The organism is Paenarthrobacter sp. CC6, from assembly GCF_040560085.1.
Taxonomy (GTDB): Bacteria; Actinomycetota; Actinomycetes; order Actinomycetales; family Micrococcaceae; genus Arthrobacter; species Arthrobacter nicotinovorans.
Genome location: NZ_JARDAN010000008.1, coordinates 288,358 through 344,782, shown reverse-complemented (window position 1 = coordinate 344,782; position 56,425 = coordinate 288,358). Strand labels below are relative to the sequence as shown.

The window sequence follows — 56,425 nt, the reverse complement described above, 5'->3', positions numbered from 1 at the left end:
CAGCGAAATGGTGGAAGACCGGCTGTTGGAGGTGGGCCGCAGCTCCCGGGATTTCGACCTCACCATCATCGAATTGCCGCTCAACGAGCCCCGGGCGTGGTACCTGGAGCCTGACACGATGATCATGAGCCACCGGCTCATGTCCCAGCCGGATGCCTTCCGAAGCTACGTCCAGCCCGTGGTTGAGATGCTCGCCTGACGGAGTTTTTGTACAGCTAATGCCCTTAAGGAGCGCTCTTAAGGGCATTAGCTGTACAAAAACTCACGTGGTGGGAGCTGACACTGTGATGGTGACAGCATCCGAAGATGCAGCGCCAGCTTGCCAACCATCGCGTTTTTCGCGGTTCCAGGTCTGGCCTGCGACATCCACCTGCGTGATGGACAAGGCTTTTGCATTCGCAACGGCCCAGTGGGCTACAGCCCAGGCTTGGGTGCCCGTCAGCTCCAGTTGTACCGTGCGGCCCTGGACGGTGGCCGCCTGGGTGCCGAACGCCGTCGTGAGTTCATCCACGACGACGGCAGGGTCGCCTGCCGCTTCCGGCATGCGCAGTTCGCAGTTCAGTGACGACGCCGAATGTCCGGTCAGTGCGGATGCGAAGGCCCGGCCCATGGGCTCATGCTGGGCGTAGGCGCGGGGAAAGGCCGAGCGTTGGACTGCCTGGGCGGCCTGGGTGATTTCCATGGTCTCGTAGCCGGGAACCTTGACCAGGCCGTCGTAGAACGCGTTGCTCGCGTAGACCGGATCCATGATCTGCGCCTCGGTGCCCCAACCCTGTGAGGGCCTCTGCTGGAACAGGCCGCGGGAATCAGGGCCGGCGTCGTCACCGTAATTGATGTTGCGCAGCCTGGATTCCTGCATGGCAGTGGCCAAGGCAATGCTCGCGGCCCTGGGCGGCAGGCCACGTTTGACCGAGATGGCAGTGATGAGCGCAGCATTCGCAGCCTGGTCCGTGGCGAGCTCGTGGCTTTCGGAGCCGACGACGGCGGTGCAGCGCTCCGTGACCAGGGTCTCGGAGCGCTGCAGTACAGCGACGATCGCGTAGATGGCGCCTGACACCAGGGCCAGAGCCAGCACCGCTACGATGGCGCGGCGGAACCGGCGCACGGATATCCTCCTGCTAGTTGGCGTGAAGCGCTTCGTTCAGCTCCACCGTCTGACCCTTGCGGGGGAGGACTTCCACGCCGCCGGTGGTGGAGTTGCGACGGAACAGCAAGTTGGGGACGCCGGAGAGTTCCACAGCCTTGATGATCTGGCTGGTGTCTTCGCCGTTTTCGTCTTTGGGGCCCGGGACGCGGACGCGGGTGCCCGCGGTGACGTACAGACCGGCTTCAACAACGGAGTCATCTCCGATGCTGATGCCTACGCCGGAGTTGGCACCGAGGAGAACACGCTCACCCAAGGCGATCTTTTCCTTGCCGCCACCGGAGAGGGTGCCCATGATGGATGCGCCGCCACCGACGTCCGTGCCGTCACCGGCCACGACGCCTGCGGAGATGCGGCCTTCCACCATGGAGGTGCCCAGGGTTCCGGCGTTGAAGTTCACGAAGCCTTCGTGCATCACCGTGGTGCCCTCGGCAAGGTGGGCACCCAAGCGGACGCGGTCGGCGTCGGCGATCCGCACACCGGTGGGGACGACGTAGTCAACCATGCGGGGGAACTTGTCCACGCCGTAGACCACGACGTTGCCGCGCTTGCGCAGGCGGGCGCGGGTCAGCTCGAAACCGTCAACGGCGGCCGGACCGAAGTTGGTCCAGACCACGTTGGGGAGCTTTCCGAAGATGCCGTCCAGGTTGATGCTGTTCGGCTTGACCAGGCGGTGCGACAGGAGGTGCAGCCGGAGGTAGGCGTCGGCCGTGTCCGCGGGGGCGGCGTCGAGGTCGATCTGTGCGAAGACCACTTTCTGCTCGGTGCCGCGGTCGGCGTCCTTGCCCTCTTCTGCCAGTGCGGTGAGTGCGGGGTCGGCGTTGTCGACGTCACGCAGGGTCTCTGCGGCAACGCCCAGTGACGGTGCCGGGAACCAGACGTCCAGAACGGTTGCTTCCCCTGATGCCGAAGTGGCTATGGTGGCGAGGCCGAATCCGTAAGCTGATCGATCGTTGGTGGGCGCGTTTGCGGGCGCAGCGGAGGAAGCAGTTTCAGTCATGGGCCAAGTCTATCCAGCAGGCGGAGGTCGGTTGAAACGCGTCTCATGCCGGTGAAGTCGCATTTGTTGGCATTAAGCTGGACGGGTGACCCTGAACCCTGCTCCCGCCCTTCTTGACCTGCGCCAGGATGTTGCCCTGCTGACGGCCGCGATCATCGACTTCAACTCCGTCTCCGGCAACGAGACCGAACTGGCCGATGCCGTGGAGGCTGCCCTTCGCGCCATCCCTGCCTACACGGTGGTCCGCGATGGCGATGCCATTATTGCCCGGACCGAACTCGGGCGAGCTGAACGGGTGATCCTTGCCGGCCACCTGGACACTGTTCCCCTGCCCACCGTCGAGGGATCGCTCGGCACTGTACCGGCAACCTGGGAATCGGGCACGCCGGGGGAGGGTGTCCTGTACGGCCGCGGCACCACTGACATGAAGGGCGGCGTCGCAGTTCAACTCGCCCTTGCGGCAACACTGTTCGACGACGGAGCGCAGCCGGACAAGGACGTCACCTTCGTCTTCTACGACCACGAGGAAGTGGAAGCGGTCAAGAGCGGCCTTGGCAGGTTGGTCCGCAACCACGGAGACCTGCTCAAGGGTGACTTCGCCATCCTTTTGGAGCCAACCCACGGCACGGTGGAAGGCGGCTGCAATGGAACCAGCCGTTTCGAGGCCACCACGCTCGGTGAGACGGCCCATTCCGCACGGGCCTGGATGGGAGTCAACGCCATCCACGCTGCAGCCCCGATTCTTGAACGCCTGGCTGCCTACGAGCCCAGGACCATCAACGTGGACGGCCTGGACTACCGTGAGAGCCTCAACGCGGTGAAGATCAACGGTGGAACCGCCGGCAACGTGATCCCGGACCGTTGCGTGGTGGAAATCAACTACCGCTTCGCCCCGGACAAGACCCCGGATGAGGCCGAGGCCCATGTCCGCGATCTCCTGGGAGGCTTCGACGTCGTCCGCACGGACGCCGCTGCCGGCGCGCGACCGGGACTGAACCACCCAGCGGCTGCTTCCTTTGTTGCCGCGGTGGGCGCCGAGCCGAAACCCAAATACGGATGGACCGACGTCGCGCGGTTCAGCGAGCTGGGAATCCCGGCGGTGAATTTCGGCCCCGGCGATCCGCTGCTGGCGCATAAGGACAACGAACACGTCGACGCCGACGCCATCCGTGAGTGCCTCCGTGCACTGAGGACGTGGTTGGCGCCGTCGGCATAACCTGCCCATGACGCGAAGGAGGCCCGCAGCCAGTTTGGCTGCGGGCCTTCTTCGCAGGGGAGTGCAAGACTTCCCAGCTGCCGCCGTGGGACCTCGTTGCATTGGCGTTCAAGACACCCCTTGCGCCGATGAATGGTGCAGGGACATATTGCGGTCAGATCAATATCTACGTGTCCAGTGGGCTCGGTCCTGAAAGCATAAGCTCGAGGCCGAGGTGCGTGAGACTACTTCTTGTCCGTGCCCGCTGCGTTGACTTGGAGATCCACCGTCTTGATGGCGGAGGCCATGCCGCCGGCTGCCTTCCTGGATCCGCGGCGTTCGATCCAAATGGCCAAGCGCGAAACGGAGAGGTTTATCAGGATGTAGATGGCTGCTCCGACAAAGAAGGCGGAGAACAGGAGGCTGGGCTCGAGGTCCGAAATGAGCTTCACCTTACGCAGGAGTTCCTCGTAGGCCACGATGTACCCGAGGGAAGTGTCCTTAAGGAGAACTACCAGCTGTGCCACCAACGAGGGCAGCATGCGCCGGATAGCCTGCGGAAACTCGATGCTCATTCGCGATTGAAAGCTGCGAAGACCAATCGCCAGGCCCGCTTCACGTTGCCCCTTCGGGAGGGACTGAATGCCGGCTCGCAGGATCTCAGCGAATATGGCTGCGTTATACAACACGAGGCCGCTGACAACGGCCACGAACGGGCTCGTGGCAAACACCAGCAGTACGAACAAGATCATGAGAACCACCGGCATGCCGCGGAGGAACTCGAGAACCACTTGTGTGGGAATACGTATCCACGGAATCAGTGATATTCGGAGCAGGCACAAGGCGACGCCCAACGGAAAAGCGATCACCGCGGCGACACCTGCGGCCTGCAGGGTGGCCAGCAGACCCAAGCCCAGCTGCGTCCAGACGTCCTTGGCGGATTCGTTGACGAAGACCTCCCATCGCGAGGCATTGAAGATGCCCTGCGAGGACAGGATGACGATGGCGCCGATCACTCCACCGAGGATAATGAGCGCGCCAATTACCGAGGCGACGAGGGACATGCGCCTGGCCTTGGGGCCGGGTACGTCATAGAGAACGGAAGTCATCGGGCAATCGCCACCTTTTTCTCGACGAAGTGGGCAAGAAGTCCGAGCGGCACAGTGATCAGGAGGTAGAAGAAGGCCACACCGATCAGGATCCACATGACTGCGTCGCCCCGGCTATTGGACAGCTGAAGGCCATAGCCGAAAAGTTCGAGTACGAAGAACGCGCCGGCAACGGATGAGTTCTTGACCAACGCGATCATGATGTTGATCAAGGGGGGTACAACGGTGCGGAGCGCCTGGGGCAGGACAACCAGCCCCAAGACCTGGGTGAACGTCATCCCGACGCTGCGTGCGGCTTCCGCCTGGCCCACGGGAACACTGTTGACGCCCGAGCGCACGGCTTCTGCGACAAATGCGGCGGTGTAGCTGCTGAGAGCAATGATTGCCGCGACTTCGAACTGTTCAAATTTGACGCCGAGACGGGGCAGCACAATGGCGGAAAAGAAGAAAATAATAGTGAGGGGAGTGTTCCTGGCGACTTCAACGTAGAACGTGCTGAAACCGCGCAGGGCGGCAACGGGCGACACGCGCATTGCTGCCAGGAGGGTGCCAATGATTAGGGCAATGACGCCCGAAACAACAGCTAGGAACAGGGTTCGGAGAAATCCGTCCCAATATTGGGGAAGGCTCTCGAAGATGGCGTCCATGGCTTCCTTCGTCTGTGGCGGAAAAAGGACTGAATCCTAAAGATGAAAGGCTGTCGCCGCCCCGGCAGGGGACGGCGACAGCCACCGGTTCTTTTAGTAGCGGTCGATCTTCGGCAGGTCGGGGACTGTCTTGATGACCTTGCCCGCGGTTGCTTCCCAGGCCTTCTTGTACGTGTCGTCCTTGGCGAATTCCTCCAGCTGGTCGTTGATCCAGTTGCGGAAGACGGTGTCGTCCTTCTTCAGGCCGATGCCGTAGGGCTCTTTGGTGAAGGTTTCTTCGGATGCCAGTTTGAAGGCATCCGGTTCCTTGTCGACGTAGCCCGCAAGGATCACATTGTCCGTTGTAACAGCGACAACCTGCTTATTGCGGAGCGGTTCCAGGCAAGCAGTGTAGTTGGCTGCCGGAACGAGTTCGGCGCCGTACTTGTCGACGATGGTTTTGGCAGGGGTGGAGCCCGTGACGGAGCAGACCTTCTTGCCCTTGACGTCCTCTGGCTTGGTAATGGAGTTGTCATCCTTGTTTACCAGGAGAGCCTGGCCGGCTTCGTAGTACGGGCCCGCGAAGGAAACCTTTTCCTTGCGGGAGTCATTGATGGTGTAAGTCGCTATGACAAGGTCTACGCGGCCTTGTTCGATGAATGGTTCGCGGTTGGCCGACACGGTCTCCACCCATTCGATCTTGTCAGCGGCGATGCCCAGCTTGGCGGCGATTGCCTTGCCCATTTCAACGTCGAAACCGACAGGCTTGCCGTCCAGGCCCTTCTGGCCGAAGAGCGGCTGGTCGAACTTGGTGCCGATGGTGATCTTCTGTGCCTTGTTCAGCTTTTCCATGGTGGTACCGGCTTCGAAGCTCGCCGAGGCGACAGGGGGAGTGGTGGTGCTGCTGCCGCCACACGCGCTCAGCGTGAGGGCAAGAGCAGCAGAAGCGGCCACCAGGAGCGACTTCCTCCGGGTAATAAGAGACTTCATGGTGTTCCTTTCATTGGATGGCCGCCTTACGGCCGGGGGTGCGGGCTGTAAGGAGCTAGTGGGTCAGTAGCTTGGACAGGAAGTCCTTGGCGCGGTCGCTCTTCGGGTTGGTGAAGAACTCCTCAGGGGTTGCGTCTTCCACGATCTGGCCGTCGGCCATGAACACCACACGGTCGGCAGCCTTGCGGGCAAAGCCCATCTCGTGGGTCACCACGATCATGGTCATGCCTTCCTTGGCCAGTTGGATCATGACGTCCAGGACTTCATTGATCATTTCGGGGTCCAACGCGGACGTCGGCTCGTCGAACAGCATCACCTTGGGCTTCATGGCAAGGGCGCGGGCTATGGCCACACGCTGCTGCTGTCCGCCCGAAAGCTGTGCCGGCAGCTTCGGAGCCTGATGCCCGACACCTACACGCTCAAGGAGGGCCATGGCTTCCTTGTCCGCGGTGCCCTTGGCGACCTTCTTGACCTTGATCGGCCCAAGAGTGACGTTCTCAAGAATCGTCTTGTGGGCGAACAGGTTGAAGGACTGGAAAACCATTCCGACGTCGGCCCGCAGGTGGGCGAGGTCCTTGCCTTCTTCGGGAAGCTTCTTCCCGTCGATGGCGATATCGCCGTCGTCGATCGTTTCCAAACGGTTGATCGCACGGCACAGCGTGGACTTACCCGACCCGGAAGGTCCGATAACAACCACGACCTCGCCCTTCCGGACCTGGAGGTTGATGTCTTTCAGGACGTGCAATTGACCGTAGTGCTTGTTGACGCCGTTCAGGGAGACGAGGGCATCGCCGGACGCTTGAGTAGTCATACGAAGAATCTAGCGAACAAAGAAGCAAATATGACCACGGTCACGGCAAGTTCCTGAAGATCGTGACTGAACAGAAACCTCCTCCCCAGCCATATACCAGACTGCAATGCAAGCCGCGGGTCGTTGCGATGGAGCTGGCGTCCATAAGCGCTAGCCTTGGGCAATGAGCATCAGCCAGCACTCAATTCCCAACCCGGATGCCAACGGCCACGACAGGACCACCCACGTGCCCCTGCCTTCGGAGATTGCGCCCGCCAAGCACAAAGGCTCTCTGGAGCTTCGGCGCAAACAGGCGGATACGGGAATGTCGGACCAGCATTTGCTGGATACGAGCGGTGCCGGACAGTTCATCCATACCGATCCCTGGCGCGTTCTCCGGATCCAAAGCGAGTTCGTGGAAGGTTTCGGTGCCCTGGCCGACCTGGGCCCCGCAGTAAGTGTTTTTGGTTCCGCACGCACCAAGCCCGGGACCGAGTACTACGAGATGGCAGTGGATGTCGGGCGCAAACTTGCAGAGTCCGGGGTCGCAGTCATCACCGGCGGCGGTCCCGGTTCCATGGAGGCTGCGAACAAGGGCGCTGTCGAGGGCAACGGAGTCTCCGTAGGCCTGGGTATCGAGCTGCCGTTCGAACAGGGACTCAACCAGTGGGTGGACCTGGGGATCAACTTCAGGTACTTCTTCGCCCGGAAGACGATGTTCGTCAAATATGCGCAGGGCTTTGTGGTGCTGCCCGGCGGACTCGGAACCCTCGACGAACTCTTTGAAGCCATGGTCCTCGTCCAGACCCGCAAAGTGACCTCGTTCCCGATTGTCCTCCTGGGTGTTCGGTTCTGGGGACCCATGATCGAATGGATCCGGGAGACCTTGGTGGCAGAGGGCATGGTGTCCGAAAAGGACCTCGACCTGATCCAATTGGTCGACGACCCGGCCGATGCCGTTCACCGGGTGCTTCACGGTGCGCCGCTTCCCACACCTACGGGCGAGCAGCGCCCCGAGTAGCAGCGTGTTTCTGGCACGATGGACACTGTGAGCTTTTTCCTGGTGTTTCTCGCGATTGTCCTGGTTGGTGCGGCGCTGTACCTCGGCGCCGGAATCGTCCGTGGGCGCACGATCGGTACGGGCCTCGATGATCCCGTTCCCAACCTGCCCCCGGTGCTGTTACCGGCCGAGGCGCGGCCGTCCGACGTCGACTCCCTGCGGTTCGCGCTGGGATTGCGCGGCTACCGGATGGACCAGGTGGACCAGGTCCTCGATGACCTTCGCGACCAGCTGCGGGCCAAGGACCTCGAAATCGAGAGGCTCAGCGCGCTCGTACGGGAGCGGCCCGGGGACGGCGATTCCGGCCGTACCGGGCAGTGACCGTCCAGACGCCGGCCCGGCACGGCGAAGGACCCGCTGCGAGGCTCTCCAGGGCCGCGGCGGATGCTGGGGCAAGGATGTCCGGTTGGCCCTGGTGGTTGCAGGTATCGCTGATCTTTGTGCCTGCCCGCCTGGTCAGTGCCTGCATCTTCATGGCGGCCGCGCTCCAGCAGGGAACCAACCCATGGTTCCCACCGGCCCCCGACTACTGGAACTTCATCACGATCTGGGACGGACGCTGGTACCAACGGGCTGCCGATGACGGCTATCCCTCGGTCCTGCCGGTAGATGCCAACGGGGTAGTCAAGGAGAACGCCTGGGCGTTCTACGCTCTCTTCCCGCTCCTGGGACGAGGCCTCTCCGCCATGACCGGCCTTGGCACGCTTCAGGCCCTGACGGTTATCGCGATGGCTTCGGGGCTGGGCGCTGCCCTGGTGATCTTCAAGCTCTTCCGTGAATTCGCAGGGAAGCGCACGGCTTTGTGGGGCGTTGTTTTCGTCTCGACCTTCCCGGTGTCGCCTATTCTGCAAGTGCCCTATGCGGAATCGTTGAATCTGCTGCTGCTAGCGGCTTCATTGCTGTTGGTGGTCAGGCGCCGCTATCTGACAGCGATTCCCGTGGTCCTTCTGATGTGCCTGTCCAGGCCTACGGGCGTGCCCTTTGCCGCCATGGTGGGGTTGCTCCTGCTGTGGCGTTTGTGGGAGCGGTTCAGGCGGCCATCGACGGACACTGCTTCCTCCACGCGCAGCCTGGTTTCCCTGGCAGCGTTGGTGGTGGCAACGGGGATAGGCGCCCTCGCGTGGCCGGCCATAGCCTGGGCGGCGACCGGCGACCCGGCAGCCTATACGCGGACGGAAACGGCATGGCGGGGACACGATCTTGTGCCTTTCAAGCCGTGGTTCGACACCGGCCGGATGCTGTTCGGTCCCGTGCTTGGGGTCCTGGCGCCCTTTGTTTTCGCCGGTCTGTTCGTACTGGTCATGATGTCCGCTCCGGTGCGGGCGCTGGGGACGGAACTACGGCTATGGTGTGCCTGCTACATGGGCTACCTCCTGGTCTTCCTGCACCCACAGACCAGCACCTTCCGGATGCTCCTGCCACTGTTCCCCCTGGCCCTGGCGGCAGCTGCGCTGTCAAAGTCGAAGGCATACCGGGGGACGGCAGTGGTGATGTTCGTCCTCCTCCAAATTGTCTGGGTGGTGTGGCTGTGGGCTTGGGCCCCGCTGCCCGGAGGAGGCGACTATCCGCCCTGACGTGGACCTTTGCCCGCGACCGCTAATATGTACAAAGCCCGGACAAATAGGCCGTTGATTTCGCTACGGGCGGGTAAGTACGGGATAATGGACCAAGAGCAAGGACAAAGCACCTAACAGTGCCCGGCCATGGCGGCCTCCCAAGCGGAGCCGCCGGCTGCAATTGCGACGCGGATCCAGCCCGGCCGGGTTGGGCGTGACTTGGGACAAATGGAGGGGATTTTCCTAATGGCGGCTATGAAACCACGGACTGGCGACGGCCCTATGGAAGTTACCAAAGAGGGACGCAGCCTCATCATGCGTGTGCCGCTCGAAGGTGGCGGACGGCTTGTGGTTGAGCTCAATGCCGCCGAAGCGGAAAACCTCAAGGAATGCCTCGTAGGTGTGACCGAATAGAGTTGCGAAGCAGGGCCCGGCGTGAGCTGGAGCCCTGCTTTTGTTTAACCTGTGGGCGGGCCGGTCACCTTGCGGGGTGCCGGCGCCTCACAAGCGTCTACTTCTTGACGGCCACCAGAAGGCCATCGCCGGTGGGCAGCATCGCCGAAGCCAGCCGTTCGTCGTCGCGGATTGCCTTGCCGATCTGGCGCAGCACCACGGTAGTGGCGTCCCGCGCCGCCGGATTGGAGACGCGGTCTTTATCCAGGGCGTCGTTAATGACAAGCGTGCCACCGGATTTGAGCAAGCGGATCGCCTGCTCCACATATTTGGGAAAGTTCGGCTTGTCGGCGTCGATGAACACGAGGTCGTACGCTGAGTCGGTCAACCTCGGCAGGACATCCGCGGCACGTCCTGAGATGGTACGGGTGCGGTTGGCCGGGCTGCCGGACTCAAGGAACGCTTCCCTGGCGGCCTTGAGGTGTTCGACGTCAACGTCGATGGTGGTCAGGACGGCCTGGGGGCTCAGGCCACGCAGCAGGCAGACGCCGGACACTCCGGCTCCCGAGCCAACCTCCACCACTGTCTGCGCCTTGGAGGCCGCAGCGAGCACCGTCAGTACGGCGCCGACACCGGGACTGACGGGAGTTACCCCCAACTCGAAGGAACGCTCACGGGCGCGCAACATGACGTCATCCTCAGCCGGCAGATCTTCTGCGTAGGACCAGCTGCTTGACTTGTCGGCACTCATGAAGGGATTCGCTTTCCGCGGGTAGGGGTGTTTGTACCAGACTACTGTGTCTGCCCCCGCTGGACCGCCGTTGCCAAGCGCCCCGGCGCTGTGTCCGCCCATGTTTTCAGCCTTGCGGGAAAAACTATGTCCAGTCAGGAAATTCCCAGACAAACTTGGGATGATATTGCTCCGGTCATCCAAGAGGTGGGCGGCACCGAATAATCGGTGAACCACAGTTTGAGGGGAGTGGACGATGCCGGCATCCAATGCTGCGCCAGTCCTGACATCGGAGGGCCTCGAGGCAGCCACTGACTGGGTCATGCCCAGCTGGGAGGAAGTGGTTTCCAACCACTCCGCCAAGGTGTACCGCCTTGCCTACCGCCTGACCGGCAACAAGTTCGACGCCGAAGACCTCACCCAGGAGGTCTTCGTGAGGGTCTTCCGCTCGCTCGAAAACTTCAAGCCCGGAACACTGGATGGTTGGCTGCACCGCATCACCACCAACCTGTTCCTTGACCAGGCCCGCCGCAAGAGCCGGATCCGCTTCGACGCGCTTGCCGAGGACGCGGAATCACGGCTGCCCGGACGTGAGCCGGGCCCCGAACAGAGCTTCGAACACAACAACCTCGACCTCGACGTCCAGCGGGCACTGGAGGAACTCCCGCCCGACTTCCGCGCCGCCGTCGTGCTGTGCGATCTTGAAGGTCTTTCCTATGACGAGGTCGCAGAAGCCTTGGGCGTGAAGCTTGGCACCGTGAGGTCCCGTATCCACCGTGGCCGCACCATGCTTCGGGAGAAACTGGCCCACCGGGACCCCCGTCCGGCCGAGGCCCGCAAGCCGCGCCTGAAGATGCCCCGCATCGCAAGTATCCTCTAGGTTGTCGATGCCCCGACGTCCTCATCGCCCGGGAGCCTCGTACCGGCGAAAGTTGGCTTCGCTGCGCCATTCCCGGAGCCCGGAGCATGTGCAGGAATGTGCGAAATGCCGTGCCATGCAGCGCCAGGAACGGCAGTACATTGAACGCCTCCGTGATGCTGCTGTGCCTGAGGCCAGCCATGACCTCGCAGCGAGGTTGATCCAGCACACCGAACGGCTCGCAAACCATCCCGGGCAGACCTTGGACTCAACCCCGCCGGTGAATGGAATCCGTCGGGGTCTCAGGATCACGGCCATTGCTGCCGGCACCTTGACGGTCTCCGCTGCAGCCTTGGCCGCCTCGGCCTTTGTCGTGGCCGGGGACGAGCAGCCGCAGGCCTTTGTGGAAACCAACGACGCCGGCGTACTCGCCGGGGCGTGGACGGGCGGGCAAATGGAGTCCGCCGTAGCGCCGGCATTCAGGGCCGGGAGCACAGTTACCCTCAGTTCCGCCCAACTGGATGCCCTCAGGGGGGAAGGTTGGGCATGTCCTGAGCTGGCCGGAATGGGCTTCAGCGTCGTGTCCGCGCAGGCCACCATGGTCAACGGCCATCCGGCCGTGGAGATCAGGCTGGAGCACAACGGTCATTTCGCCACGATTGTGGAGGAGCACCGGCCCGCGGGGCAGGATCCGCAGGAACAGTCGACGACGGCGCAGCTCTCGGTCACGCAAGGAACCCCATGGAAAGCCGTCTACTCCACGCAGGCAGCAGTGATCAGCTATGCTTCCGACCTTCCGGCAGAGAGTGCTGATGACGCTGTCCCGGAGATAGTCCGGGCCGGTGATTCCGTATCGGAGGCTCCCCGTTTAAGGGGCTCGGAGACTTGGTACCCCAGGCTGCTTCGCGGTCTTCAGACCCTTCTTCGCCCCGCTGGTTTATGAGCGGCACCACAGACAAGGTAATCTTCGTAGCGTGCTTGGAATCAACGGCCCGGAGTTCATACTCCTTCTGATTATCGGCGTACTCGTCATCGGTCCCAGCCGTTTGCCCGAATACACTCAAAAGCTGGCCAATCTGGTCAAAGAAGTGCGGCGGATGGCTTCCGGCGCCCGCGAGCAGATCAAAGAAGAAGTCGGCATCGACATCGATGAAGTCGACTGGAAGAAGTACGATCCCCGTCAGTACGATCCCCGGCGCATCATCAAGGATGCCCTGCTGGACGATGACACCAAACCGGTCAGCGCAGGAGGACCGGCAGCCGCGGCCACCGCTGCTTCCGCTATTGCCGAAGAGGCCAAGCCCAAGGCTCCTGTAAGGGTCATCGAGAGGCTCGCCGAAGGCGAAGCCGCTCCTTTCGACACTGAGGCAACCTAAGGCAATAGCCTGCACGGCTTCCCGTGGACCACCGTGGTGGTGCCTGCTGCCCACAGATGCTAGCGGGGCTCGATTCCCAACGACATGCCCGACAACCCGCGTGGCCGGGAGGCCAGGGCCGCAGCAATTCCTTCCATGGCCTTGGCAGCGGCAGTATCGGGCGCCGCCAGGACGACGGGCTTCCCTGCGTCCCCACCCTCGCGCAAACGGATATCCAACGGTATCTGCCCCAGCAAGGGAACGTCGTGGCCTACGGCTGCGCTCAATCTCTCAGCCAGGATGGCGCCTCCGCCGCTTCCAAACAGTTCCATGCGACCGCCGTCGGGCATTTCCAGGAACGACATGTTCTCGATCACGCCGGCCACTTTCTGCCCGGTCTGCGTGGCGATGGTTCCGGCGCGTTCGGCGACATCGGCTGCCGCTGCCTGGGGCGTGGTGACCACCAGGATCTCTGCGTTCGGCAGCAGCTGTGCCACAGAGATTGCGATATCGCCCGTGCCCGGAGGTAAATCGAGGAAGAGTGCATCGAGATCACCGAAGTACACGTCGGTCAGGAACTGTTCCAGGGCGCGGTGCAGCATGGGACCACGCCAGGCCACAGGCTGGTTGCCTTCGACGAACATGCCGATCGAGATGACCTTCACGCCGTAGGCCACGGGAGGCAGGATCATGTCATCCACCTGTGTGGGCTTCTGGGTGATACCCATCAGGGCCGGCACGGAGAAGCCATGGACGTCTGCGTCCACAACTCCCACCCGGAGGCCCTGGGCCGCCAGGGCACAGGCAAGGTTGACGGTGACGGAGGACTTGCCCACCCCGCCTTTTCCACTTGCCACGGCGTACACCTTGGTCAACGAACCCGGTTTGGCGAACGGAATGCCGCGCTGGCCACCCGGGCCGCGGAGCTTTTCCTTGAGGGCTTCACGCTGGGCCGGAGTCATGACTTTCAGTTCCACGTCTACGCCGGTAACACCATCCACCCCCATCAGGGCGTTGGTCGCGTCCTGGGTGATGGTTTCGCGCAGCGGGCATCCGGCAATCGTCAGCAGAACGGCAACATGGACCATTCCGTCGTCGTCGGAAGAGACTGATTCCAGCATTCCCAGTTCCGTGATGGGGCGCCGGAGCTCGGGATCAATAACCGTTGCCAGGGCAGCGTGCAGCGCCTCGGCAGTTGCGGTGCTCATAACGTTCAGGCCCGGCTTTCAGGGGTGTCTGGGGATGGCTTGGCGGTGGAATGCTGGGGTCCGGCGGCCCGCGGAGGCCGTACCTTGGGGATCTGCTGGGTGCGGGGGCCACGGGACTTGTCCCGTTTCTCCTTCAGTTTCTCCTTGACCTTCTCCCCGGGTGACTCCGTGCCGTCGGCGGAGGCTTCGCTTTCGCGGAGTTCTTCCTGGGCGTCGATGATGTCCTCAAGCAAGCTGCGGAGCTCGGCCCGGACGTAGTCGCGGGTGGCTACCTCGCGCAAGGCGATGCGGAGTGATGCAAGTTCCCTTGTGAGGTACTCGGTGTCGGAGAGGTTCCGTTCAGCGCGCTGGCGGTCCTGCTGGAGCGAGACACGGTCGCGGTCATCCTGCCGGTTCTGGGCCAGCAGGAGCAGTGGTGCGGCATAGGAAGCCTGCAGCGACAACATCAGGGTCAGCAGGGTGAAGCCCAACTCCATGCGGTCGAATTGCCACTCCGTGGGCGCAAACGAGTTCCAAGCGAGCCAGAACACACAAAACACGGTCATGTACACCAGGAACGTTGGCGTACCCATGAATCGGGCAAAACCCTCTGTTGCATTGCCGAAAGCGTCAGGATTGGGGGAGAACTTGGGGAGGATCCGTTGACGGCCACTCAGTGGCGTATCCAGGCTGCTGCCCGGGCGTGCCGTGCCACGGGGGGATCGGGTGCCGTTGTTGTCAGCCAATGCGGCCTCCAAGTTTCCTTATCGGGGCATCGTCCTCGTGGGCGCGCCAATCATCCGGTAACAAGTGATCCAGCACGTCATCAACAGTCACCGCCCCCACGAGGCGGCCGTCGTCGTCTACGACTGGAAGCGAATTCAGGTTGTACGTTGCCAGTGTCCGGGCGACCTCGCTGATGTGGGCCTGGTCCGAAAGAGGTTCCAGGTTCTTGTCCACGAGGTTGCCCAGGGGCTCCGGCGGGGGGAACCGCAGCAGTTGCTGTATATGCACCACACCGAGGAACCGTCCGGTGGGCGTCTCCAGGGGCGGGCGTGCAATGAAAATGGAGGAGGCCAGCGCCGGCGACAGTTCCTCGCGGCGGACGTGCGCAAGGGCTTCGGCCACGGTGGCTTCCGGGGGGAGGATGACCGGAACAGGGGTCATCAAACCACCGGCGGTGTCTTCGTCGTATTCCAGGAGGCGGCGCACGTCTTCGGCTTCCTGGGGTTCCATCAGCTGCAGCAGCTCTTCTGCCTGGGCGGAAGGGAGCTCGGCAAGGAGGTCGGCGGCGTCGTCCGGGTCCATCTCTTCAAGGACGTCGGCCGCCCGCTCCACGTCCAGCGCAGAGAGGATGGTGACCTGGTCGTCTTCCGGGAGCTCCTGGAGGACGTCGGCGAGCCGCTCGTCCTGAAGTTCACTGGCGACTTCAAAACGCCGCTTATCACTCATCTCCTGCAGGGCTTCGGCGAAGTCAGCAGGTTTGAGGTCTTCGTGCGTGGCGACGAACTGGGTGGCGGCCTGGGGTTCGTTGTGGCCCCCGGTCTGGGCGTCGGCCCAATCGATGATCAGGGTCTCGTTCCGGCGGAGCCTGCTCAGAGGGGAGAGCGAGTGACCACGGCGTACGAACAGCTTGCTCACGAACCAGTCCTTGGAGCGGTGCTGGTCCATGGCGATGTCTTCAATGGTGGCGTCGCCACTGCCATCGGCCAGCGTGACCCTGCGGTCGAACATCTCGGCCACCACGAGTGTTTCGGCACCACGCTGCTCGAAGCGCCGCAGGTTCACCAGCCCGGTGCAGATGATCTGGGTCTGGTCGATGGAGGTAATGCGCGTCATGGGGACGAAGACCCGCTTCTTGCCGGGAACCTCGACGACGATGCCGACGACGTGGGGCGCGCCGCGGGTCCCGCGGGAGAGCACCACGACGTCCCGCAACCGGCCCAGACGATCGCCCAGGGGGTCGAAGACGTCCAAGCCCAGAAGGCGCGCCACGAAGACGCGAGAAGGATGTGTGCTCATGTTTACAGGCTACCGAGTCTGCTCTCTTTTAGCTGAATTCCAGCCGCTTCACATGTCCATGGGACACAATGGGGCTATGTCTAACATTTTTGGTGCCCCCAAAGCCATTGAGGAATCCCGCAGCGTCCCCCAAGGCGACACCGTGGGTTCATATACCTCTTATTTGGATGCCCAGAAGGCGGTGGACTACCTTGCGGACCAGCAGTTCCCGGTTCAGCTGGTGTCGATCGTGGGCAACGACCTCAAAATGGTGGAGCGGGTGACCGGTCGCCTGAGCTACCCGAGGGTGGCGTTGTCCGGTGCGCTGAGCGGAATGTGGTTCGGCCTGTTCGTTGGCGTCATGCTCTCCTTCTTCACTCCTGCCGGTGGTCCGTTCTCCATCATTACCTCAGTGCTGATGGGTGCGGCCTTCTTCATGTTGTTCGGCATCGTCACCTATGCCATGCAGCGCGGCAAGCGGGACTTCACCTCCACCAGCCAGGTGGTGGCCACGAACTATGACGTCATTGTGGCCCAGGAGGCAGCCCACGAGGCACGCCGCTTGCTTCAGCAGCTCCCCATGAATCCGTCACAGGCCGCCACCGCCCAGACCAGCAACTACACCCCGCAGAATCCTCCGTTCCAGCAGCCGGGCCAAGCCCCGGAGCGCCCCTCCACGTGGAACGACCCCTACGGCCAGCGCGGTCCTGACGCAGCTCAGCCTGCAGCCCAGGGGCAGCCCGGGAACCCGGAAGGGACCCCCACAGGTCCTGCCCCGGCTGCGCAGAACCCAAAGCCGGCAGCTGTCCGCTATCCGGATCTGCCCGATGGCCGTCCGCAGTACGGAGTCAGGGTCACCGAGGGACAGAACGATGCGCCCCGGGACGACGCGCAGCAGTCGGGCCACGAAGGCTCCACCAAGGAGTAGTCACTGACAGGGCACTGAACAACAGGGCACCTACAAACAGGGAAGGCCACCGGATCACCGGTGGCCTTCCCTGTTTGTTTCGTCTTGGAAGGGCTTTAGCCCTGCGCGTCCTGATAGATGCCCGCCATCCAGGATTCGACGTCGTCAGCCTTACGCGGCAGTGCGGCGCTGAGGTTGACGGGGCCGTCGGCGGTCATCAGGATGTCGTCTTCGATCCGGACACCAATCCCGCGGTATTCCTCCGGGATGGCCAGGTCCTCTTCCTTGAAGTAAAGGCCCGGTTCGATGGTGAAGACCATTCCCTCAGTGAGGACGCCATCGAGGTAGAGCTCCCTCTTTGCCTGGGCGCAGTCGTGGACATCCAGGCCCAGGTGGTGGCTGGTGCCGTGCGGCATCCAGCGTCGGTGCTGCTGGCCTTCGGGGCTGATGGCTTCCTCGACGGATACGGGCAGCAGGCCCCATTCGGCCAGGCGCTCGGCCAGGACGGTGGTGGCCGCGGTGTGGATGTCGCGGAACTTCACGCCGGGCTGCGCGGCTGCGAAGCCGGCGTCGGCGGCATCGAGCACTGCTTCGTAGACTTTGCGCTGGACATCGGTGAAGGTGCCGGTGGCCGGCATCGTCCGGGTGACATCCGCGGTGTACAGCGAATCAGCTTCCACGCCTGCGTCGAGGAGAAGGAGCTCGCCGGCGTTCACGGTCCCCGAATTGCGGGTCCAGTGCAGCACCGTGGCGTTGTTGCCGGACGCTGCAATGGTGTCGTAACCGAGTTCGTTGCCTTCTTCGCGGGCACGGGCGAAGAAAGCACCTTCAACAACGCGCTCGCCGCGCTTGTGCGTGAGGGCGCGGGGAAGTGCGCGGACGACGTCGGCGAAGCCTTCGACGGTGGCTGCCACCGCGATCTTCATCTGCTCGATTTCCCACTCGTCCTTGATGAGGCGCAGCTCGGAGAGGGCTTCGCTGAGCTTCTCGTCCAAGGCATCCAGTTCGCCGAGGTCCAGGTTTTCGGGATCCTTCGCCGTGTTGTAACGGGCAGTATCCACCAGGGCGTCGATGTTCTCGTCCACCTTGCGGACGAGGCGGATGGAGATACCGCCGATTTCCGGGGCGCCCACGTTTTTGGTGATGGCCATTTCGAGTTCGGCGATGTGTGCCGTGGGAAGGCCCAGACGTGCTTCGAACTCGGCAAGCGTCGGGCGGGCACCGATCCAGAACTCACCGGCTCGGGAGTCGGCGTAGAACTGTTCGGTGTCGCGGCCCGCCAACGGACGGAAGTAGAGCGTGGCAGTGTGGTGACCGCCGTCGTCGCCCTTTCCTTCGGCTACCGGCTCAAGGATGAGGACGGCGTCGGGCTCGTGGTCCACGCCCAGGCCGGTCAGGTGCGCGAAACCGGAGTGGGGGCGGAAGCGGTAGTCGCAGTCATTCGAGCGGACCTTCAGCGGTCCGGCCGGGATGACAAGCCGTTCGCCTTTGAACAGTTCGGAGATAGTACGACGGCGGCGTGCAGCGTGGTCTGCAACGGCGTCCCGTGCAGGGGTCACCTGCGGGGCGGGCGCCCAGTTGCTGGCCATGAATGCCTTGAAGGCATCGGACGTGGGCCGCTGTGAGCGGTTGTTGACGCGCTCCTGCAGCGGCTGGGAATTTGTGGAGTCCATGTTTTGGGTGTTTTCGGCATCGTTCACCGTTACATCGTCCCACCAGTTCCTTGAGGAGGCCAACGGCGCAACACTCCAAGCGGCCCCGCATCCCATAGGCTGGGAAAGTGAGGATAGACCTGCATGCGCACTCCAATGTTTCCGACGGAACCGAGACACCGGCCGGCGTGATCGTTTCCGCCGTGGCCGCCGGTCTCGACGCCGTAGCCCTGACGGACCACGACTCAACGGACGGGTGGGAATCTGCGTCGGCCGCTGCCAGAGAACATGGCGTTGCGTTCGTTCCCGGCATGGAGATTTCCTGCCGGACCGAGGAAGGTATCAGCGTCCACCTCCTCAGCTACCTTCACGACCCCGCGCACGAGGGACTGCTCGAGGAAATTACGAAGTCCAAGGATGCCCGGCTGACCCGGGCCGAACATATGGTGACGTTGTTGTCCGAGGATTACCCGCTGACGTGGGACGACGTCATCCACCACGTGGCGCCGGGCGCGACTGTAGGTCGCCCGCACATCGCTGATGCCCTGGTGGCGGCGGGAGTTGTTGCGGATCGGACGGAGGCCTTCACCTCCATCCTCACGTCTCATTCGCGCTACTTCGTGCAGCACTATGCACCCAACCCGGCCCTCGCCGTCGAGCTTGTCCGGGCGGCAGGCGGTGTTCCTGTCTTCGCGCATCCCGTGGCCTCGTCGAGGGGGCGCATCGTGGGGGAGCGGACCTACCGGGACATGATCGACGCCGGATTGCTGGGACTTGAAGTGGAGCATCGGGACAACCCTGAGGAGGGTCGGGCGTTCCTGCGCGGCCTCGCCGCAGAGCACGGGCTGTTGGTGACCGGATCCTCGGACTACCACGGAGCGGGCAAACCGAACTTGCTGGGGGAGAATACGACGTCGCCGGAGGTCTTGGCACGGATAGAGGAGTTGGCATCAGGCACCACGGTGGTTCGGTGAAGGGGGCCCGCTGATGGACCTGCAGTTGCTCGCCTCCGTGATCGTCACCCTGTTCGTGATCATGGATCCGCCGGGAACCGTGCCGATTTTCATGTCGTTGACGGCCCGGCTTTCCGCGAAGGACCGCAATCGTTCGGCATTCCAAGCACTTCTGGTAGCCACCGGCGTGATCGTGGTGTTCGCGATCTTCGGCCAGTCCATCCTGAACTACATGCACATCTCACTGGCAGCACTGCAGGGTGCCGGTGGCCTGCTCCTGGTGCTCATAGCCCTGCAGTTGCTGACAGGCTCCACCAGCGGGGAAGAGAATGCTGCCAAATACAAGAACGTGGCTTTCGTGCCGCTGGGAACGCCGCTCATGGCCGGCCCGGGCGCGATTGTCGCCGTGATGGTGTTCGTTCAGCAGTCCAGCCAGCTGTCGGAGTATCTGGCTGTTGGGCTGGGCATCGCAGTGGTTTTGGCCTCGTTGTATCTGGCCATGCGGTTCGCGGGCGTGGTGCAGCGGGTGCTGGGCGAGAACGGGGTTGAGCTGGTGACCAGGATCGCCGGTCTGTTGCTTTCAGCCATCGCTGTGCAGATGATCGCCGACTCCGTGACGGCATTCGTGAAAGGTGTGGCCTGAGAATCCCTCAGGACAACCAGCCTATAGGCCGGGCCTAGAGGCCGGTTGGCAGCAGCTCGTGGAATCCGGCTTTGCTGCCCAGGCGTTTCCGCATGACCTCGATGGCCTGTTCGTTCTGGTCCACGCACACAAAGTTGCGGCCCAGCTTCGCAGCTACTGCACCCAGGGTCCCGGAACCTGCGAAGAAATCAAGGCACCAGTCGCCTTGGCGGCTCGATGCGGAGACGATCCTGCGCACCAGCCCTTCGGGCTTCTGGGTGGGGTAGCCGGTCTTTTCGCGGCCGGTGGGGGAGACAATGGTGTGCCACCACACGTCCGTCGGCAATTTGCCGCGTTCGCGTTTGGCGGGAGTGACCAGACCCGGTGCCATGTACGGTTCCCGGTCCACTTCTGCGTTGTCGAAGTGGTACTTGGCAGGGTTCTTTACGTACACCAGGATGTTGTCGTGCTTGGTGGGCCAGCGGTTCTTGGCGCGGGCACCGTAATCGTAGGCCCAGATGATCTCGTTGAGGAAGCATTCCCGGCCGAAGATGGCGTCGAGCATCACCTTGGCGTAGTGCACTTCTCGGTAGTCCAAATGCAGGTACAAAGTGCCGTCATCGGCCAGGAGACGCCAGGCTTCCACGAGTTTGGGTTCCAGGAAGGACCAATAATCGCTGAACGCGTCGTCGTAGCTGTGGAGGGCGCCCTTGATGGTGTCATACGAACGGCCCTTGAAGCCGACGCGGTCGCCGTCGCCGTCGGCGTTGCGGACCATGCGGGTTTCCTGCCGCCGCTGGACCCGGCCCGTGTTGAAGGGCGGATCCACGTAAATGAGTGTGAAGGCGCCGTCCGGCAGCGTTGGAAGGAATTCCGCGTTGTCCGCGTGCACCACCATGTTGCCGCCGTCCGGCGCCCAAACAGTTTCAGTCATCGACGGTTTTAGGCCTCGGTGTTGCCTGGCTGGGCAGCAGCCGTCTCGCCCGACACCACTTCGCCGTTGCGGCGGCGCGTGCGGGTGCGGCGAGTGCGGGCAGGCTTATCGGCGTTGTCTGCGGGGGCGTTGCGCGAGTCTGCCGCGCCGGAGGCCGGAGCTGCGTCGCCTTCAGAGGTACGACGACGACGGGTGCGGTTGCTTCCGCTCTCGCCACGGGATTCGCTGGAGCCACGGGATTCGCTGGAGCCGCCGGACTTACCGGAGCGACCGCGGCCGCCGTCGCGCTTTCCGTCGCGTCCGCCGTCGCGGCCGGAACCGCCCGAACGTGCGTTCTTCTTGCCGGTCTCGCCCAGGTCTTCAAGGACCTCGGCGTCAACGCCTGCCAGGACGCGCTTGTTGCGGGGCAAACGGCCCTTGGTGCCCTCGGGGATGTCGAGGTCACTGTAGAGGTGCGGTGAGGACGAGTAGGTCTCAACGGGCTCCGGAACACTGAGTCCCAGGGCCTTGTTGATCAGGCCCCAGCGCGGCATGTCGTCCCAGTCCACGAACGTGACGGCGGTGCCCTTGTTGCCGGCGCGGCCGGTACGGCCTACGCGGTGCAGGTAGATCTTTTCGTCTTCGACGCACTGGTAGTTGATCACGTGCGTAACGTCGTCGACGTCGATGCCGCGGGCCGCGACGTCGGTGGCGACGAGGACGTCCACCTTGTTGTTGCGGAACGCACGCAGAGCCTGCTCGCGTGCACCTTGGCCGAGGTCGCCGTGGATGGCGGCGGCAGCGAAGCCGCGGTCAACCAGTTCCTCGGCAACCTTCGCTGCCGTGCGCTTGGTCTTGGTGAAGATGATGGTCCTGCCGCGGCCGCGTGCCTGCAGGATGCGTGCCACTACCTCGGTCTTGTCCATGGCGTGAGCACGGTAGATGAGCTGGCGGATATCGCGCTTGGTCAAGCCCTCATCGTTCGGGTCGGCTGCCCGGATGTGCGTGGGCTGCGTCATGTACCGGCGGGCCATGGCGATAACCGGGCCGGGCATGGTGGCGGAGAAGAGCAGCGTCTGACGGACTGCGGGGGTGCCGGCGATCAGGGTCTCGACGTCCGGGAGGAAGCCCAGGTCCAGCATTTCGTCGGCTTCGTCGAGAATGACCATCTTGACGTTCTTGAGGCTCAGGTGCTTTTGCTTGTAGAGGTCGATCAGGCGCCCGGGCGTGCCCACGACGATTTCGACGCCCTTCTGCAGCGCATCGACCTGCGGCTCGTAGGCGCGTCCACCGTAAATGGTCGCGATACGGGCGTTCCGCTTGCGCGAGGCTGCCTGGAGGTCGTTGGCAACCTGTACGGCGAGTTCACGCGTGGGAACGATCACCAGGGCCTGGGGAGCGCCGGGAACAGCGAGCTTCTCAAAGCCCGCGTCGTCCCGGCCGACAACGCGCTGCAGGGCGGGGATACCGAAGCCCAGCGTCTTGCCGGTGCCGGTCTTTGCCTGGCCGATGATGTCGTGGCCGCTCAATGCGACCGGGAGGGTCATGGCCTGGATGGGGAAGGGGTGCGTGATACCGGCGTCGGCCAAGGACTCGACGATGTCGGCGCGGACGTTGAAGTCCGCAAACGACTTTTCCTCGATCTCGTGGGGCGTCTCATCCGAGATGATCGTTTCCTCGGGTTCGATGGATTCAGTTCCGGTGGAGTCCGTCAGGACTTCATGGGTGTGCAATTCACTCACAGGGAGTTTCCTTATTCATTTGGGCATTGGCGCTGCATGCTCAACGGGGGCGGCGGAGCCGTACCGGAGCAGAACGGGCGCGCAAGCAAGTCCAGTGGAAGCCGATCGCGGGCTATCTAAGTACTGGCACTGGTGACCAGTTGGTACATCTCAAGATCGCGTAGGGGCGGGCTTGTTGAGTTCAAAAATTAACTGAATCAACGACCGGGCATCCATTACTACAGGGCCAGTCTATCCTCTGGGAGCCATAAAGCCCGGATCGTCACGTGATGCGCGTCAGTTCAGAAGCTCGAACCTGATTTCACGGCTGGCGATTTCCGCCCTGACGAGACGCACCCTGACCTTGGTGCCGGACTCAAGTTCGCCGTCACACCTTGCGGTGACGGCAGGTTCTGCGATCTGGACGATACCGGACGGTCCACTGCCGTTTCCGTTGCCCTTGCCTGTGCCATTGCCGTTGTTGCTGTTTCCGTTGCCGTTCTGCGGCTTGGAACCGGAAATCACTACGGCGTCGAACTCCTGGCCTACGTGGTTGGCCACCAATGCTGCTTCCACCGTGTCCAAGGCAGCGCGTTCAAGCCTGCCTGCCAATTGGTCAGAGGCTCCCATGATCTCGGGCAAGGAGGGCAACGCCTCGCGGACCCAGCGCGGAATTTCCTTGTTGTTGCACAGGGCATCGCAGATCACCAGGACGAACCGGTCGATGAGCCGCCGCAAGGGAGCGGTGGTGTGGGCATAGGGCGCGCCGATGGCTGCCTGGATCACCGTCTCCGGCACTTCGCCGTCGAACGGGGTGTATCCGGCACCCCTGAACAACATCCCGGCGGAGTGCAGGATGGCGAGCTGCTTGGGATCGGAGGCGTCCAGGGTCCGCAGGTACTCTCCGTAGGTGACCTGGCCGTCCCACGGTTTGCCCAAGGCCACGGTTTGCCGCTTGAAGTGTTGCAAGGACCTCTCATCGGGGGCGGGCATGGTCCGCAGGATACCGACTTTTCCGTCCAGCATGAGCCGGGCCGCGGCCATGCCCGTCATGAGGGAGATCTGCGCGTTCCAGTCCTCCACCGGCAGTGACGGTGCTGCAACGATCCTGTACCCGCCGCCGTCGGTCGCCTGGACGATTTCCTGCTCGGGCATGTTGAGGCTTGCCCCACCACGGAGTCTCTCAAGTTCGACCCGTTTCAGCCCGACTTCCTTGAGGAGCTGCAGTACGGGCGGTGCAGAGCCGTCGTCGATCTGTTGCTGGGCTCCTTTATAGCTGAGTTTGGCGCGGCTGCGGACCGTGGCACGGGCGACGGAAACATTGACCACTTCCGCGTTGGCATCGAGGTCGAAATCCCAGACGAACGCACCGCAGTCCTGATCGGCAAGCAGACTGCCTGCGTTTTCGCTGATGATCTCCGGGTGCAGGGGGATGCGGCCGTCCGGAGCGTAGAACGTCTGGCCGCGGTGCCGGGTTTCGGCATCCAGCGCCCCGCCGGGAGCCACGAAAGACGGCACGTCGGCGATCGCGTAGAGAACCTTGTACCCCTCGCCGGCGCGATCAATGAACAGGGCTTGGTCAAGGTCCGTTGACGTTGCGGGGTCGATGGTCAGGAAAGGGACGTGCTTGAGGTCGCGATCGGGCAGGCGGAGGGATTCGACGGCGTCCCGTGCCTCCCGGACGGCATCAACCGGATAGTCGCCGGGCAGCTCCAGCTCCGTCCGGAGGGCCGCGAAAGCCGCTGCGAGCTGGTCCGATGAGTCGTCGACGTTGGGCGCTATCCGATGATGTGACACGAAAATCAGGGTAGCCCGAAACCGGCGGATAGTCTTGGACGCTTCCGGCTCCAAGCGATGCTGTCAGTGCGGCGGATGGCCAGCTGTTGCTGGCCATTAGCTTCTTGGCGGCCCGGGGAGGCAGGCGGTGGGACGGTCGACGGCAGCCATCAACACCCCCGTAGCCCATTTGGGCCTGTTACCGTCTAATGTATAAAGACGGTAACAACGAAGGGGCAAGCTATGAGCGATTGGTCGCTACCCGAGCGGTTCGACGTCGGCGACGGTACGGTGCGATGGAACTCGGTAGGCGAGGGCCCAGCTCTCGTTCTGATGCACGGCACACCCTTCTCGTCGTACATCTGGCGGGACATCGCCCCGGTGCTTGCTCGTGATCACCGGGTCTACGTCTGGGATATGCTCGGATTCGGACAATCGACCCGCACCGCGCCGGATGTGAGCCTCCGGCAGCAGGCGACGATCTTCGTCGAACTCCTCGAGCACTGGGGGGTCTCAGCGCCTCGGGTCGTGGCGCACGACGTCGGCGGCGCGGTCGCGCTGCGGGCGACGCTCCTGCACGACGTGAACTTCGAGTCGCTCACGCTCATCGATGCCGCGACGGTGAGTGGTTGGGGCGCCGGCGGGTTCTTCCAAACCGTCCACCAGCACCCCGCGGCCTTCGAGGCGCTCCCCGACTGGGCTAGCGCTGCCCTGATCGACGCCAAGATCCGGTCCGGCAGTCACGTGGGTCTGCGTGCAGACGCCCTGGCTTCGTACACGGGCCAGTGGGCGGGTACGGAAGGGGCACGGGCGTTCTACCGGCAGTACACCCAAGGCGGCGAGGAGAACACCGACGAGCTACAGGATCGACTCCGGCTGTTGGATATCCCGATCCACGTGATCTGGGGCTCGGAAGATGCGTGGCTGGGTGTCGACTACGCCCATCGGCTCGTCACGGCACTTCCGGATCACGCGCGGTTCTCGATCATCGAGGGAGCCGGGCACATGGTGCCGGAGGATCGGCCCGGCGAACTCCTCAGGCTGCTGAGCGCGTGAACGCCGTGCAGTCCGCCGTGCCCGAGGAGCTGCGTGTCGTCGTGGAGTTTTGCAACAGCGCCACACTGCTTCGCGGCACCGACGCGCTGGCGACCATCCGTGACGGGCGGGAGTGGCTGGTCCGGCATGGATGGGACGGGGAGCCCACGCTCGAGCATCTCATCTCGTTGCGCGACGCCCGCGAGGTCATGCGCGCGTTCCTGGCCGACCGTACCGACACGGCAGCGCGATCCGCCCTGAACCAGCTCGCTCAGGAGCACTGGGCAGGCCCCCACGTCGACGACGACGGGCGGCTCGCGCTGACCCCGTCGGCCGGCCTGCCGGTCTCGCCGGCGGGAGCAGCGGTCGGGGCGCTTCTGCTCCACGGCTTGACCGGCTCGGGGCAGCGGCTCAGGACCTGCGCGTCGGAAGCGTGCAGGTGGGTGTTCTACGACAGTTCACGGTCCAGGACCCGGACCTGGTGCGACATGAACACGTGCGGGGCGCGGAGCAAGATGCGCCAGTACCGCGATCGGCTCACCTGAATCTGATCCGATCCGGTGGGTGGGCTGCGGCATCTGCAAGCCCCGACTCACCCCTGTCGCCACAACCTGCCGATACCCCGACGGTCTGCGTGCCTGGGACTGTTGTTTGGAGAACCGTTACGCGGCGGCGTCCAGGGCTTCGAGCAGCGACTTGGCTGCCGCCGTCGGATCTTCCGCCTCGGTAATGGCGCGAACGACGACGATACGGCTGGCGCCCGCAGCGAGCACCTGCTCGACATTGCCGAGATCGATTCCGCCGATCGCAAACCACGGCACCTCCACGGCGCCGCCGGTGGTCTCCTCCGCGCGCCTGATCGCTTCCGCGGCATATGTGACCAGGCCGGTTCCCACCGCTTCGCGGCCGGGTTTGGTGGGGGTCGCCCAGACGGGACCAACGCAGAAATAGTCCAGCCCAGGCTCGCCCGGCGAAGCCGTGATCGCGGCATTTACCTGCTCAGGCGTATGGGTGGAGAGACCAATCGAAGCGGGGCGGGGAAGGAACGTGCGGGCAATCTCCAGCGGGAGGTCCTTCTGGCCCACATGGAACACCGGAGCCCCGGAAACACTGGCAATATCGGCCCGGTCGTTGACCGCCCAGAGCCGCCCGTGCCGTTCTGCGACGCCACGCAGGATCGCCAGCAATTCCAATTCCTCGGCGGCTTCGATCGTCTTGTCACGGAGTTGGATGATGTCCACCCCGCCCTGGAACGCGGCGTCGGCAAAGTCTTCAAAATCGCCTTGGCGCTTGCGCGCATCAGTGCACAGGTAGAGGCGGGCGCTGGCGAGGGCAGAGTGCTGGGTCATGGAATCCACAGTAGTTCCTCTAAACTGGGCACGTACTGCGGGAGCCGTGACCTACGTCTTTATGACCGTCCGGCTGAGAGGGCTTCAGAGCCGACCGCTTGACCTGATCCGGCTAGTACCGGCGTAGGGAAGGAAACAGATGGCAGAAGCCATTCACGCGGATGTTGCCGTTATCGGCGGAGGCGTCATCGGACTGGGCATCGCCCACCAGGCTCGGAAGCTGGGCCGCTCCGTAGCACTCATCGATCCGGCGCCCGCCACCGGTGCGACATTTGCTGCTGCCGGAATGTTGGCGCCCGTGAGCGAGCTGCACTACCAGGAAGAAGACCTCCTGGAGCTCATGCTCGGGTCATCCCGGTTGTGGCCCTCGTTTGCCGGCGGCCTTCACCGGCCTGTGGAAGCTACCGGATACCGGACGACGCCGACCCTCGCCGTGGGTGCCGATGCCGCCGACCGCCGCGCGCTCGCGGACCTTCGCACTGTCCAGCTCGCGGCGGGCCTGGGGGTCGAACCGTTGCCGTTGCGGACCGCCAGGGAACGCGAACCGCTCCTTAGCCCGCAAATTTCCTGTGCCTTTGATATCCCCGCCGATCACCAGGTGGATCCCCGGAAGCTGGCGGAGTGCCTCATGGCAGGGCTGGCCGCGCATTCATCCGGCGATGGCACGTGGGTAGGCGGCGCCAGGGAAGGATTTGCCGTTGCAGAGTCCGCGCACGGCCTGTTGTGGGACGGGGACCAGGTAGCCGGAGTGGAGCTCGAATCCGGCAAATCCGTCGTGGCCGGCGAAACCGTGGTGGCCAACGGGCTGGGCGCCCCCGCGCTCGCCGGCCTTCCTGAGGGTCTTGAACTTCCGGTCAGGCCGGTCTACGGGGACATCCTCAGGCTTCGGGTCCCCGCGCACCTCCAACCGCTGCTCACTGCCACTGTTCGTGGCATGGTCCGCGGGGTGCCCGTTTACATCGTTCCCAGGGACGACGGAACCGTAGTCATCGGAGCTACCCAACGGGAGGACGGCTTGTCGGCGGCCTCCAACGCAGTCTCTGCCGGCGGGGTTTACCAGCTCCTTAGGGACGCCCAGGTACTGGTTCCCGCGGTGGCCGAACTTGAACTCCTGGAAGCAACTGCGCGCGCCAGGCCAGGGACTCCGGATAACGCTCCGTTGCTGGGCCGCGTAGCCGGTTCAAGCGGGGACATCGCGGGCATGATTGTGGCCACCGGGTTCTTCCGGCATGGCGTCCTCCTGACCCCCGTGGCCGCCATGATCGTGGGGGAGCTGCTCACCGGTTCCCCTGATCCCCGCTGGTCCATCTTCCGGCCCGACCGTTTCAGTGCAACCGCGCGTCGCTCTCAACTCCACAGCAAGGAAACAGTATGAACATCAAACTCAACGGCGCCGTCCACCAGGTTCCCGCCGACGCCTCCGTCAGCACGCTCGTCACGGCCGTCACCGGCCGCGTACTCGACCACCGCGGACAGGCGGCCGACGGCGGGAAGCTGGGTGTCGCCGTCGCCCGCAATTCCGAGGTGGTGCCGCGCAGCCAGTGGGCGGCTACTCCGCTGGCCGACGGCGATGAACTCGAACTCGTTACCGCAGTACAGGGAGGCTGAACCATGACCACAGCAAGCACCGAAATCCGTACTGACGCCTTGGTGATCGACGGCGTCGAATTCGGGTCCCGCCTGATCATGGGAACGGGAGGTGCGCCGAGCCTGGACGGGCTCGGAGCCGCGCTCCTGGCATCCGGAACCGAGCTCACCACCGTGGCCATGCGACGCTATTCGCCGGCCGAAACCGGTTCGCTGTTCCAGCTGCTGGTGGACAACAACATCCGGGTCCTCCCGAACACCGCAGGCTGTTTCACGGCGAAGGACGCCGTGATGACGGCGGAACTGGCACGCGAGGCGCTGGAGACCGACTGGGTCAAGCTGGAAGTAATCGCGGACGAGCACACGCTGCTCCCTGACGCTGTTGAACTGGTGGACGCCACCGAGCAATTGGTGAACCGCGGCTTCAAAGTGTTCGCCTACACCAACGACGATCCCGTGCTTGCCCTCCGCCTCGAGAACCTCGGCGCCACGGCAGTCATGCCGCTGGGCTCGCCCATCGGGACCGGCCTGGGCATCCTGAACCCGCACAACATAGAACTCATCGTGTCCCGGGCCTCCGTGCCGGTGGTGCTGGACGCCGGGATCGGAACAGCTTCCGACGCCGCACTTGCCATGGAACTGGGCTGTGACGCGGTCCTGCTGGCGACCGCAGTGACCCGCGCGCAGAACCCTGTGCAGATGGGTCAAGCCTTCAAACACGCCGTCATCGCCGGTAGGCTGGCCAAACAGGCAGGCCGGATTCCGCGTCGTGAGCACGCCTTGGCGTCCTCGGCCATGGAAGGCCGGGCGGAGTTCTTCTAAAGCCGGGTTTCTCCCGGGCCGGGTTCCCCGCAACGAAGGAGCAACCATGGTTAACAGGAAAGAACCGGTGCCCCCGGCAGCGGTCGAAGCCGCGCTCAAGGACCTCCCGGGTTGGAAGCTCCAAAACGGCCTCGTAACCGTTTACAAGACGTCGACGGCGGCCGAGGCTTTGGCCCTCATCGCGGCCATTGGACAGATCGCCGAAGAGCAGAACCACCATCCGGATCTTGACTGGCGGTACAACAGGGTCTTCCTGCGTTACGTGTCCCATTACGCCGGCGGACAGGTAACCCAACGCGACCTTGCTGCTGCCGCCTCCGTAAGTGAGGCAGCATCGGCCACGGGTGCCCTCGCTGAGCCGGGTCGCTATCCGGGCGCCGAGGGCCCTTAAACAGCAGTGACCATCACCCGTGGGTGATGGTCACTGCTGTTTTTCGAGCCTAGAGCCGCAAGGCCTTGGTCAGCGCCTCAGTATCATGCTTGGTGCGGGTCCGTCCCAGATAGACCACAATGCCCGCTGCCGCTGCACTTCCGAGCACGATTGGCAGGACCCAGGGGATCCACGTCGCCCCCGGCTGGTAGCCCAGTCCGGCACTGATGAAAGCAATCCAGCTCAGGGTGCCAACAGCGGCCGCAATGCCTGCGGGCAATGCAATCCCGTACCTGCTGTGCCGCTTATCGGTGGCCCACACGATGAAACCGGCAGCAACGGTGGCCAAAACCACGATGACAAGAGAAAGCATGAGACTCCTTAGCGGACGAAGGCGGGACGGTGAACGCTAGAGGGCGCCGAAGCCGACCCGGCGGACTTCCTCGGCGCCGATTTCCACGTATCCCAGTACGTTGCCCGGAACGATGACCTGGCGGCCCTTCTCATCGGTCAGCCGCAGTTCCGAGCCCTTGGACACCGCCTCGGCCACGATCTTGGCTACGGCGTCAGCGTCCAGGGCGGATTCGAGCACAATTTCACGGCCAACGTTCTGAATGCCGATCTTTACTTCCACAGCAAGGCCTCCAAGCCAATCAAGTGTTAAGTCAGTCCTCTATTTGTAGCCTAGGACTCTTTGGGGAATCGACTGATTCCGCGCCAAGCTAAACGATAGATCAGATCGCTGGCGACATCGAGGTCCAGGTTTCCGTCCGTTTCAAGCCAATAACGGGCGCTGACCTGGGCCATTCCTGCCAGGCCGCGGCCCAGGAGCTGGGCTTCGAGGGGCGGGAGTTTGGTGTCCTCGGCAATGACATGGGCGACGGCGTCGGCGAACGTCTTGTTGAACGTCTCCAGACGGGAGCTGACATCGGGATCGTTGATGAGGTCGGACTCAAACACAAGGCGGTGCGCCTGGTCGTCGTCCGCAATGAACCTGTAATAGGCGCGCATGACGGCCTTGACGCGCTCCTTGTTGTCCGAGGTGGAGTTCAGTGCACCGAGCATCAAATCCGTCAGGGTTGCCAGATGGCTGTCCAGGAGCGCCATGTACAGCTCGCGTTTGGACGGGAAGTGCTGGTAGAGCACCGGCTTGCTGACGTGCGCAGTTTCTGCGATCTCGTCCATTGCCGCGCCGTGGAAGCCGTTGGAGACGAAGACTTCCAAGGCGGCGTTCAGCAGCTGTGCCCGGCGTTCGTCCCGCGGCAACCTTGGTGAACGAGGTGAACCGGTCCGTTCCTGCTTTGCGGGTGCCCCATCGTTTGCCCGTGTGCCGTCAGCCACAGTCTGCCGCCTTTCCTTTGCAGTTATGACCACTCTACCGGTGGGTAATATGACCGGGCGGCATCGGCAGGCATACATTGGGGTATGGCCTCAATTGTTGCTGCCCACTCCGCTGCGCCCACAGTCCTGCCGCCCCTTGTCGAACCGGCCGCCGAGCTCTCGCCGGCCGAGGTTGAGCGGTACTCACGGCATCTCATCATTCCCGAAATCGGAGCCGTGGGCCAACGCAGGCTCAAGAATGCGAAGGTTCTTGTCATTGGCGCAGGAGGCCTTGGCTCGCCCGCCCTGCTTTACCTGGCCGCCGCCGGCGTGGGAACGCTGGGGATCGTCGACGACGACGACGTCGACCTCAGCAACCTCCAGCGCCAGGTCATCCACGGAGTCAAGGATGTAGGCACCCCCAAGATCGAATCAGCCCGCCGTGCAATCGCGGAGCTGAACCCCCTGGTCAACGTGGTCCTTCACAACATCCGCCTGGACTCCTCCAACGCATTGGACCTCTTCGCGCAGTACGACCTCATCCTTGACGGCGCGGACAACTTCGCAACCCGGTACCTGGTCAATGACGCTGCTGCGATCCTTGGCAAGCCCTACGTGTGGGGTTCCATCTTCCGTTTCGATGGCCAGGTCAGCGTTTTCTGGGCCCAGCACGGACCCAGCTACAGGGATCTCTACCCCGAGGCCCCTCCGGCAGGCTCCGTGCCGTCGTGCGGTGAGGGCGGCGTTTTCGGCATGTTGTGCGCGGCGGTCGGCTCGCTCATGGTGACAGAAGCCGTGAAGCTGATTACCGGCGTCGGACGTTCCTTGCTTGGCAGGGTGGCGCTGTTCGACGCCCTTGGCGGAAGCTGGCGCGAGATCAAGGTGTCCAAGGACCCGGAAGCCGAGCCCATCACGGAACTGACCGACTACGAGGCATTCTGTGGTGTGACACCCGCTGCCGCCACGGACCAGGACCACACCGTGACCGCGACCGAACTTGCCCGGATGCTGGCCGAGCGCGAAGCGGGGGAGCGGGACTTTGAGCTCGTCGACGTCCGCGAGTCCGGAGAGCACAGCATTGTGAGCATCGACGGTTCGGTGCTCATTCCGCAGGGCCGGATCCTGTCCGGCGAGGCGTGGGTGGAACTTCCGCAGGACAAGGACATCGTTTTCCACTGCAAGGCGGGCACGCGCTCGGCAACGGTGCTGGAAGCCGCACAGAAGGCCGGCTACAGCCGCGTCAAGCACCTCGACGGCGGAATTCTCGCCTGGGTGCGGCAGGTGGAGCCCGCCAAGCCCGTGTACTGACCATTGCCCGTATCCCGGCTTCTCTGGGAAGCTCAAGCATGAGCGAAGAACGGACACAAACAGAACAACGGCCCCTCGGCTCCGGGTTTGGACACGGAACCACGGCCATGGAGGTCATCGACGGAATCAACCTGCGCGGCAAGTCCGCCATCGTCACGGGTGGCTATTCCGGGCTTGGGCTGGAGACTGTGCGTGCCTTGGTCGCGGCAGGGGCAGAGGTGACAGTACCCGCCAGGCGCCTGGAGCACGCCCGTTCTGTCCTGGCGGACGCGGGCCTGTCCGCGGACGTCCAGGTGGAGCACATGGACCTTGCCGACCAGGACAGCGTCAAGGAGTTCGCCGCGCGATACCTGGCTGACCACGACAAGCTGGACATCCTGATCAACAACGCTGCCATCATGGCCAGCCCGGAACAACGGGTCGGGCCGGGATGGGAAGCCCAGTTCGCGACGAACCACCTGGGGCACTACACGCTGGTGAATCTGTTGTGGCCGGCGTTGGTGGCCTCAGGCGATGCGCGCGTCGTGTCGTTGTCGTCCACAGGCCACAAGCTCTCACCCGTCCGGTTCGACGATTTCAACTTCAGCACTTCCTATTACAAGTGGCAGGCCTATGGCCAGGCCAAGACTGCCAATTCCCTCTTGGCGGTGGAACTCGACCACCTCGGCCGAGGCTCTGGCGTGCGGGCCTTCGCGGTCCACCCCGGTGGCATCATGACCGAGTTGCAGCGGCACCTGCCCAAGGAAGAAATGGTGGCAGCGGGCTGGATGGATGCAGAAGGCAACGTCCGCGAAGGGTTCAAGACCCCTGAGCAAGGTGCGGCGACGTCCGTGTGGGCTGCCACCTCGAAGGCCCTCAACGGCAAGGGTGGCGTCTACTGCGAAGACTGCGATATAGCCAAACCCACTGACAAGGAGTCTCCCTTGGCCCGCTACCAGGGAGTGGACGCCCACGCCGTGGACAAGGCGGACGCAAAGAAGCTTTGGGCGTTGTCGGCAGAGCTGACGGGGATAAACGCTTTCGCGTAGGCCGGGTGTGGCTCAGGCGCTTTCAGAACGGAGCTGGTCGTGGTCCACGGGGCATTCCGTGGCCGCGGCCGCTGCCTGCGGTTGCTCCACCTGGATGCCGTACAGGGCCTCAAGGGCTGCGACGTAATCGTCTTGCTGGCCGTTGGCCGCGAGCTCGCGGGCTCGGACCGTGGGGATGTGGAGGAGCTGCTTGACCATGCGCCGAAGGGCGAACTCCACCTCCTCGGCGGCAGCAGTGCAGCCGTGCCGGGCGCGTACCTTCTCCATCTCGGCGTCCAGGACGTTCATGGTGTGGCGGCGCAACGCGACGATGGCTGTGTCGACGGAACGGGCTTCGCGTTCGGACTCGAAGGAGGCGGCAGCGCCTGTGACGATTGCGCTGGCCTGGGACAGCGACTCCGCCTGCTCCTGTGGAGCGGCGAGCCGAACCGACTCAAGGGTCAGCAATTCGACGCCTTCCAGTTCACCAACTGCGGGATCAAAATCGTGGGTGAGGGCAAGGTCGATGGCAATCAACGGCTTGCCCGAGTTGGCGCGGACACGTTCAAGGTCCGCGGCTTCGACCCGGTTGTCAGAGCCACTGCAGCCGATCATGACGTCGGCGGCGGCCACAGCAGCGGGGAGCGTGTCGGCGTCGAGCGCGTTGCCGCCGCGGGTGGCGACGAAAGCTTCGGCGCGGCCGGAAGAAGAATAGACGGAGATGTCCGTACAGCCGCGTTCCCGCAGGAGGGACATGGTGGCACCGGCATAGGCGCCCGTTCCGAAGACCACGACTTTCTTGGTGGACCAGTCGTCATTCTCGGCAAGATCCGTCGCGAGGTCCAAGGCCACGGAGACGATGGATAGGCCGCGCGAACCGAGGGCGGTCTGCGCGCCAACATCCTTGGCTGTCTTGGATGCAGCCTGGAAGAGCCGAACAAGCCCGGAGCTCGCTGTCCCTTCCTGCTGGGCTGTGATGAGTGCCCGGCGTACTTGGCCGGCGATTTCACGCTCACCCACCACGGCAGAGTCCAACCCGGCGCTTACAGCGAAGAGGTGGCGGGTGACCTCGGGACCTGTGTGGGTAGCGAAGGAGCGCGAGACGAGTTGTTCGTTGAGTCCACTGAGCTCGCTGATCTGGGAAACGAGGGCGGAACGGGCTGCTTCGAGGTCAGCCCCGTTGGCCGTTTCGCCGTAAACCTCATAGCGGTTGCAGGTGGCGAGTACCACCGCTCCGGACACCACGGGGGAATCAGTCAGGGCTGCCGAGGCAAGCCCAGAGGAACCGTTGCTCAACTGAGCGACAGTTTCGAGGTCGATGTCGGCGTGTGTAGCCACCAATGAGAAAAGAACCACAGCACCCCAATCATAGCTTTTTCGTAGCCCGGTAGAACAATATGGCGCCGTGGGGATCCCCACGGATGCCAGTGATCCGCGACACAACTGCCTTCTTCGGGCTGACGTGACAGTTTGTCGTTATCTTTTGTCCCGGATTTTCGGCACAATCAAAGGCATGACTTCTAGCACGGCAGCATCCAAGAGTACGGCCTCCAACTCCCCGGCGGGTAGCCTCGACGCCAACCACCCGCTGAAGGACGGCCGGACCTCGGACTCACCGTTGATCACGGCCTACCGTGGCGGCAAGCCCTCACGCAGGCCGGTGTGGTTCATGCGCCAGGCGGGCCGTTCCCTGCCCGAATACCTCAAGGTCCGCGAGGGCGTTGCAATGCTGGATTCGTGCTTGAGGCCGGAGCTGGCATCCGAAATCACGCTTCAGCCCGTTCGTCGCCACGACGTCGATGCCGCCATCTTCTTCTCGGACATCGTCATCCCCTTGAAGCTGGCAGGGGTCGGCGTGGACATCGTTCCGGGCGTTGGTCCGGTCCTGGACAAGCCGGTGCGAACCGCGGAGGATGTCGCTGCTCTTCCCAAGCTGACGTGGGAAGCCCTGGAGCCCATCCGCGAAGCCGTCCGCCTTACTGTTGCCGAGCTCGGCACGACGCCGCTCATCGGATTTGCCGGCGCCCCGTTCACGCTTGCCGCCTACATGGTTGAGGGCAAGCCTTCCCGCGACCACCTGGGCCCGCGGACCATGATGCACGCCGACCCTGAGACCTGGACCGCGCTGGCCAACTGGGCTGCCGACGCGTCCGGACTGTTCCTCCAGGCGCAGCTCGAAGCGGGTGCTTCCGCAGGCCAGCTCTTCGACTCCTGGGCCGGTTCCTTGGGTCTGGCCGACTACACCAAGTACGTTGCGCCGGCTTCGACCCGTGCGCTGGACCACGTCCGCGGGCTTGGTGCGCCGTTGATCCATTTCGGAACCGGAACCTCCGAGCTCCTGGTCGCCATGCGCGATGTCGGCGTGGATGTTGTCGGCGTCGATTACCGACTGCCCCTGGATGAAGCCAACCGGCGCCTGGGCGGGACGGTTCCATTGCAGGGCAACATCGATCCCGCGCTGCTTTCGGCACCCTGGGAAGTGCTGGAGGCGCACGTCCGGGAAGTCATCGCTGCCGGCGCCGGCGCCCCTGGGCACGTGCTCAACCTTGGCCATGGAGTACCGCCGGAAACCGATCCCACCGTGCTTACCCGCGTTGTGGAGCTCATCCACTCGATCCCCGCCAAGTAGGGCACGTGCGCGGCGGACACTCAACGCCCAAACAACTCGCGCCGGAAGCCAGGGCAGTGGTGGTGGGCGGCGGAATCTCGGGGCTCCTCGCAGCGCGGGAACTGGCCATGGCCGGCACTTCCGTCACCGTGCTGGAAGCGACCGGAGCGTGGGGAGGCTGCGTCGGGGGCCACGTAGTCGCCGGTCTGCACCTGGACAGCGGAGCGGAGTCCTTCGCCACGCGGTCTCCGGCGGTGGCCGACCTCGCGCGTGAACTCGGCCTAGCGGAACAGATCGTGGCTCCCCACCCGGGAGGGGCCTGGGTACAGCTGCCCGACGGTCCGCAGGAACTGCCCAAAACAGGTGTGCTGGGAATTCCCGCGAATCCGTGGGACCCGGAAGTCCGGCGTTCACTGGGATTCGTGGGAGCAGTGCGAGCTTCCCTTGACCGTTGGCTGCCGGCATCGGTGGGGACATCCTCCGAGGTCACCAGCGTCGCTTCGCTGGTCGCCGCCCGGATGGGCAAGAAAGTACTTGACCGGCTTGTCTCGCCCGTGGTGGGCGGTGTCCATTCGGCCGATCCTGCTCTCCTGGACGTTGATATGGTCGCGCCGGGACTTCGGGCGGGTCTGCGCAAACACGGTTCGCTTGCCGCAGCGGTAGCCGCGCAGCGGAAATCCGGCATCGCGAAAACCGGCAGCGGCCGGTCCGGTAGCGGTCCGGCGAAGGCGGGCTCCGCCGTCGCCGGCCTCATAGGTGGCATGAACACCCTGGTGACCGCGCTGGTAGCCGACCTCCGGGAACGGGAGGTGGACCTGGTGCTCGACAAGCGCGCCGAGGACGTGATGAAAACCCGCGCCGGCTGGCGGGTCACCGCCGGAGGTTCGACGTACGACGCCGATCGCCTGGTCGTTGCGCTGGACGGTCCGGCCGCCGTTGGGCTTCTGGAGAAGTCCTTGCCCGAGTTGGCCGCCTTGCGTCCCGCTCCCGGACCGCTGGTGAGCCTGGTGACCCTGGTTGTGGATCTGCCTGAGCTTGATAGTCGTCCGCGCGGGACCGGCATCCTCGTGGCGCCGCAAACCCCCGGGATCAAGGCCAAAGCGCTGACCCACGCCACGGCAAAGTGGGATTGGCTGGCCGAAGAAGCAGGGCCGGGCACGCATGTCCTGCGTCTTTCCTATGGCCGGCGCGAGGAAGCCGGCGGGGGAGCGGACCTTGTTCTGGATGACGAATCCCTCCTGGCTGCAGCCTTGGCGGACGCCTCGGCCCTGCTGACGGTGCCGGTGACCAGTGCAGACGTCGTTGATTGGGATGTCGTGCGGTGGGCTGGGGCGTTGCCTTTTGCCGCCGTCGGTCATAAACAGCGCGTAGCCCAGGTCCGGGAGGCTTGTGCCGCAGCCGACGGCCTGGTGGTCGTCGGCGGTTGGTTGGCCGGGAATGGCCTGGCTGCGGTGGTGGCGGACACGCGGCGCCAGCTCGCCCAAGGAAGCGCGGAAGAACCTTCGTTTCCGTGATTTGCGTCACTTCTACGGCTTGTAGAACTGATCCGTTTCGACTTAGCGGCTGGCACGGGGCAAACTTGAACCATGAGCCACACTTCTGTCGAATCTGTCACTAAAACTGCTGAAACCGAAGAGCAGTTCTTTACGCTCTGGACTGTATTCAAACGCTCGGCCGACGTCCTGCGCAGCGGCGATGCTGCCCAGGAATTTGAAGCCCTGGTCGAAAAGCTTGCCGCCGACGGCGTAGTCCTGCGCGGCAGCTACGACGTCTCGGCCATGCGCTCGGACGCCGACATCATGGTGTGGCTCCATGGAGCCAAGCCGGAGGACCTGCAGGCCGCCGTCCGCTCCATCCGCCGCAGCAAACTCTTCGCCGGAACCGAGATCGTCTGGTCCGCCATGGGCGTGCACCGCGAAGCCGAATTCTCCAAGAGCCACGTCCCCGCTTACGCACGCGGGGTTGAGCCCAGCACCTGGCTCTGTGTCTACCCGTTCGTCCGTTCCTACGAGTGGTACATCCTGCCCGCCGAAGAACGTGGCGCCATGCTGCGGGAGCACGGCATGCTGGGCCGGGAATTCCCCCAGGTCATCTCCAACACGGTCTCCTCCTTCGCGCTGGGTGACTGGGAGTGGATACTCGGCCTCGAAGCACCTGAACTCGTAGACCTCGTGGACCTCATGCGCCACCTCCGCGCAACTGACGCCCGCAACCACGTCCGCGAAGAAATTCCGTTCTACACCGGCCGCCGCGTCACCGCAGCGGAGATTGCAGAGGTCCTGGCATGAGCACGCCCGTTATCTCCACCGACCTGAACGAAGTGACCGAACGTGGTCGCCAGGAACCCCGAAACTACGATGCCGTATTGCTCGCATCCTTTGGTGGTCCCGAAGGCCAGGAAGATGTCATTCCCTTCCTGCGCAACGTGACCCGGGGACGCGGAATCCCCGACGAGCGGCTCGAAGAGGTTTCCCACCACTACCGCGCTTTCGGTGGCATCAGCCCCATCAACCAGCAGAACCGTGAGCTGAAAGCCGCCATCGAGGCTGAACTGGCCAACCGCGGTATCGAACTGCCGGTCCTGTGGGGGAACCGCAACTGGGACCCGTACATCGCGCCGGTCCTGCAGGACGCCTACGACGCCGGTCATCGCCGTATCCTGATGCTCACCACCAGCATCTACTCCTGCTACTCCAGCTGCCGCCAGTACCGTGAAGACATCGGCATTGCGCTGACGGAGACAGACTTGGACGGCAAGCTCCAGGTGGACAAGATCCGCCAGTACTTCGACCACCCTGGCGTGGTCCAGCCCTTCCTTGAGGGGACTGCCGCCGGCCTGGAAGAGATCCGGGGAAAGCTCGCCGCTGCCGGGGAAGCCGATCCGGACTCGAAGATCCGCGTCCTTTTCGCCACGCACTCCATCCCCACGCGTGACGCCGAGGCCGCCGGCCGCTCCGAGGACGAGCCCCGCGAATTCGCCGAAGGCTCCGCATACGCCGCCCAGCACCTGGCCAACGCCAAGGCCATCATGGATGTCGTGGCACCCAACGTCGCCTGGGACCTTGTGTACCAGTCTCGCTCCGGTGCACCGCACATTCCGTGGCTGGAGCCGGACATCAACGACCACCTTGAGGAGATTGCGCCCCAGGGCGTCCGCGGTGTAGTCATTGTTCCCCTCGGTTTCGTGAGCGACCACATGGAAGTTGCCTGGGACCTGGACACCGAAGCACTGGAAACCTGCAAGAACCTGGACATTGCGGCAACCCGTGTTCCCACACCGGGCACGCACGCCGCCTTCGTTTCGGGACTCGTGGACCTCATCTGCGAACGGACCGTGGACAACAACATCGCAGACCGTCCGCATGTCACGGACCTGGGCCCTTGGTACGACGTATGCCGGCCTAACTGCTGCGAGAACTTCCGCGGGGCCAAGCCCGTCATTTCCGAAGCCGGAACCACGATCGGAACCCGCCACGACCCATATCCAGCGTCGGAGGCAGCCAAGTGACCGTGCGCATCGGCACCAGGGCGAGCAAGCTGGCCCTGACGCAGACGCAGCAAACCGCCGACAAACTGGCTGCGGTTGGCGGCTTCCCAGTGGAGCTCGTGCACATCAGGACCGAGGGCGACGTCAAGACCGGGTCCCTGTCCCAAATGGGTGGCACCGGCGTCTTTGTTGCCGCCCTGCGTGATGCATTGCTGGCCAACAGCTGCGATGTTGCCGTCCATTCCTTGAAGGACCTGCCCACTGGCGCTGCAGTAGGCCTGACCATCGCCGCCACGCCGCAACGCGTGGACGTCCGGGATGTCCTGTGTGCCCGCGATGGCATGACGCTCGCTCAATTGCCTGGAGGCGCCAAAGTAGGCACCGGGTCTCCCCGCCGCGCAGCGCAACTCCGGGCCGCCCGCCCGGATATTGAGGTGCTGGATATCCGCGGCAACGTTGATACCCGCCTGGGCCGCGTGCCGGGGCTTCCCGGAAATCCGACGGATGAGGTTGTCCCCGGCAAAACGTGCGACCTCGATGCCGTCGTGCTGGCGGCCGCCGGCCTGGAACGCATCGACCGGCTGGACTCGGTGAGCGAGTTCTTCGAGACGGACGTGATGCTGCCTGCACCCGGACAGGGCGCACTGGCCATCGAATGCCGCACGGACGACGCCCCCCGGCAGGCCGGCAACACCGAGGGTTCCAACGGCGTGCTCGCACAGGCCCTTGCAGCACTGAACGACGACGACACCCGTCTTGCCGTGACAGCGGAACGTGCCGTGTTGGCCCGGCTCGAGGCCGGCTGCGCAGCTCCTGTTGGCGCCTATGCCTTCCGAAAAGGCAGCATGCTGCACCTGGAGGCCGTGGTATGCGCCGTTGACGGCACCAAGACGGTCCGCGAGAAGAAGGCTACCGACGGCTTGACCGAAGTGGGAGCTACGTTGCTGGGCATTGAAGTTGCTGAGCTTCTCCTGGCTGCGGGTGCCGCGGAGATCGCGGATCTTGCAGCGTCCTGAGTCAGCAAACCCCTGGCCCGAAATCCCGGACCCGGTAAACCCGGGCCCGGGAAAACCAGGCCCGGGAAAACCAGCAGTGCTGGCCGGTCGGCGCATCCTGATCACCAGGAGCGCGGACCGGGCCCAGCCGCTGGCGGACGCCCTGGGCGACCGTGGCGCGGAGCCGCTGGTGCTGCCGTTGATCGATTTCGAACAGGCACGTGACCAGTCCGAACTCGACGCCGGTCTGGACAGGCTTTCTGCCGGTGGCTTCGACTGGCTGGTCATCAGCAGCATCACCACGGTGCGGGTCTTGCTGGAAAAGGCAGCCGGGCGCGGCTTGGCCATCGCAGAGCTGCTGCCCGCCGGGACCAAAGTGGCCACCATTGGCCACTCATCCCGCCAGGTTTTGGAGTCCGTAGGGCTCGTCGTTGACTTGGCGCCGACCGACGTCCAGTCCGCCGAAGGGCTGTTGCAGGTGTGGGAACCAGCGTCGTCGCGGGTTTTCCTCCCACAGGCCGACATCGCAGCGCCAAGGCTGAGGGAGGGTCTGGCCGCGAAAGGAGCGGACGTCACCGCAGTTGTTGCCTACCACACGGTGGACTATCCGGCCCGCGAAGAAGTGCGCGTGACCGCGGAGGTTCCTGCCGCCGTCGTGAATTCAGACGCCGTGCACTCCACCCGAGTCATAGCGGCCGTCCTGGAACCCGCCGATGCCCGAAAAGCGATCGACGCCGGGACCGTGGACGCGATTGTTGCTGCCTCCCCCAGTGCCGCACGGCGGATCGCCGCCTTGTTTCCGTCCTTGGGTACGTGCCGTTTCATCGCGATCGGACGCCCGACGGCGGCAGAAGCCTCGCGGCTCCACCTCACCGTGGCTGCTACAGCCAAAGAACCAACCCCGGACGGCATCGTGGCCGCCCTCGAATCTGTTTTCGCCAACGAAGGGAACCCGCAATGAGCTTTCCGAACCATCGTCCCCGCCGCTTGCGCACCACTGCCGCGATGCGCCGGCTCACAGCAGAAAACAGGTTGGCTCCGGCCGACCTGATCCTTCCGGCGTTCATTCGTGAAGGCCTCACGGAACCGAGCCCCATCAGCTCCATGCCCGGCGTCGTCCAGCACACCACCGATTCGTTGAAGCGCGCAGCTGCCGAAGCTGTGGAACTGGGCGTGGGCGGCATCATGCTGTTCGGCGTACCTGCGGTCCGCGATGCCCGGGGCACAGCCTCCCTCGATCCCGACGGCGTCCTGAACAAAGCCATCCGCGACGTCAAAGCCGAAGTCGGCGATGACCTGGTGATCATGGGCGATGTCTGCCTGGACGAATTCACCGATCACGGCCACTGCGGCGTGCTGGATGCCGAAGGCTACGTGGACAACGACGCCACCTTGGAGATCTACGGCCGGATGGCCGTAGCCCAGGCAGAAGCAGGTGCGCACGTGCTGGGCCCGTCGGGCATGATGGACGGCCAAATCGCCGTCATCCGCCAGGCTCTGGAGGAATCAGGCAACAAGAACACAGCGGTGCTGGCTTACGCCGCCAAATACGCGTCCGCGTTCTACGGCCCGTTCCGTGAGGCTGTCGATTCCCAGCTCAAGGGCGACCGCCGGACCTACCAGATGGATGCCGCCAACCGCCGGGAGGCCATCCTGGAAGTGGAGCTGGACCTCGAAGAAGGCGCGGACATGGTCATGGTCAAGCCGGCCATGAGCTACCTGGACATCCTGGCTGACGTGGCTGCCATGAGCCCCGTGCCGGTCTCGGCCTACCAAATCTCGGGCGAGTACGCCATGATCGAAGCGGCTGCGGCCAACGGCTGGATCGACAGGCGCGGCGCCATTACCGAATCCGTGCTCGGGATCAAGCGTGCCGGAGCCGACACCGTCCTTACTTATTGGGCCTCCGAACTGGCAGGCTGGCTGAAGGAGTCCTGATGACATCCGTTTCCTCCGATCCCACGGCCCCGGTTGCGGCGGACCAGATACTGCTCGGCGTCAACACCTTCGGCGATGCGGGACTCGACGCCGAGGGGAACCCCAAGGAGCACGCCCAAGTCCTGCGCGAACTGCTGGAGGAAGCAAAGCTGGCTGACGCCGTCGGAATCCATGCCTTTGGCGTGGGAGAACACCACCGCCGCGATTTCGCGGTGTCCGCGCCCGAGGTCTTCCTGGCCGCGGCAGCGGCGGTGACCTCACGCATCCGGCTGGGCTCCGCCGTGACCGTGCTCAGTTCGGATGACCCCATCCGCGTCTTCCAACGATTCGCCACTGTTGACGCGCTGTCCAACGGACGAGCCGAAGTGATGCTTGGGCGGGGCTCGTTCATAGAGTCCTTCCCGTTGTTCGGACTGGACCTGGCTGACTACGAGGTCCTTTTCGAAGAGAAGCTGGAACTCTTCGACAAAGTGCGGGCACAGAAGCCCGTGCACTGGGAAGGGCGCACCAGGCCGAACGTCAACGGGCTGCAGGTGTACCCCAAGCTGCAGCACCACCTGCTGCCGGCCTGGATCGGCGTAGGTGGAACCCCCGAATCAGTGTTGCGCTGCGCCGAATACGGTTACCCCATCATCTTCGCGATCATCGGGGGAGAACCGCGCCGCTTTGCGCCCTTGGTCAACCTCTACCGCGAAGCCATGGCCAAGTACGGGCACCCCATGCGCCAGATCGCGACGCACTCACCGGGATTCATCGCCGATACCGACGAGGCCGCCCGCGAGGAGCTCTTTCCGCACTGGCTCGAACAGCGCAACCGGATCGGAGCCGAGCGTGGTTGGGGTCCGGGAAACCGTGGCGAATTTGATGCCATGTGCGGCCCTGAAGGTGCGCTCTACGTTGGCTCGCCGGAAACCGTGGCGCAGAAAATCGCCCTGCTCAAGCGGAACCTGGGCGTGGATCGCTTTGACCTGAAGTACAGCAACGGGACGTTGCCCCACCAATCCATGATGCGCTGCATCGAGCTCTACGGCACCGAGGTGGCTCCGCGGGTTGCCGAGCTGCTGGCTTCGGCCTGAGCCATCTCCACCCCCGGGCGGCACGACCCGCCTGGAATCACTGAAAGAATAGGAACCATGACGTCAAACACCCCTGTGTCCGATCAGCTCTTCGACCGCGCACGGTCCCTGATGCCCGGCGGCGTGAACTCGCCGGTGCGCGCCTTCGGCTCCGTGGGGGGAAACCCGAAGTTCATGGTGTCCGCCAAGGGTGCCTACCTGACCGATGCCGACGGGCAGGAGTACGTTGACCTGGTATGTTCGTGGGGCCCTGCACTGCTGGGCCACGCGCACCCGGCCGTGCTCGACGCCGTCCACGCCGCCGTGGATAGGGGACTGTCCTTCGGTGCGTCCACCCCGGACGAAGCCAATCTGGCCGAAATCGTCAAGGAGCGCGTCTCCGCCGTCGAGCGCCTGCGCATGGTGTCCACGGGCACCGAGGCGACCATGACCGCAGTGCGCCTTGCCCGCGGCTTTACCGGCCGCAACCTGATCATCAAGTTTGCCGGTTGCTACCACGGCCACCTGGACGGTCTGCTGGCAGCGGCAGGCTCCGGCGTCGCAACTTTGGCATTGCCGGGATCCGCCGGGGTCACCGAAGCTACCGCGGCGGAGACTTTGGTCCTGCCGTACAACGACCTCGACGCCGTCGAGGCCGCGTTCGCTGCGCACGGCAGGAACATCGCTGCCGTCATCACCGAAGCGGCGCCCGCCAATATGGGTGTTGTCACCCCCGGCGAGGGCTTCAACGCCGGGCTGTCCCGCATCACCAAGGAACACGGTGCCCTGCTCATCCTCGACGAGGTCCTCACGGGATTCCGCACCGGCTACGCCGGCTACTGGGGACTGACAGGCCGCCAGGAAGGTTGGGCCCCGGACCTGCTCACCTTCGGCAAGGTCATCGGCGGTGGAATGCCGACGGCGGCACTCGGCGGCCGTGCCGACGTCATGGACTACCTCGCTCCCGTGGGCCCGGTTTACCAGGCCGGCACCTTGTCCGGAAACCCTGTGGCCATGGCAGCGGGCGTCGCGACCCTGAGCCATGCAACTCCCGAGGTCTACGCCTACGTGGATGCCCGATCACTGGAACTCTCAGCCGCACTGTCCTCCGCGCTGGACGCTGAAGGGGTGGACCACTCCATTCAAAGGGCAGGCAACCTGTTCTCCGTTGCTTTCGGTACCTCGGCCCACGGTGTGCACAACTACGACGACGCCCAGGGACAGGAGAGCTTCCGCTACGCGCCGTTCTTCCACTCCATGCTGGACTCGGGCGTGTACCTGCCGCCGTCGGTTTTTGAGGCCTGGTTCCTGTCCGCGGCCCATGACGATGCCGCGATGAACCGCATCATCGAAGCCCTCCCTGCCGCTGCGAAGGCGGCTGCCTCGGCCTAGTCCGTCCCATGCCCCGGGCAGTTGCGACCGGCATATACGGTCTGCAATTGCCCGGGGCATTGCCGTGCCCGCTCAGGGTAGGCTCGTAAGTGGAAACCCAACCCCAACGAATTACGGTTTACCATGCGCAAGTCCCACACAATTGCATCCCTCAGTATGAGCATCGTCGCCGCTGGAGCCTTCGTCGCCATCGCGTCAGGCTGTTCAACCGGGACAGGATCGGGCGGGGCATCGTCCGCAGCCGGAACGTCGCAGGTGCCCGCCTCATCGCAGCCAAGCCCGGCGACGGCCACACCTTCCCCGACGACTTCCGCTGCACCGGCACCCACGGCCGGGACCCCGTCACCGGCCGAGCAACAACTTGCGGCGTTAAGCCTTGAGCAGCGTGTCGGGCAGCTGTTCATGGTGGCGGCCAAGGCTACGGGCGCCGAGCCGGGTACCATGGAAGCGCTGAAAAAATACCATGCAGGGAATGTGTACCTCAGCGGGCGAAGCAAAGCCGGCACTTCCGCCACGGCTGCAGTCGTTTCCTCGCTGACCGGGACCGTTTCGCCTGCAACCACCGGCGGTGTTCCCCTGTTTGTCGCAACTGACCAAGAGGGCGGATTTGTCCAGGTTCTCTCCGGGCCAGGGTTCTCCACCATTCCCACAGCCTTGGTGCAGGCATCATCGGGTCCGGCGAAGATTCGGGCCGATGCCGCGGTGTGGGGGAGGGAGCTTCTCGGCGTGGGAGTCAACGTCAACCTTGCTCCTGTTCTGGACACGGTGACCAGTGCTCAGTTTGCACCCTCCAACGGTCCCATTGGCCATTTCCAACGTGAGTACGGCTTTGCGCCGGAGACTGTCTCGGAGCTGGGAAACGCCTTCGCCGATGGCATGAAGGACGCAGGGGTAGCGCCGGTGGTGAAGCACTTTCCGGGTCTGGGACGCGTTGTGCCAAATACCGATGTCACCAGCCATGTGCGGGACAGCGCTACAACCCGCACAGATCCTGCCCTGGGGCCTTTCAAGGCAGCGGTCGCGTCGGGCACCAAATGGGTCATGATCTCCAATGCCTATTACGACAAAATCGATCCCGCCAATATCGCACCGTTTTCGCCCATGGTGATGGACACGATGCTGCGCGGAGATATCGGATTCAAGGGCATTGTCCTGTCGGATGACCTGTGCAGCGCGGCTCAGTTGGAGGCTTGGTCAGATGCCGACCGTGCGCTGAACTTCTTTGGTGCCGGAGGAACCATGCTGGTCTGTGCTGATCCCACCAGCATTCCGGCGATGCACCAGGCTGTAGTGAAGAAGGCCCAGGCGGACCCCGCCTTCCGCGCCAAGGTGGACGCTGCCGCCCTGACGGTGCTGCGGATCAAGAACGGTCAGTAGGACCGGCCCACGAGCAGCAAAAAAGCCCCGCCCTTCCAGTGACGGGCATTGGCATGATCGTCGGGAAGGGCAGGGCTTCTCTGCAGTTCGGCTTGAGTACTTCCGGGGTCAGAGAACGTCCGAAAGGAAGCCTTGAAGGCGTTCCGTCTGCGGGTTGGTGAACAGTTGCTCCGGGGGACCGGACTCCACCACCACGCCGGCGTCCATGAAGGTCACGATGTCGGAGACGTTGCGGGAGAAGCCCATTTCGTGGGTTACCACCACCATGGTCATGCCTCCCTTGGCCAGGTCGGTCATGAGGGCGAGGACGCCCTTCACCAGTTCCGGGTCAAGAGCGGACGTGGCCTCATCAAAGAACATGACCTCTGGCTTCATGGCCAGTGCACGGGCAATGGCAACACGTTGCTGCTGACCTCCGGAGAGGTTGGCAGGACGTGAATCGGCCTTGTGCTTCAGACCCACAAGGTCGAGCTGGGCCAGGGCTTCATCCCGGGCCTGCTCCTTGGACATGCCGCGGAGTTTCCGCAGGGCCAGGGAAATGTTCTCGGCCACTGTTTTGTGCGGGAACAGGTTGAACTGCTGGAAGACCATGCCGATGCGGCGGCGAAGCTCGTCGGGGTTGTCCTTCAGCACCGAACGGCCATCCAGAAGGATGTCGCCTTGGTCCGGCTCGATCAGCCGGTTCATGACACGGAGCAGCGTCGACTTACCCGAACCGGAAGGTCCGATGACCGAGGCCGTGGTGCCCTTCTCAACATGGAGGTCGATACCGCGCAGCACATGGTTGCTGCCGAACGACAAATGGATGTTCTTCGCGGTCAGTGTCCCTGAAGCGAATTCACTCATGCCTGTGCTCCTTTTCCAACCACTGCGGCTGCCTCATCCGGTTCCTTCTTCTCCGGGCGGCCGGCGCGCATGCGGGCATCGATCCAGTTCACGAAGTGTGTGAGCGGGATCGTTAGTGCCAGATAGAAGATCGCTGCTGCAACGTACGGTGACAGGTTGCCGCTGTTGGCTGCGGCATCCTTGCCGATCTGGAAGATTTCCCGCTCGGTCGCCAGCAGGCCAAGCATGAAGACCAAGGACGATTCCTTGATCAACGCAATGAACTGGTTGACCAGGGCCGGAAGGACGCGGCGGATACCTTGCGGCACCACTACCAGGCGCATGGAGGAGCCGTAGCTGAAGCCGAGCGCCCGCGTGGCCTCGAGCTGGCCCTTGTCAACGCTCTGGATACCGGAACGGAAGATCTCGCCGATGTACGCGCCGGACATCAGCGACAACGCCGCGATGGCCATGGGGTACGGGCTGGTGGATCCGGTGAGTTCGCGAATGATCGGACCGAAACCGAAGCCAATCACCAGGATGGTCAGCACTGGCGGGAGCCCGCGGAGAATGTCCGTGTAAATGCGGGCTACCCACCGTGCTGCCGCGTTCCGGGAAATCCCCATCAGGGCAAGCAGCATCCCGAGGGCGGTGCCAATGATGCCCGAGACGACAGCCAGGACGATCGTGTTGGGCAGGCCAACGGCGAACATCTTGGGAATGACTTGGCCCATCGCCTCCCAGTCAAAGAAGGTATCGGCTAATTGATTGAGGATATCCATGGAACGCCTTGGTTACTTGGCCGGGAGCTGGACGGCCTTGCTGCCCGGCTTCCAGCCCTGGGGGGTCTGCTCTGCGGCAGTCGGACGGTCCTTGTACCACTCGGCCGTGAGCTTTGCCCAGGTGCCGTCAGCAATGACAGCATCCAGGCCGGAGTTCAAGGCGTCGATGAGCGGCTTGTTGTCCTTGTTCACGGCGTAGGCAGTGAAGTTCTGGGTGTTGACAACTTTCTCGGCGATCTTGGTGTTGTCGCCTTCCTTGACCTGGCCTTCGGCCTGCTGCGACGGGGCAACCCATGCGTCGATCTGGCCGTTTTTCACGTTGCCGTAGACGGTGTTGTAGTCAGGGAAACGTACCGGCTCGATCTTGAGGGTGTTCGTCATGTAGTCGTCCTGGACCGTGCCCTGGACAACGCCGATGCGGAGGCCTTCCTTGATGTCGCCGAAGCCGGTGATCTTGGAGTCGCTCTTGGTCACGACGGCCATGTAGCCGAAGTCGTAACCGTTGGTGAAGCCAACAGTCTTGCGGCGGGCGTCAGTGGTCGAGATGGAGGAGGATCCGACGTCGAACTGCTTGTTGCCCACCTGGGACAGCAAAGCGGAGAAATCGGTGGAAGCGAACTCGACCTTGAGTCCCAGCTTGTCGCCGATGGCGCGCAGGAGCTCGTTGTCGTAACCGGTGAACTTGCCGGAAGGATCGATGAAGATGTTCGGCGGGGCGTCGGACAGGGTGCCTACGCGGATGGTGCCGTCGGTGATGAGGCCGAGCTTGGACTTGTCGATCTTGTCCAGGGGAGTAACGTCGGCGGTAGTGAAGCTGTCCAGCGACTTCTGGTCGCTGCCGGCGAGGGCGTCAGTGGCAGTTCCGCTGGGCTCGGAGCTTCCTCCGCCGCATGCTGCCAGGGAAATCACCAGGGCTGCGGCCACGGGGGCAACAGACAGCCACTTAGGGGCTTTGAATTTCATGAAGAAAATCACTTTCATCGGGTCATGGAGACGTTTCGCGGTGGGCGGGGAAACGGCAGCAATACAAAGGTTGGCTGTCCTAGCAGACTTCAACCCGCCAAACTTAATTATGTCACCAGCCCACAAGGGCGCCGTGAATCGAAGAAATGGTTGCTCACCCTCGATTTTCCCGAAGATAGTTCCCGCTGGAGCTGAATAGTAAGCTGACTGTTCCGGTTATGGCTCCGCGGGTGGAATTCACGCCTGAACTACGGGGCACCCGGGGGTTCCCGAAAAACGTGTGACATGCGTCGCAGAAAGCCCTTACCGGGGCCGGGAGCTAGAAACCGCCGCGGCTGGCGTCCACCGGAGGAAGCACCGGCCACTCACCCTCAATGACGGCAGTGGGCTTGCTGCGGCGCAGGTACTGCTGGAAATCCGCGGCCTGGGATGCGGCCCAGTCTACTTGCAGCTGGTGCAGCTTGGAGGCCGGCATCTGGAGTTTGGGAAACTTGCCGGCCATGGCATCCAGCACCCGGAGCGTGGCGAGGGCGTCGGCGGCAGAAGTATGCGCGTTGGTCAGATCAACCCCGTACTCCTCGCACAGGGCGGTCAGTGTGCGCTTGCCCTTGCGGTACCGGTCAACCTGCTTGTTCATCACATAGGGATCGAGCACAGGGAAGCGGCTCAGCTGGGGAACGCCGTAGCGGGCGGATTCGGCCGCCAAGACGGTGAAGTCGTAACTGGCGTTGAAAGCGATAACCGGAGTTCCGGCGTCGAACAGTTCCTGGAGTACCCCGGCGACCTCGCGCGTGACCTCCGCCGCCGGCCGCCCTTCCGCCCTTGCCTTCTCCGTGGTGATGCCGTGCACTTCGCTGGCTTCAGCGGGGATCTCCACGCCCGGATCCGCCAGCCATTCGTGTTCCGCGATGAGTTCCCCGTGGTCGTCCACCACGGTAATGGAAGCGGTGACGATCCGTGCGGAACGGGAGTTCTTCCCAGTGGTCTCGAGGTCGAATGCGGCGCGGGAGAGGGTGTTCCAGGAGCTCATGGTTTTCACGGTACCGGCTGGCACCGACACTACTGGGTAGGACACTCCTGCCGTTAGGCTGAACACATGCGGATGGAGTACGTAACGGCGGTCCTGGCCGTCGTGGACCTCGTTCCGCCTGCTTCGGCGGTGTCCTACGGCGACGTTGCCGAGCTCCTCGGTTCGGGTGGGCCGCGGCAGGTTGGTGCTGTTATGAGCCACTACGGCAGCGCCGTGGCCTGGTGGCGGGTGCTGCGGGCAAGCGGAGAAGCGCCTCCCGGCCACGAAGCCGACGCTCTCCGGCACTATCTGGAAGAATCCACTCCGCTGCACGGTGCGTACCGGGCGTTCCTGCTGACCGGCGAAGGCAGGTGGCGCGTCGATCTCGCGGCGGCCCGATGGGCGCCCACGGACGGGGATTTTGACCAACTTGATGTGATCTCCGACCAGTTGGAGCGTCGACTCCATATATTGTCGGTACCCGATGATGAAATGACTGTGTGACCGCGACTCCTGCCAAACCCCGCCCAGCATCCGCAGCCCTCCGGCTGCTGCCGCCGCGGCAAACCCATTACGCGGCCCCTGCCTTGTCTCCCGACCAGCTCGCTGTGGTCTCCCTTCCACAGGGGAGCGGGCCGATCCTCGTGCCCGGCGGTCCTGGAACCGGCAAATCCACCGTACTCGTGGAGTCAGCTGTCCGCCGTGTCCGCGAGGACGGGCTGGACCCCGAAGAGATCCTCATCCTTGCCCCGGGCCGCCATGCGGCCGCTGCCCTGCGCGACACCTTTACGGGTCGGCTGGACCGCAGCCTCAGTACGACGCCGGCCCGCACCTGGGCGTCCTATGCTTTCGATATCATCCGGCGCGCCAAAGCTGAAGGTGTCCTGCCGCTGGCGCGGCCCCCCAAGCTCCTCTCCGGTCCTGAGCAGGATCTCATCATCAAGGAGCTTCTGGAGGGCCACTCGCGTCCGGGCTTCCAGTTGCCCTGGCCGGATGACCTGGCCGCGGCGCTGCCCACCCGGGGCTTCCGCCATGAAATCCGCCAGTTGTTCGATCGCATCATCGAGTCCGGACGTACAGCTGACGATCTGGTTGGCCTGGCCTACGAGTGCGGAAGGCCCGACTGGATGGCCGCCGCAGAACTCTACAGCGAATACAGGGACATCCTCGATCTCCGTATGCCGGAGGCCTTCGACCCCGCCGGGATCATTACCACTGCCCGGCAGATATTCCAGGACTCCCCGGACTTCCTGGCTGAAGAGCGGCGGCGCCTTCAGTTGTTCCTGGTGGACGACGCCCAGGAATCCAACCCCGCGGTGTTCGAACTCCTGGCTGATGTTGCTGAGGGTAAGGACGCCGTGGTGACCTACTCCCCGGATACCGTGGTGCAGGGTTTCCGTGGCGCACGGCCGGATCTCGTAGCGGAGCTGCCGGCACTCCTGGGCGGTCCGGAGCGGGCCGTCCTGGAACGGCCCCTGTCCATGACGCACCGCCACGCTCCTGCGGTGGCTGAGGCCTGGTCCCGGGTAGCGGCCCGTATTTCGCAGCGTTCCGGCGGTCAGTTGGCGAGGCAGATGGAACAGCCCCCGCACGCCGGGGCTGAAAATACGGCACTTTTCCCCGAGGGCAGGGTGGAAGGCCACGTGCTGCCCTCCGCCGTTCACGAGATGCGTTACGTCACCCAAAGAATTCTTGAAGCGCAGCTGCGGGATGGCCGCGAATTCAGCGACATCGCGGTGATTGTCCGCAATGGCGGGCAAATCTCACAGTTGCAGCGCTACTTGGGTGGACAAGGCATTCCGGTGCGGGTTCCGGTGGCAGACTCTGCTGTTCGCGACGAAGTCGCAGTGCGTCCCCTTCTTGAAGCATTTGCCGTTGTGTTGGACCCGGTCAAGCTGACCCCCGAGACCGCTGTATCACTCCTGACCTCCCGCATCGGCGGGGCTACGGCCATTGAACTGCGAAGACTCCGTCAGTCACTGCGGCGTGAGGAACTTCTTGGAGGTGGCGGCCGGTCCAGCGACGCGCTGCTGGTGGAGGCCCTGCTTGAACCGGGTGCGTTGGCATCGCTGGGTATCGAGGGCAGTGCTGCCCGACGACTCGCTCGAACAATCTCGGCCGGTGTTGCAGCCGTCGCCGAACCCGGAGCCAACGCCGAATCAGTTCTCTGGGCGTTGTGGCAAGCCACGGGCTTGTCCCCACGGTGGGCCGAAGCAGCCTTGGAAGGCGGTGCCGCCGGGGCCCGTGCCGATCGGGACCTTGACGCGATGATGGCGCTCTTCCACACTGCCGAACGTTTCGTGGACCAGCTTCCTGGCTCAGGGCCGGAGCAATTCCTTGACTATTTGCTGAACCAGGAGCTGCCAATGGACACGCTGGCAGCACGCGCACAACTTGAAGACTGCGTGGAAATCATGACCCCCGCCAGTGCTGCCGGGCGGGAGTGGCCGGTGGTGATTGTCGCCGGCCTCCAGGAAGGTGTCTGGCCAAATACCCGCTTGCGCGGCGAACTCCTGGGCAGCACGGTGTATGCCGATGCCGTGGAGCACGGGGTGGATTACGCCCTGGGCCGGGGACCGCTCAGCCGGCTCCGGGATATCCGGTACGACGAACTGCGAAGCTTCTCCACCGCCATCTCACGTGCACGTGAGGTCCTGATCTGCACGGCTGTCTCCTCTGAGGATGGGCAACCGTCCGCATTCCTGGACTATGTGGCTCCCTTGGGCCAAGGGGAATACAAACGCAGTTACACCCCCGTGGACCGTCCCATGACTTTGCGGGCCCTCGTGGCGGAACTCCGGCAGCACGTCCAACTGGACGAGTCCTCCGGCCAGGAGCCGGCGGCTGCGCAGGAGGCCGCCCGGATACTGGCCAGGCTTGCCAGCTCGGAGCCCCCGGTTCCTGGCGCGGATCCGGACACCTGGTGGGGCCTGGCGCCCCTGAGTTCCATGGACCCGGTTGTACCCCCGGGCGGCACAGTCTCCGTTTCACCGTCCAAAGTGGAAGCGGTCCACAAATCCCCGCTGGACTGGTTTGTCCAGGCCGCCGGAGGAGAGGCGGCCACCGATTTCGCACGCAGCCTGGGCACCCTTGTCCACAGCATTGCCCAGGACCTGCCCGAGGCTTCGGGCGGAGAGTACGTGGCCGAACTCGTCCGCCGTTGGCCTACGTTGGGGATGAAGGACAACTGGGAGGGGCGGCTGGACTTCCAGCGGGCTGAGCTCATGGTCCGGAAACTGGCCCAGTATGTCCTCATTATGCGAAGCGAAGGCAGGAGCCTTCTTGCGGTCGAGCACGACTTTGAAGTCCAGCTTCCTGACGTCAGGCTTGATGCGGTACCCGCCGGGGACCTGGACCCCGAAGGCCTCCAACGTCACGCCGTGCTCCGCGGTCAGGTGGACCGGTTGGAGCTTGATGCCGAGGGGCGGCTGGTCGTCGTCGACCTCAAAACCGGAAAGCGCCAGCCGGGCAAGGCAGAAGTCGCCAACCATCCGCAGTTGGGCGCCTACCAGGCGGCAGTTTTGAAGGGTGCGTTCCAGGACGCCGCGCCGTCCGGAGAAGAACCTGGTCCCGGGCTCCCCGCAGAAACGACGAAACCTTCCATGCCCGGGGGCGCTGTGCTGGCCCAACTCGGTACCAAGACCAAGAGTCCGGCTGTTCAGCAGCAGGACCCCTTGGAGTCCGGTGATAACTGGGCTGAGGCCTTGGTCAATGAGGCCGCAGCGTTGATGGCCGGCGCAACGTTTGAAGCACGGCACGATCCAGGCAAAGGCAGTCATGGCGGACATGGTTGCCGTCTTCCGGACATTTGCCCACTGTGCGCGCGAGGAAAGCAGGTTACCGAATGAGCACTGAACTCCTGGACGGTGTGGGGGCCTCCACATTCGATGGCGGCGCGGGTACCCCGGAGCCCCGTTTTACGCCGTCGCAGCTGGCGGACATCCTGGGCGAGAAGAACCACCCCACGTCCGAACAGTCGGACATCATTTCTTCCGCACTGACGCCGCGTCTGGTCATTGCCGGAGCGGGTTCCGGAAAGACCGCCACCATGGCCGACCGTGTGGTGTGGCTTGTCGCCAACGGCTGGGTCCGCCCGGAAGAGGTCCTGGGCGTGACGTTCACCCGCAAGGCTGCTGGAGAACTGGCCAGTCGAATCAGGAGCAAGCTGGCCACACTCCAGCGGGTGGCCGCCGAAGACGATGGCACCATCGGATTCCCGGCGGACCTGCTCGGCGCTGATGATCTGGAGCCCAGGGTTTCCACTTACCATTCGTACGCCAGCGCAATTGTGTCCGACTACGGCCTGCGGTTGGGGATAGAGCGTGATGTCGTCCTGCTGGGTGGCGCGCAGTCCTGGCAGTTGGCCAGCGAAGTCGTAGAGGCCTACGACGGCGACCATGAGCACTTCACAGCCGCAAAGTCGACGTTGGTCAACGGTGTCATCCAGTTGGCAGGTGAATGCGCCGAGCATCTCCAGGACCCCGCCATGGTGCGTGAATGGGTGCTCGAACGGGTGCGGGGATTCGAACAGCTTCCCTACGTGGCCGGAGCTAAGAAGAACCCGACACAGGCCGCCGGGGAACTGGCGGCGATGCTCCGGACCCGGGCCAGCGTGGCTGACATGGTGGTCCGATACCAGGAAGCCAAGCGCCAGCGCGGGGTCCTGGACTTCGGGGACCTGGTGGCTCTGGCTGCCCGGATTGCGCGGGACATCCCTCTGGCAGCCGCCACGGAACGCGCGCGGTACAAGGTGGTGCTCCTGGACGAGTTCCAGGACACCTCGCACGCCCAGTTGGTTCTGTTTTCGCGGCTCTTCGGCCAGGGCCACGCCGTCACCGCTGTCGGTGACCCCAACCAGTCCATCTACGGATTCCGGGGCGCTTCGGCCGGTCAGCTCTTCCATTTCGTGCAGGAGTTCCCGGTCGTTCACAAGGCCGCAGGGGAAGATTCGACGTCGTACGCCGTGGCACCTACGTCCTACCTGACCACTGCCTGGCGGAACGGAAGGAACATCCTGCAGGCAGCCAATACCATCGCCGCGCCCTTGAACAAGGCTGCGGGCGCCGGCGCAGCGGCGGGGGAGAAAACGGACTCCGGGACCGTTTCCGTCCCGCCGCTGGTACCCAGTCCTGCCGCTGGTGACGGCAGCGTGGTCATCGGGCGGTTCGGAACTGATGAGGACGAGGCTGCCGCGATCGTCCGCGATGTCCGGCGTTACCAGCGGACTGTGTTCGAAGAAGAGGCCGACGGTACACCGACGAAACCGACCATGGCGGTTTTGTGCCGCCGGCGCGCCCAGATGGAGTGCCTCCGCCGCGAGTTCGAACTGCAGGGAATCGCTTACGAGATCGTCGGCTTGGGCGGACTGCTGGACACCCCGGAGGTCGTGGATGTTGTGGCCACCCTGCGCGTCCTGGCTGATCCAGGACGTTCTGATGCCCTGATGAGGTTGCTTGCCGGGGCACGCTGGCGGATCGGTCCGGCGGACCTGATGGCTTTCAGCGACTGGTCCAGGTTCCTCGCCCGGCGTCGGTCCGCCCCGGACGCACAAGGTGAAGCGAGCGAAACCGACGAGGAAGCATCGGCCGTGGTGGTGGAAAGCGATATCACCGACGCCGCCAGCCTGGTGGAGGCCCTTGACTACCTGCCCAAGCCGGGGTGGACTTCCGGCCATGGAAGGAGCTTGAGCGGTGCGGCCTTGGATCGCCTGAACACCCTTGCCGCGGAACTGCGCTCCCTGAGGAGTTTCATCGGCGATGACCTCACCACGCTGCTGGGCGAGGTGGAGCGGGCCATGCTCCTCGACATCGAAGTTGCCGCCAAGCCGGGGGTCAGCATTCATCAGGCGCGACGAAACCTGGATGCCTTCCAGGACGCCGCGGCGAACTTCCTCCAGACCTCGCAGCGGATCGACCTTCTGGCCTTCCTGTCCTGGCTGGAGGCAGCCGCCTCCGAGGAAGGCGGCCTGGACGTCGCACCGCCGGAAACCAACCGCGAAGCCGTGCAGTTGCTGACCGTCCACGCCTCCAAGGGCCTGGAATGGGACGTGGTCTTCGTACCCGGCCTCAACGCAGGTTCGTTCCCCAGCAACAGGGACTCCCGGTGGAGCACCGGCGCCGCGGCATTGCCGTGGCCCCTGCGCGGAGATCGCGCCGACCTTCCTCAGTGGGACCTTGACCAGTCCGACCAGAAGGGCTGGCTGGATGCAGAGAAGGACTTCAAATCGGAAGTCCAACACCATGGTGAAGCTGAGGAACGCCGCCTTGCCTACGTTGCTTACACGCGGGCAAAGTTCGTCCTATGGGCCTCCAGCGCAGCGTGGAATGGTTCGCGCTCGGGGATAGCCGGGATGTCCGCCTTCCTTTCGGAGCTGGCGCCGCTTGCCGGGCTGGGGCAGGAAGGCGACGGACGTTGTGGCATTGCCGCGCAGGCCGACGTCCACCCTGATTCCGTGTCAGAAGAAGCCTTGCCCGACACCAGCCCTTTGACGACTTCGCTGGAGATAGCTCAATTTCCCTACGATCCTCTTGAAGGACCGTCCGACCCGAGGACCGGAGCCCGCCTCAGGCTGGCGCCTGGCCGTCGGGAGGCCATGGACCGGGCCGCAGCAATGGTGCGGGCATACATGGAAAATCCCGACAACGAACATTCCTCGCC

The 56,425-nt window shown here is 64.0% G+C and carries 56 protein-coding genes and 1 riboswitch (2 of these 57 running past the window's edge); of the genes, 33 read left to right on the top strand and 23 right to left on the bottom strand.

The features are described from left to right. On the top strand, nt 1-199 hold the final stretch of the coding sequence (locus PV760_RS10275) for a hypothetical protein (RefSeq protein WP_018776550.1). The gene continues 413 nt to the left of window position 1, outside the view; only the last 199 of its 612 coding nucleotides appear in the window; the start codon falls outside the window, past its left edge; it ends in the stop codon at nt 197-199. Nucleotides 200-262: 63 nt separating this feature from the next. Here PV760_RS10275 and PV760_RS10270 read toward each other — a convergent pair whose 3' ends face one another. Together PV760_RS10270 and dapD are read right to left on the bottom strand one after the other, a co-directional pair. Beyond that, the gene (locus PV760_RS10270; protein WP_354627673.1) at nt 263-1,105 is read right to left on the bottom strand and encodes a hypothetical protein; all 843 of its coding nucleotides are present in this window, start codon (nt 1,103-1,105) and stop codon (nt 263-265) included. A 13-nt stretch (nt 1,106-1,118) separates the two neighbouring features. Continuing rightward, the gene (gene dapD, locus PV760_RS10265; protein WP_064721641.1) at nt 1,119-2,144 is read right to left on the bottom strand and encodes a 2,3,4,5-tetrahydropyridine-2,6-dicarboxylate N-succinyltransferase; all 1,026 of its coding nucleotides are present in this window, start codon (nt 2,142-2,144) and stop codon (nt 1,119-1,121) included. A gap of 85 nt (nt 2,145-2,229) precedes the next feature. Between dapD and dapE the strand changes: the two genes are divergently transcribed. After that, entirely contained in the window at nt 2,230-3,360 is a 1,131-nt protein-coding gene (gene dapE / locus PV760_RS10260; RefSeq protein WP_354627672.1) for a succinyl-diaminopimelate desuccinylase, read from the top strand. 224 nt (nt 3,361-3,584) lie between these two features. On the opposite strand, the gene PV760_RS10255 is transcribed toward dapE, so the two are convergent. The 4 genes from PV760_RS10255 to PV760_RS10240 form a co-directional block, all read right to left on the bottom strand. Continuing rightward, complete coding sequence (locus PV760_RS10255) at nt 3,585-4,448, bottom strand: amino acid ABC transporter permease (protein WP_018776546.1); 864 nt, start codon at nt 4,446-4,448, stop codon at nt 3,585-3,587. Beyond that, entirely contained in the window at nt 4,445-5,095 is a 651-nt protein-coding gene (locus PV760_RS10250; protein ID WP_018776545.1) for an amino acid ABC transporter permease, read from the bottom strand. Before PV760_RS10250 ends, PV760_RS10255 begins: the two co-directional genes overlap by 4 nt. Nucleotides 5,096-5,188: 93 nt before the next feature. Continuing rightward, nucleotides 5,189-6,064, bottom strand: coding sequence for a glutamate ABC transporter substrate-binding protein (locus tag PV760_RS10245; protein ID WP_018776544.1), 876 nt, complete (start codon nt 6,062-6,064; stop codon nt 5,189-5,191). A gap of 55 nt (nt 6,065-6,119) precedes the next feature. Continuing rightward, nucleotides 6,120-6,875 carry an amino acid ABC transporter ATP-binding protein gene (locus PV760_RS10240; protein WP_018776543.1) on the bottom strand — a complete coding sequence of 252 codons (756 nt, stop codon included), beginning with the start codon at nt 6,873-6,875 and terminating at the stop codon, nt 6,120-6,122. A 163-nt stretch (nt 6,876-7,038) separates the two neighbouring features. On the opposite strand from PV760_RS10240, the gene PV760_RS10235 reads away from it, so the two are divergent. From PV760_RS10235 to PV760_RS10220, 4 genes are all read left to right on the top strand, one after another. After that, nucleotides 7,039-7,875: an LOG family protein gene (locus PV760_RS10235; protein ID WP_018776542.1), complete on the top strand. Its 837-nt coding sequence runs from the start codon at nt 7,039-7,041 to the stop codon at nt 7,873-7,875. Between the two features lie 18 nt (nt 7,876-7,893). Then, nucleotides 7,894-8,235 (top strand): DivIVA domain-containing protein, encoded by a 342-nt coding sequence (locus tag PV760_RS10230; protein ID WP_018776541.1) that lies wholly within the window; start codon nt 7,894-7,896, stop codon nt 8,233-8,235. Nucleotides 8,236-8,312: 77 nt separating this feature from the next. Beyond that, nucleotides 8,313-9,488: a hypothetical protein gene (locus tag PV760_RS10225; protein WP_354627671.1), complete on the top strand. Its 1,176-nt coding sequence runs from the start codon at nt 8,313-8,315 to the stop codon at nt 9,486-9,488. A 228-nt stretch (nt 9,489-9,716) separates the two neighbouring features. Then, a complete protein-coding gene (locus tag PV760_RS10220; protein ID WP_064721643.1) occupies nt 9,717-9,884 on the top strand; it encodes a DUF3117 domain-containing protein in 168 nt (55 codons plus the stop codon). Nucleotides 9,885-9,981: 97 nt separating this feature from the next. On the opposite strand, the gene PV760_RS10215 is transcribed toward PV760_RS10220, so the two are convergent. Then, complete coding sequence (locus PV760_RS10215) at nt 9,982-10,614, bottom strand: O-methyltransferase (protein WP_026266969.1); 633 nt, start codon at nt 10,612-10,614, stop codon at nt 9,982-9,984. Nucleotides 10,615-10,849: 235 nt separating this feature from the next. Between PV760_RS10215 and sigE the strand changes: the two genes are divergently transcribed. The 3 genes from sigE (at nt 10,850) to PV760_RS10200 (ending at nt 12,828) form a co-directional block, all read left to right on the top strand. Continuing rightward, entirely contained in the window at nt 10,850-11,473 is a 624-nt protein-coding gene (sigE, locus tag PV760_RS10210) for an RNA polymerase sigma factor SigE (protein ID WP_018776537.1), read from the top strand. A 115-nt stretch (nt 11,474-11,588) separates the two neighbouring features. Further along, the gene (locus PV760_RS10205; RefSeq protein ID WP_354627670.1) at nt 11,589-12,395 is read left to right on the top strand and encodes a hypothetical protein; all 807 of its coding nucleotides are present in this window, start codon (nt 11,589-11,591) and stop codon (nt 12,393-12,395) included. Nucleotides 12,396-12,426: 31 nt separating this feature from the next. Further along, entirely contained in the window at nt 12,427-12,828 is a 402-nt protein-coding gene (locus PV760_RS10200) for a twin-arginine translocase TatA/TatE family subunit (protein ID WP_018776535.1), read from the top strand. A 59-nt stretch (nt 12,829-12,887) separates the two neighbouring features. Here PV760_RS10200 and PV760_RS10195 read toward each other — a convergent pair whose 3' ends face one another. The 3 genes from PV760_RS10195 to PV760_RS10185 are packed head-to-tail and all read right to left on the bottom strand — an operon-like array spanning nt 12,888 to nt 16,016. Further along, nucleotides 12,888-14,015 (bottom strand): Mrp/NBP35 family ATP-binding protein, encoded by a 1,128-nt coding sequence (locus tag PV760_RS10195; protein WP_354627669.1) that lies wholly within the window; start codon nt 14,013-14,015, stop codon nt 12,888-12,890. A gap of 5 nt (nt 14,016-14,020) precedes the next feature. Then, entirely contained in the window at nt 14,021-14,752 is a 732-nt protein-coding gene (locus PV760_RS10190) for a DUF1003 domain-containing protein (protein WP_018776533.1), read from the bottom strand. Then, nucleotides 14,733-16,016 carry a magnesium transporter MgtE N-terminal domain-containing protein gene (locus tag PV760_RS10185; protein ID WP_026266967.1) on the bottom strand — a complete coding sequence of 428 codons (1,284 nt, stop codon included), beginning with the start codon at nt 16,014-16,016 and terminating at the stop codon, nt 14,733-14,735. The genes PV760_RS10190 and PV760_RS10185 overlap by 20 nt, the downstream gene beginning before the upstream one ends. A 76-nt stretch (nt 16,017-16,092) precedes the next feature. On the opposite strand from PV760_RS10185, the gene PV760_RS10180 reads away from it, so the two are divergent. Then, a complete protein-coding gene (locus tag PV760_RS10180) occupies nt 16,093-16,923 on the top strand; it encodes a YflT domain-containing protein (protein WP_354627668.1) in 831 nt (276 codons plus the stop codon). Between the two features lie 95 nt (nt 16,924-17,018). On the opposite strand, the gene PV760_RS10175 is transcribed toward PV760_RS10180, so the two are convergent. Then, nucleotides 17,019-18,602, bottom strand: coding sequence for an aminopeptidase P family protein (locus PV760_RS10175; RefSeq protein WP_055971838.1), 1,584 nt, complete (start codon nt 18,600-18,602; stop codon nt 17,019-17,021). 80 nt (nt 18,603-18,682) lie between these two features. Here PV760_RS10175 and PV760_RS10170 point away from each other — a divergent pair, with 80 nt between their 5' ends. Both PV760_RS10170 and PV760_RS10165 read left to right on the top strand, forming a co-directional pair. Continuing rightward, nucleotides 18,683-19,528: a PHP domain-containing protein gene (locus tag PV760_RS10170; RefSeq protein ID WP_055971841.1), complete on the top strand. Its 846-nt coding sequence runs from the start codon at nt 18,683-18,685 to the stop codon at nt 19,526-19,528. Between the two features lie 13 nt (nt 19,529-19,541). Then, nucleotides 19,542-20,150, top strand: coding sequence for a MarC family protein (locus PV760_RS10165; protein WP_018776528.1), 609 nt, complete (start codon nt 19,542-19,544; stop codon nt 20,148-20,150). A gap of 34 nt (nt 20,151-20,184) precedes the next feature. Here PV760_RS10165 and PV760_RS10160 read toward each other — a convergent pair whose 3' ends face one another. The 3 genes from PV760_RS10160 to PV760_RS10150 form a co-directional block, all read right to left on the bottom strand. Then, nucleotides 20,185-21,063 carry a DNA-methyltransferase gene (locus PV760_RS10160; protein WP_055971844.1) on the bottom strand — a complete coding sequence of 293 codons (879 nt, stop codon included), beginning with the start codon at nt 21,061-21,063 and terminating at the stop codon, nt 20,185-20,187. 8 nt (nt 21,064-21,071) lie between these two features. Further along, nucleotides 21,072-22,784 (bottom strand): DEAD/DEAH box helicase, encoded by a 1,713-nt coding sequence (locus tag PV760_RS10155; RefSeq protein ID WP_354627667.1) that lies wholly within the window; start codon nt 22,782-22,784, stop codon nt 21,072-21,074. Between the two features lie 276 nt (nt 22,785-23,060). Next, a complete protein-coding gene (locus PV760_RS10150; protein WP_354627666.1) occupies nt 23,061-24,560 on the bottom strand; it encodes an RNB domain-containing ribonuclease in 1,500 nt (499 codons plus the stop codon). Nucleotides 24,561-24,782: 222 nt separating this feature from the next. Between PV760_RS10150 and PV760_RS10145 the strand changes: the two genes are divergently transcribed. Both PV760_RS10145 and PV760_RS10140 read left to right on the top strand, forming a co-directional pair. Then, the gene (locus PV760_RS10145; RefSeq protein WP_354627665.1) at nt 24,783-25,595 is read left to right on the top strand and encodes an alpha/beta fold hydrolase; all 813 of its coding nucleotides are present in this window, start codon (nt 24,783-24,785) and stop codon (nt 25,593-25,595) included. Next, a complete protein-coding gene (locus tag PV760_RS10140; RefSeq protein WP_354627664.1) occupies nt 25,592-26,119 on the top strand; it encodes a CGNR zinc finger domain-containing protein in 528 nt (175 codons plus the stop codon). Before PV760_RS10145 ends, PV760_RS10140 begins: the two co-directional genes overlap by 4 nt. 117 nt (nt 26,120-26,236) lie before the next feature. Here the strand turns inward: PV760_RS10140 and thiE are convergent, their stop codons facing one another. Then, complete coding sequence (thiE, locus tag PV760_RS10135) at nt 26,237-26,923, bottom strand: thiamine phosphate synthase (protein WP_026266965.1); 687 nt, start codon at nt 26,921-26,923, stop codon at nt 26,237-26,239. Between the two features lie 27 nt (nt 26,924-26,950). Then, a riboswitch (TPP riboswitch) is annotated at nt 26,951-27,070 on the top strand. On the opposite strand from thiE, the gene thiO reads away from it, so the two are divergent. From thiO to PV760_RS10115, 4 genes are all read left to right on the top strand, one after another. Continuing rightward, complete coding sequence (thiO, locus tag PV760_RS10130) at nt 27,063-28,298, top strand: glycine oxidase ThiO (RefSeq protein WP_354627663.1); 1,236 nt, start codon at nt 27,063-27,065, stop codon at nt 28,296-28,298. (Overlaps the previous riboswitch by 8 nt.) Then, complete coding sequence (gene thiS / locus PV760_RS10125; protein WP_039242224.1) at nt 28,295-28,531, top strand: sulfur carrier protein ThiS; 237 nt, start codon at nt 28,295-28,297, stop codon at nt 28,529-28,531. Before thiO ends, thiS begins: the two co-directional genes overlap by 4 nt. Before the next feature lie 3 nt (nt 28,532-28,534). Next, on the top strand, nt 28,535-29,332 hold the full coding sequence (locus PV760_RS10120; protein ID WP_354627662.1) for a thiazole synthase: 798 nt from the start codon (nt 28,535-28,537) through the stop codon (nt 29,330-29,332). 46 nt (nt 29,333-29,378) lie between these two features. Beyond that, a complete protein-coding gene (locus PV760_RS10115) occupies nt 29,379-29,723 on the top strand; it encodes a 4a-hydroxytetrahydrobiopterin dehydratase (RefSeq protein ID WP_354627661.1) in 345 nt (114 codons plus the stop codon). 49 nt (nt 29,724-29,772) lie between these two features. Here PV760_RS10115 and PV760_RS10110 read toward each other — a convergent pair whose 3' ends face one another. Genes PV760_RS10110 through PV760_RS10100 form a run of 3 tightly spaced genes read right to left on the bottom strand, consistent with a single transcriptional unit; the run spans nt 29,773 to nt 31,121 of the window. Continuing rightward, on the bottom strand, nt 29,773-30,075 hold the full coding sequence (locus tag PV760_RS10110) for a membrane protein (protein ID WP_018776517.1): 303 nt from the start codon (nt 30,073-30,075) through the stop codon (nt 29,773-29,775). 36 nt (nt 30,076-30,111) lie between these two features. Beyond that, the gene (locus PV760_RS10105; protein ID WP_018776516.1) at nt 30,112-30,336 is read right to left on the bottom strand and encodes a DUF3107 domain-containing protein; all 225 of its coding nucleotides are present in this window, start codon (nt 30,334-30,336) and stop codon (nt 30,112-30,114) included. Between the two features lie 50 nt (nt 30,337-30,386). Continuing rightward, entirely contained in the window at nt 30,387-31,121 is a 735-nt protein-coding gene (locus PV760_RS10100; protein WP_235338934.1) for a TetR/AcrR family transcriptional regulator, read from the bottom strand. A gap of 6 nt (nt 31,122-31,127) precedes the next feature. Between PV760_RS10100 and moeB the strand changes: the two genes are divergently transcribed. Then, the gene (moeB, locus tag PV760_RS10095; RefSeq protein ID WP_018776514.1) at nt 31,128-32,330 is read left to right on the top strand and encodes a molybdopterin-synthase adenylyltransferase MoeB; all 1,203 of its coding nucleotides are present in this window, start codon (nt 31,128-31,130) and stop codon (nt 32,328-32,330) included. A 38-nt stretch (nt 32,331-32,368) separates the two neighbouring features. Beyond that, entirely contained in the window at nt 32,369-33,358 is a 990-nt protein-coding gene (locus PV760_RS10090; protein WP_354627660.1) for an SDR family NAD(P)-dependent oxidoreductase, read from the top strand. 12 nt (nt 33,359-33,370) lie between these two features. On the opposite strand, the gene PV760_RS10085 is transcribed toward PV760_RS10090, so the two are convergent. Beyond that, nucleotides 33,371-34,693, bottom strand: a complete 1,323-nt coding sequence (locus PV760_RS10085; RefSeq protein WP_018776512.1) for a glutamyl-tRNA reductase — start codon at nt 34,691-34,693, stop codon at nt 33,371-33,373. Nucleotides 34,694-34,850: 157 nt separating this feature from the next. On the opposite strand from PV760_RS10085, the gene hemE reads away from it, so the two are divergent. The 10 genes from hemE (at nt 34,851) to PV760_RS10035 (ending at nt 46,189) form a co-directional block, all read left to right on the top strand. Then, the gene (gene hemE, locus PV760_RS10080) at nt 34,851-35,966 is read left to right on the top strand and encodes a uroporphyrinogen decarboxylase (protein WP_018776511.1); all 1,116 of its coding nucleotides are present in this window, start codon (nt 34,851-34,853) and stop codon (nt 35,964-35,966) included. Between the two features lie 5 nt (nt 35,967-35,971). Further along, entirely contained in the window at nt 35,972-37,459 is a 1,488-nt protein-coding gene (gene hemG, locus PV760_RS10075; RefSeq protein ID WP_354627659.1) for a protoporphyrinogen oxidase, read from the top strand. 72 nt (nt 37,460-37,531) lie between these two features. Further along, on the top strand, nt 37,532-38,233 hold the full coding sequence (gene hemQ / locus PV760_RS10070) for a hydrogen peroxide-dependent heme synthase (RefSeq protein WP_018776509.1): 702 nt from the start codon (nt 37,532-37,534) through the stop codon (nt 38,231-38,233). Beyond that, a complete protein-coding gene (locus PV760_RS10065; RefSeq protein WP_079580614.1) occupies nt 38,230-39,453 on the top strand; it encodes a ferrochelatase in 1,224 nt (407 codons plus the stop codon). Before hemQ ends, PV760_RS10065 begins: the two co-directional genes overlap by 4 nt. Further along, nucleotides 39,450-40,448, top strand: a complete 999-nt coding sequence (gene hemC / locus PV760_RS10060; protein ID WP_018776507.1) for a hydroxymethylbilane synthase — start codon at nt 39,450-39,452, stop codon at nt 40,446-40,448. Before PV760_RS10065 ends, hemC begins: the two co-directional genes overlap by 4 nt. 76 nt (nt 40,449-40,524) lie before the next feature. Then, nucleotides 40,525-41,388 carry a uroporphyrinogen-III synthase gene (locus PV760_RS10055; protein WP_354627658.1) on the top strand — a complete coding sequence of 288 codons (864 nt, stop codon included), beginning with the start codon at nt 40,525-40,527 and terminating at the stop codon, nt 41,386-41,388. Next, nucleotides 41,385-42,365, top strand: a complete 981-nt coding sequence (gene hemB, locus PV760_RS10050; RefSeq protein WP_018776505.1) for a porphobilinogen synthase — start codon at nt 41,385-41,387, stop codon at nt 42,363-42,365. Before PV760_RS10055 ends, hemB begins: the two co-directional genes overlap by 4 nt. Beyond that, nucleotides 42,365-43,441 (top strand): LLM class flavin-dependent oxidoreductase, encoded by a 1,077-nt coding sequence (locus PV760_RS10045; RefSeq protein WP_018776504.1) that lies wholly within the window; start codon nt 42,365-42,367, stop codon nt 43,439-43,441. Before hemB ends, PV760_RS10045 begins: the two co-directional genes overlap by 1 nt. Nucleotides 43,442-43,498: 57 nt before the next feature. Beyond that, nucleotides 43,499-44,812, top strand: coding sequence for a glutamate-1-semialdehyde 2,1-aminomutase (hemL, locus tag PV760_RS10040; protein ID WP_018776503.1), 1,314 nt, complete (start codon nt 43,499-43,501; stop codon nt 44,810-44,812). 156 nt (nt 44,813-44,968) lie between these two features. After that, nucleotides 44,969-46,189, top strand: coding sequence for a glycoside hydrolase family 3 N-terminal domain-containing protein (locus PV760_RS10035; RefSeq protein ID WP_281444339.1), 1,221 nt, complete (start codon nt 44,969-44,971; stop codon nt 46,187-46,189). A gap of 108 nt (nt 46,190-46,297) precedes the next feature. On the opposite strand, the gene PV760_RS10030 is transcribed toward PV760_RS10035, so the two are convergent. The 4 genes from PV760_RS10030 to PV760_RS10015 all read right to left on the bottom strand — a co-directional run bounded on the left by PV760_RS10030 (nt 46,298) and on the right by PV760_RS10015 (nt 49,789). Then, complete coding sequence (locus PV760_RS10030) at nt 46,298-47,035, bottom strand: amino acid ABC transporter ATP-binding protein (protein ID WP_018776500.1); 738 nt, start codon at nt 47,033-47,035, stop codon at nt 46,298-46,300. Beyond that, nucleotides 47,032-47,796 carry an amino acid ABC transporter permease gene (locus tag PV760_RS10025; RefSeq protein ID WP_018776499.1) on the bottom strand — a complete coding sequence of 255 codons (765 nt, stop codon included), beginning with the start codon at nt 47,794-47,796 and terminating at the stop codon, nt 47,032-47,034. The genes PV760_RS10030 and PV760_RS10025 overlap by 4 nt, the downstream gene beginning before the upstream one ends. Nucleotides 47,797-47,808: 12 nt before the next feature. Continuing rightward, nucleotides 47,809-48,759, bottom strand: coding sequence for an ABC transporter substrate-binding protein (locus tag PV760_RS10020; protein WP_026266960.1), 951 nt, complete (start codon nt 48,757-48,759; stop codon nt 47,809-47,811). Between the two features lie 319 nt (nt 48,760-49,078). Then, a complete protein-coding gene (locus PV760_RS10015; RefSeq protein WP_026266959.1) occupies nt 49,079-49,789 on the bottom strand; it encodes a 3'-5' exonuclease in 711 nt (236 codons plus the stop codon). A gap of 66 nt (nt 49,790-49,855) precedes the next feature. Between PV760_RS10015 and PV760_RS10010 the strand changes: the two genes are divergently transcribed. The 3 genes in view from PV760_RS10010 to PV760_RS10000 are tightly spaced (each overlapping or abutting the next) and all read left to right on the top strand, a layout consistent with a single transcriptional unit that may run on beyond the window. After that, nucleotides 49,856-50,272 (top strand): MGMT family protein, encoded by a 417-nt coding sequence (locus PV760_RS10010; protein ID WP_018776496.1) that lies wholly within the window; start codon nt 49,856-49,858, stop codon nt 50,270-50,272. Continuing rightward, nucleotides 50,269-53,616 carry an ATP-dependent helicase gene (locus PV760_RS10005; RefSeq protein ID WP_354627657.1) on the top strand — a complete coding sequence of 1,116 codons (3,348 nt, stop codon included), beginning with the start codon at nt 50,269-50,271 and terminating at the stop codon, nt 53,614-53,616. The genes PV760_RS10010 and PV760_RS10005 overlap by 4 nt, the downstream gene beginning before the upstream one ends. Continuing rightward, on the top strand, nt 53,613-56,425 hold the 5' portion of the coding sequence (locus PV760_RS10000; RefSeq protein ID WP_354627656.1) for an ATP-dependent helicase. It continues 688 nt past the right edge of the window; 2,813 of the gene's 3,501 nt are visible here — the first part of the coding sequence; its start codon is at nt 53,613-53,615; its stop codon lies beyond the right edge, outside the window. Before PV760_RS10005 ends, PV760_RS10000 begins: the two co-directional genes overlap by 4 nt.

Coding starts and splice junctions, on each gene's coding strand:
- PV760_RS10230 (WP_018776541.1), top strand. CDS start 7,894: ATGGACACTGTGAGCTTTTTCCTGGTGTTTCTCGCGATTGTCCTGGTT.
- PV760_RS10240 (WP_018776543.1), bottom strand. CDS start 6,875: ATGACTACTCAAGCGTCCGGCGATGCCCTCGTCTCCCTGAACGGCGTC.
- PV760_RS10030 (WP_018776500.1), bottom strand. CDS start 47,035: ATGAGTGAATTCGCTTCAGGGACACTGACCGCGAAGAACATCCATTTG.
- PV760_RS10100 (WP_235338934.1), bottom strand. CDS start 31,121: ATGTATGCCTGCCGATGCCGCCCGGTCATATTACCCACCGGTAGAGTG.
- PV760_RS10115 (WP_354627661.1), top strand. CDS start 29,379: ATGGTTAACAGGAAAGAACCGGTGCCCCCGGCAGCGGTCGAAGCCGCG.
- PV760_RS10015 (WP_026266959.1), bottom strand. CDS start 49,789: ATGAGCTCCTGGAACACCCTCTCCCGCGCCGCATTCGACCTCGAGACC.
- PV760_RS10225 (WP_354627671.1), top strand. CDS start 8,313: ATGTCCGGTTGGCCCTGGTGGTTGCAGGTATCGCTGATCTTTGTGCCT.
- thiO (WP_354627663.1), top strand. CDS start 27,063: ATGGCAGAAGCCATTCACGCGGATGTTGCCGTTATCGGCGGAGGCGTC.
- PV760_RS10180 (WP_354627668.1), top strand. CDS start 16,093: ATGTCTAACATTTTTGGTGCCCCCAAAGCCATTGAGGAATCCCGCAGC.
- PV760_RS10090 (WP_354627660.1), top strand. CDS start 32,369: ATGAGCGAAGAACGGACACAAACAGAACAACGGCCCCTCGGCTCCGGG.
- PV760_RS10215 (WP_026266969.1), bottom strand. CDS start 10,614: ATGAGTGCCGACAAGTCAAGCAGCTGGTCCTACGCAGAAGATCTGCCG.
- PV760_RS10110 (WP_018776517.1), bottom strand. CDS start 30,075: ATGCTTTCTCTTGTCATCGTGGTTTTGGCCACCGTTGCTGCCGGTTTC.
- thiS (WP_039242224.1), top strand. CDS start 28,295: ATGAACATCAAACTCAACGGCGCCGTCCACCAGGTTCCCGCCGACGCC.
- PV760_RS10255 (WP_018776546.1), bottom strand. CDS start 4,448: ATGACTTCCGTTCTCTATGACGTACCCGGCCCCAAGGCCAGGCGCATG.
- PV760_RS10145 (WP_354627665.1), top strand. CDS start 24,783: ATGAGCGATTGGTCGCTACCCGAGCGGTTCGACGTCGGCGACGGTACG.
- PV760_RS10235 (WP_018776542.1), top strand. CDS start 7,039: ATGAGCATCAGCCAGCACTCAATTCCCAACCCGGATGCCAACGGCCAC.
- PV760_RS10045 (WP_018776504.1), top strand. CDS start 42,365: ATGACATCCGTTTCCTCCGATCCCACGGCCCCGGTTGCGGCGGACCAG.
- PV760_RS10020 (WP_026266960.1), bottom strand. CDS start 48,759: ATGAAATTCAAAGCCCCTAAGTGGCTGTCTGTTGCCCCCGTGGCCGCA.
- PV760_RS10205 (WP_354627670.1), top strand. CDS start 11,589: ATGCAGCGCCAGGAACGGCAGTACATTGAACGCCTCCGTGATGCTGCT.
- hemE (WP_018776511.1), top strand. CDS start 34,851: ATGACTTCTAGCACGGCAGCATCCAAGAGTACGGCCTCCAACTCCCCG.
- PV760_RS10010 (WP_018776496.1), top strand. CDS start 49,856: ATGCGGATGGAGTACGTAACGGCGGTCCTGGCCGTCGTGGACCTCGTT.
- sigE (WP_018776537.1), top strand. CDS start 10,850: ATGCCGGCATCCAATGCTGCGCCAGTCCTGACATCGGAGGGCCTCGAG.
- PV760_RS10120 (WP_354627662.1), top strand. CDS start 28,535: ATGACCACAGCAAGCACCGAAATCCGTACTGACGCCTTGGTGATCGAC.
- PV760_RS10165 (WP_018776528.1), top strand. CDS start 19,542: ATGGACCTGCAGTTGCTCGCCTCCGTGATCGTCACCCTGTTCGTGATC.
- dapD (WP_064721641.1), bottom strand. CDS start 2,144: ATGACTGAAACTGCTTCCTCCGCTGCGCCCGCAAACGCGCCCACCAAC.
- hemQ (WP_018776509.1), top strand. CDS start 37,532: ATGAGCCACACTTCTGTCGAATCTGTCACTAAAACTGCTGAAACCGAA.
- PV760_RS10160 (WP_055971844.1), bottom strand. CDS start 21,063: ATGACTGAAACTGTTTGGGCGCCGGACGGCGGCAACATGGTGGTGCAC.
- hemB (WP_018776505.1), top strand. CDS start 41,385: ATGAGCTTTCCGAACCATCGTCCCCGCCGCTTGCGCACCACTGCCGCG.
- PV760_RS10025 (WP_018776499.1), bottom strand. CDS start 47,796: ATGGATATCCTCAATCAATTAGCCGATACCTTCTTTGACTGGGAGGCG.
- PV760_RS10220 (WP_064721643.1), top strand. CDS start 9,717: ATGGCGGCTATGAAACCACGGACTGGCGACGGCCCTATGGAAGTTACC.
- moeB (WP_018776514.1), top strand. CDS start 31,128: ATGGCCTCAATTGTTGCTGCCCACTCCGCTGCGCCCACAGTCCTGCCG.
- PV760_RS10195 (WP_354627669.1), bottom strand. CDS start 14,015: ATGAGCACCGCAACTGCCGAGGCGCTGCACGCTGCCCTGGCAACGGTT.
- PV760_RS10245 (WP_018776544.1), bottom strand. CDS start 6,064: ATGAAGTCTCTTATTACCCGGAGGAAGTCGCTCCTGGTGGCCGCTTCT.
- PV760_RS10035 (WP_281444339.1), top strand. CDS start 44,969: ATGAGCATCGTCGCCGCTGGAGCCTTCGTCGCCATCGCGTCAGGCTGT.
- PV760_RS10065 (WP_079580614.1), top strand. CDS start 38,230: ATGAGCACGCCCGTTATCTCCACCGACCTGAACGAAGTGACCGAACGT.
- thiE (WP_026266965.1), bottom strand. CDS start 26,923: ATGACCCAGCACTCTGCCCTCGCCAGCGCCCGCCTCTACCTGTGCACT.
- PV760_RS10185 (WP_026266967.1), bottom strand. CDS start 16,016: ATGAGCACACATCCTTCTCGCGTCTTCGTGGCGCGCCTTCTGGGCTTG.
- hemL (WP_018776503.1), top strand. CDS start 43,499: ATGACGTCAAACACCCCTGTGTCCGATCAGCTCTTCGACCGCGCACGG.
- PV760_RS10250 (WP_018776545.1), bottom strand. CDS start 5,095: ATGGACGCCATCTTCGAGAGCCTTCCCCAATATTGGGACGGATTTCTC.